Source organism: Nostoc sp., from assembly GCF_036919595.1.
GTDB lineage: Bacteria > Cyanobacteriota > Cyanobacteriia > Cyanobacteriales > Nostocaceae > Nostoc.
Genome location: NZ_JBALCO010000169.1, coordinates 1 through 56607, shown reverse-complemented (window position 1 = coordinate 56607; position 56607 = coordinate 1). Strand labels below are relative to the sequence as shown.

51 protein-coding genes are annotated in these 56607 nt (G+C 41.7%); 24 read left to right on the top strand and 27 right to left on the bottom strand.

Going from position 1 to position 56607, the window contains the following annotated elements; translation table 11 throughout:
* Nucleotides 1-730: 730 nt before the first annotated feature.
* Entirely contained in the window at nt 731-2629 is a 1899-nt protein-coding gene (locus V7K21_RS26150) for a cytochrome c peroxidase (RefSeq protein ID WP_335178384.1), read from the top strand.
* 338 nt (nt 2630-2967) lie between these two features.
* On the opposite strand, the gene V7K21_RS26145 is transcribed toward V7K21_RS26150, so the two are convergent.
* Nucleotides 2968-4500 carry a hypothetical protein gene (locus V7K21_RS26145; RefSeq protein ID WP_335178382.1) on the bottom strand — a complete coding sequence of 511 codons (1533 nt, stop codon included), beginning with the start codon at nt 4498-4500 and terminating at the stop codon, nt 2968-2970.
* A gap of 201 nt (nt 4501-4701) precedes the next feature.
* Here V7K21_RS26145 and V7K21_RS26140 point away from each other — a divergent pair, with 201 nt between their 5' ends.
* Complete coding sequence (locus V7K21_RS26140; protein ID WP_335178380.1) at nt 4702-5496, top strand: LmeA family phospholipid-binding protein; 795 nt, start codon at nt 4702-4704, stop codon at nt 5494-5496.
* Between the two features lie 389 nt (nt 5497-5885).
* On the opposite strand, the gene V7K21_RS26135 is transcribed toward V7K21_RS26140, so the two are convergent.
* The 8 genes from V7K21_RS26135 to V7K21_RS26100 all read right to left on the bottom strand — a co-directional run bounded on the left by V7K21_RS26135 (nt 5886) and on the right by V7K21_RS26100 (nt 16561).
* A complete protein-coding gene (locus V7K21_RS26135; RefSeq protein WP_335178378.1) occupies nt 5886-7277 on the bottom strand; it encodes a UDP-glucose dehydrogenase family protein in 1392 nt (463 codons plus the stop codon).
* A gap of 140 nt (nt 7278-7417) precedes the next feature.
* Nucleotides 7418-8368, bottom strand: a complete 951-nt coding sequence (locus V7K21_RS26130) for a UDP-glucuronic acid decarboxylase family protein (RefSeq protein WP_335178376.1) — start codon at nt 8366-8368, stop codon at nt 7418-7420.
* Nucleotides 8369-9159: 791 nt separating this feature from the next.
* Nucleotides 9160-11298 (bottom strand): cation:proton antiporter domain-containing protein, encoded by a 2139-nt coding sequence (locus V7K21_RS26125; protein ID WP_335178374.1) that lies wholly within the window; start codon nt 11296-11298, stop codon nt 9160-9162.
* A 141-nt stretch (nt 11299-11439) separates the two neighbouring features.
* A complete protein-coding gene (locus V7K21_RS26120; protein WP_334873129.1) occupies nt 11440-12096 on the bottom strand; it encodes an HAS-barrel domain-containing protein in 657 nt (218 codons plus the stop codon).
* A 105-nt stretch (nt 12097-12201) separates the two neighbouring features.
* The gene (locus V7K21_RS26115) at nt 12202-12399 is read right to left on the bottom strand and encodes an NAD(P)H dehydrogenase subunit NdhS (protein ID WP_292792583.1); all 198 of its coding nucleotides are present in this window, start codon (nt 12397-12399) and stop codon (nt 12202-12204) included.
* 539 nt (nt 12400-12938) lie between these two features.
* Complete coding sequence (gene rodA / locus V7K21_RS26110; RefSeq protein ID WP_335178371.1) at nt 12939-14255, bottom strand: rod shape-determining protein RodA; 1317 nt, start codon at nt 14253-14255, stop codon at nt 12939-12941.
* Nucleotides 14256-14692: 437 nt separating this feature from the next.
* Complete coding sequence (locus V7K21_RS26105) at nt 14693-15763, bottom strand: Mrp/NBP35 family ATP-binding protein (protein ID WP_335022900.1); 1071 nt, start codon at nt 15761-15763, stop codon at nt 14693-14695.
* Nucleotides 15764-16036: 273 nt separating this feature from the next.
* Nucleotides 16037-16561: an SRPBCC family protein gene (locus tag V7K21_RS26100; protein WP_273766779.1), complete on the bottom strand. Its 525-nt coding sequence runs from the start codon at nt 16559-16561 to the stop codon at nt 16037-16039.
* A 393-nt stretch (nt 16562-16954) separates the two neighbouring features.
* Between V7K21_RS26100 and hemF the strand changes: the two genes are divergently transcribed.
* Complete coding sequence (gene hemF, locus V7K21_RS26095) at nt 16955-17998, top strand: oxygen-dependent coproporphyrinogen oxidase (protein ID WP_335178369.1); 1044 nt, start codon at nt 16955-16957, stop codon at nt 17996-17998.
* A 243-nt stretch (nt 17999-18241) separates the two neighbouring features.
* Nucleotides 18242-18610, top strand: a complete 369-nt coding sequence (locus V7K21_RS26090) for an STAS domain-containing protein (protein WP_334722308.1) — start codon at nt 18242-18244, stop codon at nt 18608-18610.
* An 82-nt stretch (nt 18611-18692) separates the two neighbouring features.
* On the opposite strand, the gene V7K21_RS26085 is transcribed toward V7K21_RS26090, so the two are convergent.
* Nucleotides 18693-19298, bottom strand: coding sequence for a chromophore lyase CpcT/CpeT (locus V7K21_RS26085; protein WP_335178367.1), 606 nt, complete (start codon nt 19296-19298; stop codon nt 18693-18695).
* A 203-nt stretch (nt 19299-19501) separates the two neighbouring features.
* Between V7K21_RS26085 and psb29 the strand changes: the two genes are divergently transcribed.
* Nucleotides 19502-20209, top strand: a complete 708-nt coding sequence (psb29, locus tag V7K21_RS26080) for a photosystem II biogenesis protein Psp29 (RefSeq protein WP_335178365.1) — start codon at nt 19502-19504, stop codon at nt 20207-20209.
* Between the two features lie 40 nt (nt 20210-20249).
* Here the strand turns inward: psb29 and V7K21_RS26075 are convergent, their stop codons facing one another.
* A complete protein-coding gene (locus tag V7K21_RS26075; RefSeq protein WP_335178363.1) occupies nt 20250-20612 on the bottom strand; it encodes a phage holin family protein in 363 nt (120 codons plus the stop codon).
* A gap of 21 nt (nt 20613-20633) precedes the next feature.
* Between V7K21_RS26075 and V7K21_RS26070 the strand changes: the two genes are divergently transcribed.
* Nucleotides 20634-20771, top strand: a complete 138-nt coding sequence (locus V7K21_RS26070) for a hypothetical protein (RefSeq protein WP_335178361.1) — start codon at nt 20634-20636, stop codon at nt 20769-20771.
* A 135-nt stretch (nt 20772-20906) separates the two neighbouring features.
* Here V7K21_RS26070 and V7K21_RS26065 read toward each other — a convergent pair whose 3' ends face one another.
* Nucleotides 20907-21587 carry an ExbD/TolR family protein gene (locus tag V7K21_RS26065; protein WP_335178359.1) on the bottom strand — a complete coding sequence of 227 codons (681 nt, stop codon included), beginning with the start codon at nt 21585-21587 and terminating at the stop codon, nt 20907-20909.
* Between the two features lie 41 nt (nt 21588-21628).
* On the bottom strand, nt 21629-22357 hold the full coding sequence (locus V7K21_RS26060) for a MotA/TolQ/ExbB proton channel family protein (protein ID WP_335178357.1): 729 nt from the start codon (nt 22355-22357) through the stop codon (nt 21629-21631).
* Between the two features lie 242 nt (nt 22358-22599).
* Here V7K21_RS26060 and V7K21_RS26055 point away from each other — a divergent pair, with 242 nt between their 5' ends.
* Both V7K21_RS26055 and V7K21_RS26050 read left to right on the top strand, forming a co-directional pair.
* A complete protein-coding gene (locus tag V7K21_RS26055; protein ID WP_335178355.1) occupies nt 22600-22941 on the top strand; it encodes a hypothetical protein in 342 nt (113 codons plus the stop codon).
* Between the two features lie 112 nt (nt 22942-23053).
* Nucleotides 23054-23368, top strand: coding sequence for a YkvA family protein (locus V7K21_RS26050; protein WP_335178353.1), 315 nt, complete (start codon nt 23054-23056; stop codon nt 23366-23368).
* 97 nt (nt 23369-23465) lie between these two features.
* Here V7K21_RS26050 and V7K21_RS26045 read toward each other — a convergent pair whose 3' ends face one another.
* Together V7K21_RS26045 and V7K21_RS26040 are read right to left on the bottom strand one after the other, a co-directional pair.
* On the bottom strand, nt 23466-23843 hold the full coding sequence (locus tag V7K21_RS26045) for a GxxExxY protein (RefSeq protein WP_335178351.1): 378 nt from the start codon (nt 23841-23843) through the stop codon (nt 23466-23468).
* A 41-nt stretch (nt 23844-23884) separates the two neighbouring features.
* Nucleotides 23885-27091 (bottom strand): glycoside hydrolase family 15 protein, encoded by a 3207-nt coding sequence (locus V7K21_RS26040; RefSeq protein WP_335178349.1) that lies wholly within the window; start codon nt 27089-27091, stop codon nt 23885-23887.
* Between V7K21_RS26040 and V7K21_RS26035 the strand changes: the two genes are divergently transcribed.
* From V7K21_RS26035 to mgtE, 4 genes are all read left to right on the top strand, one after another.
* Complete coding sequence (locus tag V7K21_RS26035; RefSeq protein WP_335178347.1) at nt 27090-27254, top strand: hypothetical protein; 165 nt, start codon at nt 27090-27092, stop codon at nt 27252-27254. The two genes, V7K21_RS26040 and V7K21_RS26035, sit on opposite strands and share 2 nt — an antisense overlap.
* A gap of 117 nt (nt 27255-27371) precedes the next feature.
* A complete protein-coding gene (locus tag V7K21_RS26030) occupies nt 27372-27722 on the top strand; it encodes a hypothetical protein (protein ID WP_335178345.1) in 351 nt (116 codons plus the stop codon).
* A 187-nt stretch (nt 27723-27909) separates the two neighbouring features.
* Nucleotides 27910-31296, top strand: a complete 3387-nt coding sequence (treS, locus tag V7K21_RS26025; RefSeq protein ID WP_335178343.1) for a maltose alpha-D-glucosyltransferase — start codon at nt 27910-27912, stop codon at nt 31294-31296.
* A 953-nt stretch (nt 31297-32249) separates the two neighbouring features.
* Nucleotides 32250-33602 carry a magnesium transporter gene (gene mgtE / locus V7K21_RS26020; protein ID WP_335178341.1) on the top strand — a complete coding sequence of 451 codons (1353 nt, stop codon included), beginning with the start codon at nt 32250-32252 and terminating at the stop codon, nt 33600-33602.
* A 230-nt stretch (nt 33603-33832) separates the two neighbouring features.
* Here mgtE and V7K21_RS26015 read toward each other — a convergent pair whose 3' ends face one another.
* Entirely contained in the window at nt 33833-34075 is a 243-nt protein-coding gene (locus V7K21_RS26015) for a hypothetical protein (protein WP_335178339.1), read from the bottom strand.
* 211 nt (nt 34076-34286) lie between these two features.
* Between V7K21_RS26015 and V7K21_RS26010 the strand changes: the two genes are divergently transcribed.
* Together V7K21_RS26010 and V7K21_RS26005 are read left to right on the top strand one after the other, a co-directional pair.
* Nucleotides 34287-35333, top strand: a complete 1047-nt coding sequence (locus V7K21_RS26010) for an aspartate carbamoyltransferase catalytic subunit (protein WP_335178337.1) — start codon at nt 34287-34289, stop codon at nt 35331-35333.
* A gap of 259 nt (nt 35334-35592) precedes the next feature.
* On the top strand, nt 35593-36033 hold the full coding sequence (locus V7K21_RS26005) for a pentapeptide repeat-containing protein (protein WP_335178335.1): 441 nt from the start codon (nt 35593-35595) through the stop codon (nt 36031-36033).
* A gap of 69 nt (nt 36034-36102) precedes the next feature.
* Here the strand turns inward: V7K21_RS26005 and V7K21_RS26000 are convergent, their stop codons facing one another.
* The 8 genes from V7K21_RS26000 to V7K21_RS25965 form a co-directional block, all read right to left on the bottom strand.
* Nucleotides 36103-37443: a TldD/PmbA family protein gene (locus V7K21_RS26000; RefSeq protein ID WP_335178333.1), complete on the bottom strand. Its 1341-nt coding sequence runs from the start codon at nt 37441-37443 to the stop codon at nt 36103-36105.
* A 141-nt stretch (nt 37444-37584) separates the two neighbouring features.
* Nucleotides 37585-39057, bottom strand: coding sequence for a TldD/PmbA family protein (locus V7K21_RS25995; RefSeq protein WP_335178331.1), 1473 nt, complete (start codon nt 39055-39057; stop codon nt 37585-37587).
* Between the two features lie 339 nt (nt 39058-39396).
* Nucleotides 39397-40263 carry a glycosyltransferase family 2 protein gene (locus tag V7K21_RS25990; RefSeq protein WP_335178330.1) on the bottom strand — a complete coding sequence of 289 codons (867 nt, stop codon included), beginning with the start codon at nt 40261-40263 and terminating at the stop codon, nt 39397-39399.
* 3 nt (nt 40264-40266) lie between these two features.
* Entirely contained in the window at nt 40267-41571 is a 1305-nt protein-coding gene (locus V7K21_RS25985; RefSeq protein ID WP_335178328.1) for an NAD(P)/FAD-dependent oxidoreductase, read from the bottom strand.
* A gap of 81 nt (nt 41572-41652) precedes the next feature.
* Nucleotides 41653-42009, bottom strand: a complete 357-nt coding sequence (locus V7K21_RS25980; protein WP_335178326.1) for an EamA family transporter — start codon at nt 42007-42009, stop codon at nt 41653-41655.
* Nucleotides 42010-42042: 33 nt separating this feature from the next.
* Nucleotides 42043-42426, bottom strand: a complete 384-nt coding sequence (locus V7K21_RS25975) for a small multidrug resistance protein (RefSeq protein ID WP_335178324.1) — start codon at nt 42424-42426, stop codon at nt 42043-42045.
* A 281-nt stretch (nt 42427-42707) separates the two neighbouring features.
* A complete protein-coding gene (locus V7K21_RS25970; protein WP_335178322.1) occupies nt 42708-42950 on the bottom strand; it encodes a hypothetical protein in 243 nt (80 codons plus the stop codon).
* A 1012-nt stretch (nt 42951-43962) separates the two neighbouring features.
* The gene (locus V7K21_RS25965; RefSeq protein ID WP_335178320.1) at nt 43963-44301 is read right to left on the bottom strand and encodes a hypothetical protein; all 339 of its coding nucleotides are present in this window, start codon (nt 44299-44301) and stop codon (nt 43963-43965) included.
* Nucleotides 44302-44767: 466 nt separating this feature from the next.
* Here V7K21_RS25965 and V7K21_RS25960 point away from each other — a divergent pair, with 466 nt between their 5' ends.
* The 4 genes from V7K21_RS25960 (at nt 44768) to V7K21_RS25945 (ending at nt 48285) form a co-directional block, all read left to right on the top strand.
* Entirely contained in the window at nt 44768-46924 is a 2157-nt protein-coding gene (locus tag V7K21_RS25960) for a Tex family protein (RefSeq protein WP_335178318.1), read from the top strand.
* 13 nt (nt 46925-46937) lie between these two features.
* Nucleotides 46938-47318 (top strand): 2Fe-2S iron-sulfur cluster-binding protein, encoded by a 381-nt coding sequence (locus tag V7K21_RS25955; protein WP_335178316.1) that lies wholly within the window; start codon nt 46938-46940, stop codon nt 47316-47318.
* Nucleotides 47319-47567: 249 nt separating this feature from the next.
* Nucleotides 47568-47966, top strand: a complete 399-nt coding sequence (locus V7K21_RS25950) for a phage holin family protein (RefSeq protein ID WP_335074204.1) — start codon at nt 47568-47570, stop codon at nt 47964-47966.
* A gap of 127 nt (nt 47967-48093) precedes the next feature.
* On the top strand, nt 48094-48285 hold the full coding sequence (locus V7K21_RS25945; protein WP_335178314.1) for a YqaE/Pmp3 family membrane protein: 192 nt from the start codon (nt 48094-48096) through the stop codon (nt 48283-48285).
* Nucleotides 48286-48623: 338 nt separating this feature from the next.
* Here the strand turns inward: V7K21_RS25945 and V7K21_RS25940 are convergent, their stop codons facing one another.
* Nucleotides 48624-49424 carry a histidine kinase gene (locus tag V7K21_RS25940; RefSeq protein WP_335178312.1) on the bottom strand — a complete coding sequence of 267 codons (801 nt, stop codon included), beginning with the start codon at nt 49422-49424 and terminating at the stop codon, nt 48624-48626.
* A gap of 191 nt (nt 49425-49615) precedes the next feature.
* On the opposite strand from V7K21_RS25940, the gene V7K21_RS25935 reads away from it, so the two are divergent.
* The 5 genes from V7K21_RS25935 (at nt 49616) to V7K21_RS25915 (ending at nt 55233) form a co-directional block, all read left to right on the top strand.
* Complete coding sequence (locus tag V7K21_RS25935; protein ID WP_273766817.1) at nt 49616-49840, top strand: hypothetical protein; 225 nt, start codon at nt 49616-49618, stop codon at nt 49838-49840.
* Nucleotides 49841-49895: 55 nt separating this feature from the next.
* Nucleotides 49896-50231, top strand: a complete 336-nt coding sequence (petJ, locus tag V7K21_RS25930) for a cytochrome c6 PetJ (RefSeq protein WP_335178310.1) — start codon at nt 49896-49898, stop codon at nt 50229-50231.
* A gap of 168 nt (nt 50232-50399) precedes the next feature.
* Nucleotides 50400-51419: an aldo/keto reductase gene (locus V7K21_RS25925; protein ID WP_335178308.1), complete on the top strand. Its 1020-nt coding sequence runs from the start codon at nt 50400-50402 to the stop codon at nt 51417-51419.
* Between the two features lie 101 nt (nt 51420-51520).
* Nucleotides 51521-54949 (top strand): CHAT domain-containing protein, encoded by a 3429-nt coding sequence (locus V7K21_RS25920; RefSeq protein ID WP_335178306.1) that lies wholly within the window; start codon nt 51521-51523, stop codon nt 54947-54949.
* An 89-nt stretch (nt 54950-55038) separates the two neighbouring features.
* Nucleotides 55039-55233 (top strand): DUF433 domain-containing protein, encoded by a 195-nt coding sequence (locus V7K21_RS25915; RefSeq protein ID WP_335178304.1) that lies wholly within the window; start codon nt 55039-55041, stop codon nt 55231-55233.
* 36 nt (nt 55234-55269) lie between these two features.
* On the opposite strand, the gene V7K21_RS25910 is transcribed toward V7K21_RS25915, so the two are convergent.
* Together V7K21_RS25910 and V7K21_RS25905 are read right to left on the bottom strand one after the other, a co-directional pair.
* Nucleotides 55270-55470: a hypothetical protein gene (locus tag V7K21_RS25910; protein WP_335178302.1), complete on the bottom strand. Its 201-nt coding sequence runs from the start codon at nt 55468-55470 to the stop codon at nt 55270-55272.
* A gap of 72 nt (nt 55471-55542) precedes the next feature.
* Nucleotides 55543-56046, bottom strand: coding sequence for a DUF4385 domain-containing protein (locus tag V7K21_RS25905; protein WP_335178300.1), 504 nt, complete (start codon nt 56044-56046; stop codon nt 55543-55545).
* Nucleotides 56047-56123: 77 nt separating this feature from the next.
* On the opposite strand from V7K21_RS25905, the gene V7K21_RS25900 reads away from it, so the two are divergent.
* Nucleotides 56124-56531, top strand: a complete 408-nt coding sequence (locus V7K21_RS25900; protein ID WP_335178298.1) for a VOC family protein — start codon at nt 56124-56126, stop codon at nt 56529-56531.
* The last annotated feature ends 76 nt before the right edge of the window (nt 56532-56607 follow it).

The following is a 56607-nucleotide window of genomic DNA, read 5'->3' as shown; positions in this document are numbered from 1 at the left end:
GTCATACTCTGCGTATTTTTCTGCGCCAGCGTTTTGGTATTGATGTTCTTACTTTTGAACAGCATCCTGTGGCTTAATTCACATAAGGCGTATATTATATTTTTTATCATCTTTTCCTGATTAGTTTATTGTTCGTACAGTTTAATTCACAGGTATTGCGTTTAAACAACGAAATCTCGTTTGGTAGGAAAAACTTCTTTATTCTCAAAATTCCTAGAGAATCAGATCGGTACTGCTTGGTATTTTGTAGATAGTTACAATCCCCCATTAGTAGTTTCGTACTATCTAAAGGAAGGCTGAGTTTTTGTGAGTCAGTCTCAACCCCTTCTTGAAAGATTAAGATCTTAATCAATTTGTCAATAAGTAATAGTGCTTAAAAGTTTTGCAAAAATGAGGGTAGAAAACACAAGTTTTGGGCTAGCAGTGCCTACGGCTGGCTCTGCCTATGCGTCATCAGAAAAACTATTACTCATTTTTGTCTTCAAATTCTGTGTCAAATTGAATTTAATAGCCCCATTTGGAGTTAATTTACAGCATAAATACTATTGAAAAAATTAATTTTATCTTAATCTGTCAAGAATGGCCGCAACATCATAATTACCACACGTATAGCGAGGTCTTAATGATACCCTCAAATGGTGCATTAGCAATGTTACTAGTGCTAATTTTGGTGCTTTTTTGGATTTATTTAAAATATCAAACCAGAATAGGATCAAGATATTCACGCCCTGTGGCAATTTTCATCATAGTTTCTCTGGCGATCGCTGGTGGAGGTATTGTATCGGCAGTAACACCAAACCCGGCTCCCCTAGATAACATAACCAGTTTACCAGCGGCTACAACTGGAGACCCTACCCCGGCGAACCCACCACTCCTGACAGCAGTGGCTCAACCAAGCAATCTCGGAGACTTTGTTCAAGACCAAACAGCCCTACTCAAGCTAGGAAAATCCCTATTCTGGGATATGCAGCTTGGTAGTGACGGTATTCAGTCTTGTGCTACTTGTCACTTTCATGCCGGAGCTGATAATAGATCAAAGAATCAAATCAATCCTGGTTTTTTAGCATCACTGAAAGATACAACTTTCCAGGTAGGTGGTGGTGCAAACTATCAACTCACGGCGGCAGATTTTCCATTTCACAAACTGGCAGATCCTAATGATCGAACCAGTACAGTTATTTCTGATACTAACGATGTCGCCTCATCCCAAGGTGTGTTTAACAGTGTTATCAATAACACTGCTCCGGGTCAAGCAGAGGATTCGACTACATCTGTGCCAGATCCAGATGGCTTTCAGGTCAATGGAATTAATGTGCGTCGAGTTGAGCCGCGTAATACCCCAACGGTAATTAATGCAATCTTCAACAAACTCCAGTTTTGGGATGGTCGCGCCAAGGAAACCTTCAATGGGGTAAGTATAAAAGGAGCAGCAGACTTTAATGCTAAAGTTTACATAGCTACAACATCAAGGCAACTAACTCCTGTTTCCGTTTCGCTCAACAATTCCTCTCTAGCTTCCCAAGTAACTGGGCCACTATTGAGTCCATTTGAGACATCTGCTGGTGGTCGTACTTTACCTGAAGTCGGTGCTAAATTTCTTCGGAAAAAAGGTCAGAAGCTCAAAAGCCTCAGACCCTTAGGTAAACAACTTGTAGATCGGCAAGACAGTGTTTTAGGATCTAACAGTCGATCCCGTAAGCCCGGTCTGGATATCTCATCCTATGATCAGCTGATTCGGCAAGCCTTTAAGAAGCAATGGTGGAAGTCAAAGTCAATCATTCAAGTTGACAGTAATGGAGTACCAACAGTCCTCGGCAAAAATGATGATGGTAATGAGAGTGAGGAAGGACTGACTTTACCTACAAATCAGTTTTCGCTCAGGGATTGGAACTTCTCCTTATTCTCTGGGTTAGCGATACAAAAGTATCTGTCTACTCTTGTGTCTGACCAGACACCTTTTGATAAATTCCAAGCGGGAAATACCGATGCTCTCACCGATCAGGAAAAAAGCGGTCTGACTGTGTTTGTCAATACTCCGGCTAATGGTGGCGGTAATTGTAACGTCTGCCATACGATTCCAGAATTCACCAGAGCTTCGGTGAGAAGAACCGCAGGAGTAGCTTCAACTGATTCAACTGATCCGCTGATTAATAATCCAACTAACGGCTTCTTCCCTAACTACGGTGTCAGACCTGCCTCAGATGACCCAGGAGCCGGAAACACTACCACATCACTGTTCAAAGCACCTGCCCTCCGTAACGTCGGCTTGACCGCTCCATATATGCATAATGGTGGGAAGGCAACTCTGGAGCAAGTAGTAGACTTTTACAATCGTGGTCGAGGTGACGACGGTGGATCTGGTGCAGCACCGTTGAACCTAACCGATGCTAAAAAAGCTGATTTAGTCGCTTTCTTAAGAACCGGACTTACCGATCAGCGAGTCCTCCTTGAACAAGCACCCTTTGACCATCCGCAATTGTTCATCCCCAATGGACATCCCGGCAATCAAAGTTCAGTGACTGCCAGTGGCAATACTAATGGAACTCCTACTGCTACAGATCAGCTAATGGAAATACCCGCAGTTGGTCGTAAAGGTGTCACTACTCCCCAGCCAAATTTCTTAGAGTAAGACTTTAGACTTGAAACGTAACCATCTGCCCTTGTTGCATTGCTTTATCCAAAGTAGCAGCATTGGGCAGATTTTCTAACTTAGGGATGAATATCACTTAATTTTAAGCTAGATTTATAACAAAGATGGGGAACCACGCGCAAGTAAGTTTTATCAATAACTTATTTTTAGACGTATTTACGACAATTCATGAAACGAGATATTGATCAGCGATTTACCAGATAGCTTCATGATTATGAAAAAGGCGATGTCTGACGACAAGCCGCTCCGCGTCTACGCAAAAATGCGTAGAGGTTGCGATCGCCTTTCATTAAGAAATGTTAACACCAATATTCAGGTTATTTGATTGCAGCTAAATCACGGTTTAACTTTTTGTTAATCGTTTCTAACACCTTAGCTTCTTGTGGCGTAATCACTCCGTCTAGATCAGCAATTTTTTGACATTGTGCTAGTAGAGCTACGGCGAAATCACTATTAATTTGCTCAAGTAAGGTTTTTAAAGATGGTAGCGATTTTATATTAGCTGCGATCGCATCGATTGAGGCAGGACTAAGGTTGGCAGCTTGTAATTCTGGTAAAATATCTTCCCAAGATTTATCTGGATTACCCGCTAAGACAATATGAACCAAAATCTGATCCATAATCTTTTCTTGGGAAATAGCAGCTTCAATAAATTTTTCACTCTCTACCTGAGCATCTACTAAAGTTGCCTTTAAAGTTAATGGATTCTGCTTTGCTTCATAAAACTGACAAGCCGCATAACCTAATGCGTATATCATTACTGCATTTGAACTAGCACCAATGACGGCTCCCGCTACTGGCAGATTTCGTAGTAAACCCAAACCTGCTTTGATTGCTGTTTTTCCACCCAGCCCTAAACCAAAAATTGCTACGGCTTCTCCTTTGCGCTCTGAATCGTTTAAATCCAGTCCATAAGCAGCAGCAATTTGATAAACTAACTCCACAGATAATGCAGCCGTAGCAGTCCAATCAAGAGCAAATGTTACGACAGCTTCTCCTGGTACAGCACTGGTAGTAAACCCTGTTATTCCCGCCAAAACAGCTTTCTCTAACATCAGATGATGGGCAATTCCAGATGGTTGTTCATTGGGATAATTTTGCTGTAACTTTCTAACAGTAGCCTCAGCATTAACTACATCAACTTGTTGAATTAAGAGATTCAACCAGTCTTTATTTAAAGATTTTATTGCTGATTGTAGAGAAGGATTATTACCAACTATTGCTAGTGCCTGTCCTGCTACTTGTGTTGCCTGTAAAGCTGCACCACCAATCACACCACCAATATCTACAGCTGCTCCTGCAACACCTTGCCCTGCTTGAACGGCAGTGCCTCCGATAGTCCGACTAATGCCTATAGCTGCTCCTGTAGCAGCTTGTCCAGCTTGAACAGCAGCACCTCCAACTACTCCAACTGTTCCTGCTACTGCTCCAAACAATGATCCCAAAAAAGATGGTTTTTCTACAGTTAATTGATTATCTGTTGTTGTTTTAGTAATGGCAATTAAAGATTCTACTTCAACATTTGTGTGAGGTGTTAATCCAACTGAATTTACTAATGCTTCTAACTTAATTTCTTGTTGCCAATCGGGAAAATCTTCACCTGTTACTCTACCGGATATTTTAACATTCTTAAAAGATTGGATGCCTAAATTAATTAATCCATTACAAATAAGTGGGACTACTAACTGTTGTACTGGAACTTCAATTGATTCCAGCATTATCTGTAGACAATTTTGTTTGAAACTAGTTTTTGGCGTAATTCTGGTTAAATTTAACCACTGACTTACCAAAGTATTAATCGCATTTGTATCACCTTGCTTGGCAAGTTCTAGAATGTTTAGCTGTATCATACTTAGTACTGGTGAGAATCTTAGCAATAACTTAGTTCAATTATTCCCACCCACTATAAAAAAGTAATATTTGACACATTGAACTTAGAACTATCAGCGATCTCATACCTATCCATCAGTACAATTAATCACGGGATCGCTTGCTGTATTCTTCACAGTTTGTTACAAAAGTACAAATAACTTCTAGAGACCCAAAACCACATGTTCGGCGGACTTACTGGTTTACAAAATCCTAAGGGCACAGATTGGGGAGAGCGGATGCTCAACACAGTCGCCAGCCAAACGATTCGCCATCTGTTTACCCAAAGCGAGTCAGTAGAAGTTTTTGTGCGCTGCTATCCCTCCAGCAAACTGTTGCAAGGCAGCATTGATAGCTTCAAAATGAGCGGTAGTGGCTTAGTGATTCGGAGAGATTTTGCCGTAGAGGAGATGTCTTTTGAAACCGATGCGGTTGCCATTGACTTCGGCTCGGTTTTAAGTGGCAAACTCAGTCTCAAGCAACCCACTCAAGCGATCGCTCAGGTAATTCTATCAGAAGCAGGCATCAACCAGGCCTTTAATGCGGAACTGGTGAAAAAGCGCCTGCTTAATCTCTCAGTACCATCACTGACGGCATTATCTGGCGGTGAACCAGTCTCCTTTATGGAAGTTCAGGTACAGCTATTACCTGAAAATCGCTTACAGCTCATAGCAAAAGCAGATTTAAACAATGGTGAACTTGTACCCCTGAGCATGATTCTAACTATAGGCATTGAAAGACGGCGGCGAGTTTCTTTCAAAGATCCGAAAATTGAACTCGACCAGGTGCCAGAAGCCCAGCGGGAAATCTCGCAAACCTTGAGCGTAGCACTGGTAGAAATTTTGGATAATATGGTTGATTTGGATCGCTTTGACCTCGATGGAGTGAAAATGCGGCTCAACCGATTAGAAACTGAAGGTCAAAAACTTATTTTCAGTGGATATGCTGAAATTGAGCGTATTCCAAATGGCGCTTGATAGGAAATTTTCACGTAAACAAGGTAAGTAAAGTTTTTTTAATATGAGTTCGGCGAACCTCTCCCTGCCTTGAACTAAACTTCAAGTCTGTCCCTCTGTCCTATCGAAGAGGGATGGTTTTATGTAGTAAAATATCTTAAAGGTATTTTGATTAAGCTAATTAGACGGACACTATATGAGCCGTCAAATTCACGTTTTTTCAGTATATTTGCATCTTTGGGCGAAGCTCTAAAATAAAATCAGATACCGCCTAAATCGTTTTAGGCGGTAGCGGTATTGTAAATAAATTTTTGGGTTTTTAAAAGAGTTAGAGTCAGCAATTATGGATTATAGCTTGTAAGTAATTCTTATCCATCATTGATCACTCATAGCTCCTAACTTTTAACCATCTATCTTCCCACGCCTACATATTGAAATCCAGCCCGGATCATTGTTTCGGGGTTGAGGAAATTACGACCATCGATGATAACGGGGTGAGCCATCAATTTTGCCATCTTCACATAATCCAGAGTGCTGAACTGCTGCCATTCGGTGACGAGTACTAAAGCATCGCAGCCGTCAGCAAGTCTTTCGGCATCGGTTTCTACTAGTACACCAGAAAGCCCATGACGTAGACCTGTTTGGGAAACAATGGGGTCATAGGCCTTGACTTTGGCTCCTAGTCGGTTTAGCTGCTCAATTAGGTTGAGTGCTGGGGCGTCGCGTAAGTCGTCGGTATCTGGCTTGAAGGTCAGTCCGAGTAGTCCGACTGTTTTGCCTTTGAGAATTTTCAGAACATGTTGGAGTTTCTCCAGAGCAATCAACCGCTGACGTTCGTTGACACTGACAGCAGATTTCAGTAGCTGGGCTTCATAACCATAGTCATCAGCAGTGTGAATCAGGGCGGAAACATCTTTGGGAAAGCAGGAACCGCCCCAACCAATACCAGCTTGTAAAAACTTGTTACCAATGCGGGAGTCTAAACCGATGCCTTTAGCTACTTGGGTGACATCAGCACCGACGCGATCGCAAATATTAGCAACTTCGTTAATAAAACTAATCTTAGTGGCTAAAAAGGCATTAGCGGCGTATTTGATCATCTCCGCCGAACTCAGGTCTGTTGCCAAAATTGGCACAGGGGGTAAAGATTGATCCTCAGCATACTTGCGTTCCACAATTGGGGCATACAGTTGTTGCATCAAGGCTACTGCCCTTTGACTATTGCCTCCTAGTACAATGCGATCGGGGTTGAAGGTGTCGTGAACTGCCGAACCTTCGCGCAAAAACTCTGGATTGCTGATTACATCAAACTGGGCTGCAACCTCAGGTAATTTCTCATCACTCGACACCCCACCTGCGGTTACTAGTGTTTTCTGCCGTTCAGCGGTACCATCTAGAACAAGCATCCGCACCCAGTCACCTGAGCCAATGGGGACTGTAGATTTATTTACTATGACTTTATAACCACCGTTGAGATTTTCCCCAATCCCACGGGCTACAGCTTCAACATAACGAGTATCACTTTCACCAGTGGGTAAAGGTGGTGTTCCCACAGCAATAAACAGAATTTCTCCGTGGGTAACTCCAGCAGCGAGATCACTAGTAAAATGAATCTTCTCTGTTTGAATGGCAGACTGCATAATTTCTGAGAGTCCCGGCTCAAAAATTGGGGACTGTCCAGACTTCATTAACTTAACTTTTTCTTCGTTGTTGTCTACGCAAATTACATCATGTCCAATATGAGCCAAGCAAGCACCTGTAACTAAACCAACGTAACCAGTACCAATCACGCAAACACGCATTTTTTAACTCCTCACTTTTTTGGGATTAGTCTTCAAAAAGAAGTTTTCAGACACTTATACACTGCCAGGAAACTCAGCCACTAAGGATATTAGTTATCGAGAGCGAACCTGTATGAAAATTCAGAGCGACGCTAGGCGCTTTAAATAATTGAATTACTGACATCGCTTTGAATGCGATCGCGAAAATCTTCTATCGTTAGTTTTAACCCCTCTTGCAGAGGAATTGTCGGTTCCCAATTTAACCAAGTTTTTGCCTTTGTGATATCAGGCTGGCGACGCCGGGGATCGTCCGAAGGTAGTGTCTCGAACTTAATCTGTGCGTCCGGGTTGATCATATTTTGCACTGCTTGTGCTAATTGTAAAATCGTGTATTCACCAGGATTGCCCAAATTTACTGGGCCAATGTACTCGCCATTCATCAGGCGGATGAATCCTTCCACTAAATCGGAAACGTAGCAGAAACTACGAGTTTGCGAACCATCACCGTACACGGTTAAAGGATTACCTCGCAAGGCTTGAACTATAAAGTTGCTCACCACCCGACCATCGTTTTCTAACATTCTCGGTCCGTAAGTATTGAAAATCCGAGCAACTCGAATATCAACTTTATTTTGCCTGTAGTAATCAAATGCTAGAGTCTCAGCAATTCTTTTGCCTTCGTCGTAGCATGAACGTATCCCAATGGGATTGACGCTACCCCTGTACTCTTCGGGTTGGGGATGAACTTCTGGATCTCCGTATACTTCACTAGTTGAAGCCAAGAAAAACCTAGCTTTCACACGTTTAGCCAGCCCCAACATATTCAGTGTTCCCATCACGTTAGTTTTTACGGTTTTAACTGGGTTGTACTGGTAATGTACCGGAGAAGCAGGACAAGCTAAATGATAAATTTGATCCACTTCTAACCGAATTGGTTCAGTAATATCGTGGCGGATCAGTTCAAAGTACGGATGACCTAACCATTTAATGATGTTGCGTTTGTGACCAGTGTAAAAATTATCCAAGCATATTAATTCATGCCCATCAGTCATTAGTCGGTCGATGAGATGGGAACCAATAAACCCAGCACCGCCCGTCACCAAAATTCTCATAGTTTCCCAATTGCTTACAAATATTTTCAGTAGCTATTGCACTTACTTTTAGATTACCCAGCTTGAGGACAAAAATACAAAACGAAAGAAAGAATAAGGTTCAATCAAAAAGTGTTGCTGAACTTACTTAGGTTATAGTTTTGTGATATTTTTACCTGCTTCCTTAGGAATTTAACTAGCAAAATAACAAACTTAGTCTTAAGATTGTCAGTCTTCCACCTAAAGTTCATCAAATCTTCAATAATATAAAGTGTTTTTACGGTTATTACTGTTCTCACTTGGATACAAAGCAGCAGAGAGTAAGTTGATCAGAAATGTACAGTTGTACATCCCTACAGTCGATTCATTTTTTGCAAAGATTTTTGTGAATACGATGCCTCCGGTGGTCACTGAGCGGCTGGTGAGCGCAGTCGAACCATGCCGTATCCCTACGGGGATCTTGCTAGCAAAAGCGTCTGGTGAGAAGTGCGGGCTGTGACGAGCGTTCGCGCCAGCGTGCCGTAGGCAAGACTCGCTAACGCTTCGCTATCGGTATCGCAGCCCAAGTCATCCCCCTGTCTCCTTGTTTCCCCATCCTCTCGTTAACTGTGCCAATTTTAGATTTTAGATTTTAGATTCAAGAATTAAAAATTATTTCGGTTCATGCCCCGACATTGTGTGGGTGGAACAATTCTATTATTCCATTATCCCATTATCCAAAATTCGGCTTGCCCCACACCCAATCTTGCTGGGGTGAATCCAAATTCCATTATTCCATTATCCAAAATTGATAGAGTGAACTCTGGCTCGTATCATACAGCAGATGTAATGCTGGTAACCGGGTTAGACATAACTATATTTGTAGTTTGAGTGCTTTGTGGTTCTCCAAGCATGATAATGGAGCAGGTGAGTTGTCTGGCTAACTGGGTTGTGACATCGCTAATGGCTAACCCTCCAGGGCTGGTACGATTACGTATAAAAGGTAAAACTACTAAATCATATAATCGTGCTGCCTGCAAAATTGCTTGGGCAACATTTTCATGAGCGATAATTTGAATTTCTGGGGTATTGGTCAAAGCTAATTTAGATACCAATAGGGAGAGATGCGATCGCCTCCAAGCAATTTTACTGGAACTAGTGCGGCGATCGCATACATTCAGCACAGTAATATGGCTCTGATTTGCCTCTGCCAGCATCTGGGCAAATTGCACAGGCTGTAATGTAGGTGCTGTTAAGTTTTCTACTGGTACTAAGATGCGCTGAATTTTTTTCGGTGATTCTACTAGACGTGTCACCGCTACTGGACAATGGGATGCCCAAAGCACACCATCAATCACATTTCCAAATAAACGTGCTCGCAACCCAGTCCGTTTACCCCAACCCATAACAATTAAATTAGCTTTTTGTTCACGAGCAGCTCTGCTAATTCCCTGAGCAAAGGCATCATCAATTCGCAGCAGTGGTTCTGCGGCCACACCCAATACTCGACTTTGAGCCGTGGCTTTGGTCAATAACCGCTCACTTCGTTGTAGAGAGGCTTCTAACTGCGGTGCATCCATCTGAGCAGCAGCAGTAGCGATCGCTAGTGGTACAATTTTGCCTTGAGACTGACGCGCTAATAATGCCGCCATTTCAATCAAATACTGCTCAGTGTGAGGATTATAAACAGGTACGACTATAGTAAAGGCACTGTCTGTTTCTAGTGCGTTTTGGTCAGGTAGGGGTGGTGCTGGATCTTCGGCTGGCGAGGAATTCAAACCAACAGCTATTCTACTAGTTATCAACGGCCCCAAGGTTGATGTGACAAGCATTAAGATAATGACACTGTGTAACACTTCTAGTGGCAGCAACTCAGCTCGGTATCCCATTAACGTTGCTGCTAGGGTTGTAGCAACCTGGGGAAGTGATAGCGACCAGATGGTTAGCATTTCTTGCCACTTATAGCGGTAAACCAGTTTTGCGAACAAAGCTGCAATTAATTTACTGACAATCAAACCGACTATCATCAACAGCGTTAACTTGAGCGTGTCCAGGTTGTTCACAGAGGCAGGTAGATTGATCAGTAAGCCAAGGTCAACAAAGAAAATGGGAATAAATAGCACACTGCCAATAAATACCACCTTTTCTTTGACTGGGCCTTCACCCACAGCTTCATTCACCGCCAAACCCGCTAAAAAAGCACCAACAATTTTTTCTACCCCAATCAATTGAGCGCCCACAGCCGCCAGAAACACAGAAAGCAACACAAACAAAAACTTGTTTCCTTCGTCGTCTCCAGACCGTTTGAAAAATTCTTTGCCTGCCCAATCAAAGCCTGTGACAACGGCAACAGAGTAAATAGTTAACCAACCCGATAAGGTGAGTAGTTTAGCAAAGCTGAATGCTCCAGCATGAGTGATGCCTACACAAACAGCCAATATCAGCACTGCACCAATATCTGTAAAAATCTTAGCTCCAATGGTAACAGTAACAGCTTCATTGTTTACCACTCCCAAACGGCTGATTATGGGATATGCCAAAAGAGTATAGGAAGCGAATAAAGAGCCAATTAAGATTGAAGTATTCCAGCCAGAGCCTAAAATTAGCCCTACTAAGGTTCCCATCACCAGGGGTACACTGAAAGTCAAGCTAGCAAACCCAAAGGCACGACTTTTCTGGCGGCGGAACTGTTCTAGATCAATTTCTAACCCTGCGACAAACAGCAAGTAAATTAACCCAATGTCTGATAGCAGGTTAATCAGCGGCGAGTCAGACTGAAATAGATTCCAGCCTGAGGGCCCAAGTACTAGCCCTGAGAAAACCAAACCCACTAATCCTGGTAATCTTAGCCGCTCAAACATGATGGGTATAACTAAGATGACCACCAGCAAGATAGCAAAGGGAACAATTGGTTCCTTGCCAAGAACTTGGGAAGTTGGTTCCAGAACAAGAACTTGTGATATGAGTTCCATAGGTAGGAATTGAAGGGGCTATGGTAAAATTGCGATTACCTTGGGGCCGATCGCCTGAGCGATATAAATGTAGAAGCCACCTGACGAAAAATCAAAAATATTAACTTACACTAACTAGGCAATTGTTTAAGAACTAACTACCTACGGATGGATTTGACTCAAAATGAACCGCAAGCGATCGTAGTCGTCTTTTAGTAGCACGCTCAGGCTACGTCCAGCTTTAATTAACCATTCTCGGTCAGCTTTGCGTAACTGGTATACATCTCGAATAGCAGCTGCGCTCAAAGACTCTACTGGCGCACCGTTAATACAAAGCAGTGTCCGCAAAAAATCTAGTTCTTCAGTAAATTTAATGATCGCTTCTGGTTCGCACCGATAAACAGCTTGATGAATTTGCGGGGGACGGGGTGGTAGATACTGATATATTCTTTGGTTATAACCTCGATTTTGGGAAGACTGCTCAAATCCCACGATCGCAGCCCGGAATTCAGTTCTGAGCATGGCAAATATTTGGGGTTGTTCCTCGCGTAAGTCTTGCAATGACAACCCCAAAGCTCTGGCCCGGTGTACGGAATCTATAGGCATGGTTGTGGCATAATACACCACAGCATAAACTTGATTGCCAGATTCTTCATCTATAGAACAGACCCAACTACCAAAAGGTGGCATGGAGGGAAAGCTCAAATCTTCCGGTTCCAAACACTGGGCCAAAAATTCGGTACTATTAGTCTCAATCACCTCCGCAATGTGGTTGGGATGGCGATCGCCAGTTGCAAACTGTGGTAAGGGGAGGCGCATGGGAGTGCTGTTAGCAATAGTGGGGCGTTTAGCCCGTGCTGAGTGCTGAGTTAGGAGTTATGAGTGATGAGTTGAGGAATCATAACTCCTAACTCCTAACTAATCTTATTTGGCTTTTTTACGTCCGGCTGTGGTCTCTACGAGTGACAATTCGCTCAGGCGGAAGGTAACTAATTTATCCCAGTTCCCACCTTCAAATAATACGGCTACTTTGCCATCACTTACCCGTTGCACGAGTCCTTCGTAGCGGTAATAGGTATCTGCAGGATTGTTGACGCGAACAGTTGCTCCAGGCAGAATCATGTTTTTAGCCTCGCTTGTTTCCTGTTATATAGCTTAATACTTTTGACAGTCCCCAGCCTAAATGCTTGTTGTTACCCATATCTTTTTAATCTCTGGCTTCGTTGCCAACCTGCCTTGGAATAAATAAATTCTGAGGCTAAGTAGATGGATCTAAATAAATATAAGATAGTTCGTCATTGCGTACTCCAAAGGATAACCCGTTCGCCTTGGTCTTTACCACAAGAAGGGTACGAAGTGTTCTGTTACAAAAATGTGGGTAATGGCTAACGCACCATCTCAAATTTTCGGTTTACCCAAGAGTAGGAAAGCGATCACTAATTAGTGTTATTCCTGAAGGTACGGCACATCCCAGATTTTTGGTAGCGTTAGGACTAATATCCATAACACACCCTACGAGATTCAAGCCAATGTGGATCAGGTTTTCCGACTTGTGTGTACACGGTAGCTTTAAAAAGGAGGGGGAACCTAGAAGCCCTCTTTTTAAGATATCTTGTGCGGTAAGTCCTAAAGTCCACAGTCTAGGAGTTTTTGACCCTGACTCATGAATAATACTTCTGTCTTTGGCGAAAATTTGCTACCGATTCTACTATTCCCAAGGAAATGAAGTTGGTCAGCATAGCAGAACGCCCATAACTCATCCAAGGTAGGGGAATTCCTGCCACAGGCGCTAAACCTACAGTCATGCCAACATTCACAATCACCTGAAACACAATCATGGACAAAACGCCAATAGCCAACAAGGAACCAAAGTTATCTTTGGCGGTTTGGGCAACATGCAGTAGACGCAAGCAAATTAAGCAGAAGACAAACAGCACTACCAAACAACCAACAAAACCGAATTCTTCTCCCACTGCGGAGAAAATAAAGTCTGTATGCTGTTCAGGTACAAAATTCAGTTGTGTCATTGGCCCCTTAAACAGACCCCATCCCCAAATTTCACCAGCACCAATAGCAATGCGAGATTGGATTAAGTGATACCCAGCACCTAGTGGATCATGATCGGGGTCCATGAATACAGTTAGCCGCTCTTTTTGATACAGTTTCAAAATATGGTTCCAGGCGAAGACTCCTAATTCGCCACCCAGTATATTGAGACTCCATGCACTGATAGCACCGAAACCAAATCGACGCCAGGGAAGAGTTTGCCAGCCCACAATAGCCATCGCAACTGACCAAACTAGCCCTAATGGGCCGAAAGATAGTTCTTTGAATAAAACGATCGGCTCTACTAATGGCCAAGATATACTCAGCAAAATGGCAGCAACCACCGGAGAAATCATCAGAACTAACCAGCCTGGGTTAGCATTTGCCCAGTAAAGCATTCCTAAAACGATCGCACCAAATACCATTGATGTTGCTAAATCTGGCTGTAAAAATACTAATCCCCAAGGTATAGCAGTGATTGCCAGAACCCGGAAAATACTTTCCAGGCTAGAAGCAGTGCGCCTATGTAACAAAGCTGCTAAGGTGATGATCATACCGACTTTGGCAAATTCTGAGGGTTGCACGTTAAAACCAGCGATACTAATCCACCGCTGCGCCCCTTTGGCGCTAGTACCAGCAATCATCACAGCAATTAAGCTAAAGTTCGTTAGTGCGTATGTTACCCAGTGCCACTGCATCAAGAGTTCGTAACGCGTGCGAGATAAAAATAGAGCTATAAGCACACCGATACCCGCTACCAGCCAGTGCCACCACCAGTCAGTTACTGGCTGCTTCAGTTCCGTGCTGAGGATCATGATGCCACCAAAGATACTTATAGCAATTGGCAAACAAAATAGTAGCCAATCTACATCCTGCCAGGGCTTAACCCAAGACTTCCAGCGAATTTTGGGGAGCGATCGTTTTAACAACATTGTGCCAGTTTAGACTTTTTTAAATGTTGGGCATTGGGGAGCCACTGGGTTGCCGGGGTTCCCCCGGTTGTTCGCGCAGCGTCTCCCTTAGAAGAAGCAAGTGGCGTCATTGGGTATTTGTACTGAGCTTGTCCTGAGCGGCTTGCCTTGAGCGTACCCCTACGGGGATCTTGCTACGCGCAGCGTCTCTAAGAGTTGCCGAAAGGAGCCGTAAAGCCTACGGCATAGCTACGCTTAGGGCGCAGCCTCTCCAAGAGTTGGGCGGCATCGAAGTACTGGGCATTGCTTATTCTCGTTGTTCCTCTAAAGTTCTGAACTAAGGAAGTCTTACCTCAAACTTCTCTACTTATCTTCCTTGTCCCCATGCCCCAGTCTCGATACCCAATCCCTAGTATTCCCAAACTATAAGTCAAGAAGTAGATAGAAATTAAAATTAATTATGTCAAAGCAGCAACTGATACTTTACCAGCAATAGTAAGAGCGATCGCTGTTAATGCTTTTGCTGAAGCTGAATCTGGCTCACCAACGACTATCGGCACACCGCTATCACCGCCAACTCGTGTGGAAATTTCTAGCGGCACGCACCCCAACAGTGGCACTCCCAATTCGGCGGCTGTTTTGGAGCCACCACCGGAACCGAAGATGTCATACTGCTTATCGGGTTGATCGGGGGGGATAAAATAGCTCATATTTTCCACGATCCCTAATACTGGGACATTCATCTGCTGGAACATCCGCAATCCCTTGCGAGAATCTAGCAGGGCTACAGTTTGCGGCGTGGTGACAATTACCGCCCCTGCCATCGGCACTGCTTGAGTTAAAGTTAACTGAGCATCTCCGGTTCCCGGTGGCATATCTACAATCAAATAGTCCAGTTCTCCCCATTGCACTTGATAGAGAAACTGGCGAATTACACCATTGAGCATAGGCCCACGCCAAATTACTGGTTGATCTCGGTCAATCAAAAAGCCCATTGAAACTAATTTGACGCCGTGATTAAAAGCAGGTTCCAGGATGTCACCTGTTTCAGTGGAACGCACTACAATTTGGGCATCAGCCAGACCCAGCATGGTGGGGTCATTGGGACCATAAATATCAGCATCTAACAAGCCGACTTTTGCCCCGGTTTGGGCTAGAGCTACTGCTATATTCACCGCCACGGTACTTTTACCAACGCCACCTTTACCGCTGGAAACAGCAATGATATTTTTGACCCCAGAAATACCAGTGCGATCGGGCAAACTTTTTTGTTGGGGTGTTTCAGCCGTCACTTCTATGCTTACATCTGTAACGCCTGGGAGCTTTTTGACAGCTTTCTGACAGTCTTCAACGATAAATTCACGTAAAGGACAGGCAGGAGTGGTCAACACCAAAGTGAAGCTAACCTTACCATCGTCAATTTTCACGTTGCGAATCATATTCAGTTCTACCAGACTTTTGCGGAGTTCTGGGTCTTCTACTGGTCGCAACACTTCTAACACAGAGCGGGAGTCGAGGACATCGTACATAAAAATTCAAAATTGAAAATGAAAAAATACACTCGTGACGTGTACTTAGTTATTAACTGGATGCTTTTTTAAGTAAGGTCAGCTTAGTGTTTTCACTGGTACTGCCGTAACAAAACTTAGCAAATTGCATTATCACCTAATAGAATCTTAACTTTCTTTAGGGATTAGTTATTGGGCATGGGAAAAGAAGCAGGGCAGCAGAGGGGAGTATTTTCCCCCTTTCACCTACAAGAACTGCCCCTCTGCCTCTTAAAAGTCGCCAGTTCACATCACCTAAAAATCAAAACAACTGTCATTAAGGGATTTTTTCTTCCCAGATACCGTTGATAATGCCGTCTTTTCTACCGCCTCTACTAAAGACCGTGCTACGCGGTCTGCATAAGGACGGGATAAAGACCAAATCAGGGGCGATAACCAACCCCGTAGCGTTACAGAATAAGACAGACAAGTACCACAAACCGTTGACTCTACTTGATAAGTCACCCGTTCCTCTATCCCAGGAATCGCCAGCACTCGGATACTCAGCATCTCTCTATGATTGACGCGCTCCACAAAAATTCGGATGGGAATCGGCCAAAAGCGTGTTACAGCATGAAAAATTAATCCTGGTTTGGGTACTAATCCGTAGGGCACGTTAGTACTCTTAAGTAGTGGATGCCAGGAAACATCTGTTAAGTCAGCCACTTTTTGCCACAGTTCATCTACAGAAGCAGAACTAATCTCTCGATACGTCCGCACCAGAGAAGCGCAAAACCGACGACGTTTGCGGTGGATGAATTTGGATAACCAACCTTGCATTTTTTTAATCCTCCTCCTTCCTAGACACTTTCTGGTAACTCTGGTATGGTGGGCAACTATGCTCAGTTTGTGACAAGGGCGTTACCCTGCGGGATCTCTTGCTACGTTTATAACCACTTTATATCCCGCCACTGATTTGGAGTACCAAATGAGCGTGGGGGACGAGGGCGCGAAATAGTTAAAATTAACAAATAAAAACTCAGTCAATATATAAGCCTATACGCATTTGAGGGAAAATAACTCTAGTGATGCCCATCAATCGGATAAATGCTTAACCAGTAATAAAAAACCGGGTTGGGCAAATACAGCTTGATTGTTGGCACATGTTTCTCCCAAATTTGAAGATAAGAAATTTGTGGCTTTCTGGAAATTGTAATTTAGGTTCGGGAATCTATGTTGACCAACTCGCAAATACCAACTGTAGCAGCAGAATCATCGAAGTCTTTGCCAGCAACTGACGCTCAGACTAGGGTCAGTCAGTTTATGAAACAACTGCAAGACGAAATCACGCAAGCGTTAACAAAACTAGATGGTGTAGGCAAGTTTCTTGAAGATAGTTGGGAACGCCCAGAAGGAGGTGGAGGGCGATCACGTGTATTGCGAGAAGGTGCAATATTTGAACAAGCAGGTGTAAATTTTTCTGAAGTTTGGGGTTCCCATTTGCCAACCTCAATTTTAACCCAACGCCCGGAAGCAGCAGGGCATGGCTTTTATGCCACTGGCACTTCAATGGTATTACATCCTCTCAATCCTTACGTGCCTACAGTTCATCTAAATTACCGCTACTTTGAAGCGGGGCCAGTGTGGTGGTTCGGCGGTGGTATTGACTTGACACCTTATTACCCCTTTGCCGAAGATGCGGCACATTTACACAAAACATTAAAACAGGCTTGTGACCAACACCACCCAGACTATTACTCGGTGTTTAAACCGTGGTGTGATGAATATTTCTACCTCAAGCATCGTGATGAGACACGGGGCGTAGGTGGTCTGTTTTTTGATTACCAAGATGGCCAGGGTGCTTTATACCGTGGGCCAAATCCCAATGGGGGAGCGGCTATTTATAGCAACCAAGTAGGAACACCAGCAACCCGCAATTGGGAAGATTTGTTTGCCTTTGTGCAAGACTGTGGCAGAGCATTTTTACCAGCCTACGTACCAATTGTAGAACGGCGACATGGGATAGAGTATGGCGATCGCCAACGGAATTTTCAACTCTACCGCCGGGGACGGTATGTAGAATTTAACTTAGTTTATGACCGAGGGACTATTTTTGGTCTGCAAACCAATGGACGCACCGAATCAATTCTCATGTCCCTACCACCCTTAGTGCGCTGGGAATACGGCTATCAGCCAGAACCCAATTCCCCCGAAGCCGAGTTGTATGAAACCTTCCTTAAGCCTCAAGATTGGAGCAACTGGACACCTAGACAATAGTTGAGTTAGGAGTTAGGAGTTAGGAGTTCTTCCCTATCTCCCATATCCTCCTCATCTCCTCCACTCCCCACTCCCTCATTTGAAATTGCTATTCAGCACTGTTTTGGTGAGTTAAACTACCAAAGGTAAGCACTTAGCAGAAAAAGGTGACAATTTTAGCTATAGCTTGTTAATCTCTAGTGACAGCATTAGAAAATTCTGTAAGTAGTTAATCTTAAGAGGAACGCCACGGGGAGGGCTTTAGTGATTCAGATAGACCAAAAAAGTTATACAACCCAAGACGGAAACACCGTTATTGTCCTGACACCAGCAGGTCGCCTAGATATCACCACTGCTTGGCAATTTCGCCTGAAGTTACAGGAGTGTATTTCCAAACTCAGTCGCCATGTAGTTGTAAATCTGGCTCAGGTAAATTTTATTGATAGTTCTGGTCTTACGTCTTTGGTAGCTGGAATGCGTGATGCTGATAAAGTTAAGGGCAGTTTCCGCATCTGCAATGTACATCCAGAAGCTAAACTTGTGTTTGAAGTGACGATGATGGATACTGTCTTTGAAATCTTTGAAACAGAAGAGGAAGCTTTAGAAGGTGTACCTCGTAGCATCGCTAGCTAAAAAAGAGTTAGGAGACGCGATTAATCGCGTCTGTACAGGAGTTAGGAGCTAATTCAAACTTCATAACTTATGAATCATAACTTTAACTTATTAAATACTGATTTCGCTTGGTGTAGCGATAAGGGCCCATAATCGCTCCCCAAGTTGCTTTTCCAGTTGCTGGATCAATTCCTTTGTCGTAGCTGTGAAATTCTGCCGCTGTGGCTTCAAATCCCAAGGAAACATACACGCTATTGCCAAGATAACTAAAGCTGCAACGAGTTTCTGGTAGTGGCGTAGTGGTAAACTTATAGCGATCGCGGGCTAGTGTTTCTTGAGTAACTGTTAGGATACAACCTGGTAGTAAATCTAATTGTTCGGGTGTCAGTGTGTTTAATAAAGCAGGGTTATGACCTGCGCCGATTAATGCACCTGGATCTTGAGGCATATAGTATTGCACTTCCAGAGAAGTTTCAGAGTCGCTCCTCTGACGTAACCGGATAATTCGCTGGCGGTAAGGTTTATCTAGGTTAATAACGTTAGCCTGTTCGGCAAATAGGGTGATACTATCTTCTGTGAACAAATTAACTGGTCTTTGCCATAGGCGCAAGTGGACATACCAAACTGGTTCTCCTATGGCTTGTTCACGATTATCAAATTCACCAGCTAGGTACTCACCTAAAGCAATTAACTGTGGCGAGAAATTCATAAATGTGAAAAACGAATCATTAAAGATGATAATTTTTGACTAGTTTTTTAGAGGAAAGGGTCTTATCCCCTGTAGCTACTAGCTGAGAAAATACTTCTGATTTATCTATATTGTAAATGAAACCGTCACCAGCCAAAAGCTAAACTTGGCAAAGTAGCCTTTAAGCGAGAAAATAAGAATACGTCGCCCTTAACATCTTCTTTGTGAATAACGTCCGTACTGTCTCTGATACAAAACGAACTTTTTACAATCTTCATACCCGTCCGATCAACACTATTTATCGTCGGGTAGTTGAAGAATTGATGGTGGAAATGCATCTGCTATCAGTAAATATCGATTTTAGCTACAATCCAATTTATGCCTTGGGCGTCGTCACTACCTTTGACCGCTTCATGCAAGGCTATCTACCAGAACGGGATCAAGAATCAATTTTTAACGCCCTATGTCAGGCTATAGAGCAAGATCCGCAACACTATCGACAGGATGCCGCAAGATTGCAAGCTGTAGCTAAAGGTTTGCCAGTTAAAGATTTAATCGCGTGGTTGGGCCAAACTACTTTCTTAGATCGAGATAGTGACTTGCAAGCGCAACTGCAAACGATCGCCAATAACCCTAACTTTAAATACAACCGTTTGTTCGCAATTGGTGTATTTTCGTTATTGGAACAGTCAGATCCAGAATTGGTCAAAGATGAAAAGCAACTTACGGAGGCGCTGAAAACGATCGCTGCTGGCTTGCACCTGTCTGATGACAAACTCAACAAAGATTTGGAGCTATACCGTTCTAATCTAGACAAGATGGCGCAAGCACTGGTAGTGATGGCAGATATGCTCTCAGCCGATCGCAAAAAACGCGAACAACGTAAACAACAATCAACTACTCCAGTTGCTCCCCCAAGTTCTAACGAATAGTTAAGAGTTAGGAGTTACCAAGAACTCCCAACTCTTAACTTTATACGCCCAATAATTTGTATATTAAGCTGTTAATTATAGTCAGCATAAATGCCCCAATAACAGCACTCCAAATTCCGTAGCGCAAGCGAAAGCCTTCTACTAACAAAGCAGCAATACTAAAACAAACTACGGCAATCATAAATGTGAAAATGCTGGATAATAAGTCCAATGTGAGTAAATTTGGGACTGCAAAAACGATACTTAAAATCGGTCGGACTATTGCTGTTACGATACCAAGCACCGCGGCAGAAAGGAAGGCTTTACCTGGAGTGTTAATTTCGACTCCTAGAGGCAATTTGCTAATTATCAACAAGCTGATAGCTGTTACTACCCAAACAATTAAAAGTGTCATAATATTCATGCCACAATCTCTGAAACGTGAATGGCAATTGGTGATAAATTACTTCAGTTTATCGGTGGAAAAATCTTTAAAGCTCAACCAATTATCTATAAATTAGCAGGAAATTTTTCTCTAACAGAATTTTATTTTAGATATCTTTATGTTTGGGAAAGAGCTTGAAGGGGAGTGGAAAGATGAGATAAATTCTAACTCTCCCCTGCTCCCCTGATTACTGAGCGCAGTCGTAAAGCCTGCGGCATAGCTACGCAAAGGGCGCAGCCTCTCCAAGAGTTCTATGCTCCCCCTTGCCCTATGTCATCTTTTAAAAGGAGGTTGGGTTTTTCTAGGTGCTACAGGCGCTTGAGATGCTGGTGGGTTGGAAATACCAGGATTGATAGGACTGATGTTTTGTCCAGTTGGAGGTTGACTTACGCCAGGAAAGGGTACGGAATTGGGTGCTAAGGGAAATTTAGGGTTAAGATTCCCTTGGGGATTGATGCCTGGAATTGGTGCAGCACCAGGATTGATTGGGAAAGAAGGGATATTAGGCTGGTTGAGTAAGTTTGTGGGTGGTTGAGATGGGCCAGGAATAATTCCCAAAGAAACGCGATCGCCTCCTACTTGCCGCAGCAAATCCAATGTCTCAATTACATCATTGTAAGTTGCTGTCCGCGAAGCATTCAGCACCACAACAGCATTAGGGTTTGCTTGGAGATACTGTTTTAACCTCGCTCCCAAATCCTCCCGTTTAACAAGCTGTTTTTCTATGTAAGTATTGCCAACAGCATCGATAGTTACAATCAGACTTCCACTCTGTGATGTTATTCCAGATACTGAACTGGCGCTGGCTTTGGGCAAATCAACATTTATTGCCTGTTGCCGTGTAAATTGTAAAGCCGCTAATAGAAAAAACGTCAGAATACAAAAAACAACATCAATTAAAGGGATGATTTGAATTTGGACTTCTTCAATTGGAGTATGTAGATTAACTTTCATTTTCTCAATTTAAACGCCTGGTTTTGGGGTTGAATTTTTGACTAATTAGATGCATTCGGCGGTTCAGGAGATTCAGAAACCTTAGTCTTTCCTGGCTTGCGGGGTGGAGTGAAATTTTCCGGCACAATTGCTGATGTACTATTACTAAAATCAGGTGGAGACTGGCGATAGAGCAATTCCATCTCATTCCCTGCCTTCCGAAAAACTTTGACTTGGTTAACTACAAAACTTTGAAATAGGCGGTAAAATATCAAACTAATGATGGCAACTATTAACCCCGTTGCAGTAGCAATCAGGGATTCACCAATACCAGTAGTCACCCCAGCTGTAGATTCAGTTCCCAAATCGCCAATCCGAATTGCTCGCAAAGCGCGGATTAAACCCAAAACCGTGCCCAACAATCCCAGCAATGGCGCTAGGGCAATTACGGCTTCTAAAAGTTTTTCACCTCGCCGCATTCCAGCCAATTCGTCTTCTGCTGTAGCCTCCAGTGCTAGTCGAAAGGTTTCGGCATCAGTTTTTGGAAAACGTAAGGGGGCGTAGAGAAAACGCCCAACAGGCTGATGGCTTGCAAGTCTTGCAATGTTCGCAGCTACTTGCCAATTATCCTGGGCAGCATCCAGGATGCGATCGACTATTTGCTTTTCCTGAGTCAAAATTCGCAACCAGAACCACAAACGCTCGAAAATCACACTCAAAGACAGAATCGACAGAACTAACAAAGGCCACATCGCTGGCCCGCCCTTATAAAACAAATCTAAAATATCCACTGTTTAAATTTCCTCCCTTTATGACTAGAGCAAATGTGTTAAAGCATTTTAATTCTAGAGATTAATGCAAAATGAGGGACTTCCAAAATATAAATTTATCGAAAACCTAAAAAGACAGTGTAAGCATGGCGTATTTGACTTAGACTGCTGCACAAACTTGCTGCGGGTAAGGCAATTGAATGATCAACTCCCTTCCTTCACCAAAAGTATAAAAACATTCCAGTTTACCACCATGTTTTTCGGTGATTAATGGATATCAGCTGCAACCATCCCCAGGAATCGATTCTGCACATCATAAATGGGACGATCTGCTGAAGCAACAATGTATGGATGATTGGGATAATCCAGGTGAAAATCCGCAACCAGATAGGTTTACCCGCTTTTACGGCTTCGGTATACCAAGTTTCCTTAAAATTGTCCCAATCATAAATAGTAGTGATATGGGTGCGATCGCCCTGATTATTTGTTGCATAAGTAGAGACATTTTTTGGAGGCTTGACACCCCAATCATCAATCGTGACGGTTTTGCGATCGTAACGAGCAAATCCTGTGGTACTGAACTCTTATGCAGAATCACAGAGTAGGTATTTGGTGACAGATTACGAGTAGCGTCTTCCAGACTAACTAGGGCGGTTATTCCCACCAGGAATTTTTAGGATAATTTGCCAAAATTAAAGATAACTGGAGGTTCAAAATATGAAATTTTCAATCCAATCACTTTACACCTGGTATGGCGATTTGCTTCGTAACCCTAAATACCGTTGGTGGGCAATTTTAGGAACACTAGTCTATTTGGCCAGCCCGATTGATATTCTTCCAGATTTTATACCCGTTGTCGGGCAGATTGATGATGTTTTCCTTTTGACTTTGCTGGTTTCTGAGGTGTCTGGGCTAGTAATTGAGGGCTGGAAAGCTCGTAAGGGTGATGTGGGTACTGAAGCACCTAATACCACTGAGGCTTCTACCTCTACTGGAAGTACCATTGATGTTGATGCTGTTTCTGTTAAGTAAATTTAATAAAACCCCTGCTTTTAAAATCTGAGGTGGGGGATATTTTTATTAACGCAAAGGGACGCGGAGGGAAACGCAGAGGAACGCAGAATAAGAGTTAGAGGTTGTTGGCTACGCGTTTGATACCTTCTTTGAGGTGGAGGACGTTAAAGTTGATCAGAAGACCTAGTTTGCAGTTTGCTAGTTTAAGATAGGTTAAGAGTTGAACGGAGTGAATCGGGTTGAAGGATTCTACAGATTTAATCTCTACAATTACTTTGTTTTCGACTATCAAATCTAGTCGATAAACGCATTCCAATTGCACATTTTGGTAAACCAAAGGCAATGGAATTTGCTTACCAACATACAATCTGGCTTCCTTCAACTCGTAATCCAAGCACACCTCATAAGCTGACTCCAATAAACCAGGCCCCAAAGCAGTATGCACCCTCATCGCACAACCAATAATCACCCCACTCAACTCATTCTCTTTCATCCTCTGCGTTCCTCTGCCCTTTCCTTTGCGTCCCTCTGCGTTTAAAAATCTTTCACAAATTCCGTCAAGAACCTAAATGCCTTCAAAATATAACTAGCACAATCTCTAGGAGAGGTGTTGTAAAACGATTGCCACGCACTAGCTTTATCCTCATCATAGCGATCGCTGCGATGAGTATGGTTTTCTAGCCATGCTAATCGCACTGCATGACCAATTAACACATCCAACACGATATATTCTTCGATTTGCAACTTGGGATTATTAGCTGCGATCGCTCCTAATTCTATTAATGCTTCAATATTAACTTGGCGATATTCTGAAGCTTCGATTTTATTTAGTAAATGCTCAATTAACAGAGCAAAATTTCTTTCCCCCGCTGTCATTTCCGACAACATCACTTCACTATCTAAACGATTGCGCCGCTCTAGTTTATCCCCAATTACTAGCCCTTTGCAATGTTGCATTAATAGCCAAACCTGCTTGAAAAACTCTTTTGGTACGCGCCCCGTCGCACCTTCGGCTTGACGGAACCGCCGCCAACCGCCTGGCGGGACTTGTATTTCTTCAGCGATTGCTGGTAACACCACCCAAGCAATATCACTTTCTTTTTGTTTGACGTGGAGTGATTCTTGCTGGCGCAACAGGTTACTCATGCCAGTATATCCAGTTAATACCTGACGTAACCGCATTTTTACTTCAAAGGGTGAAAGTTGCATTAAGTAATCGTATGCTTCATCTTGGGTAACATGCAATTCTCGCGCTAGTTCGCTGGTAATCAATAAGATGAGATAGCCGACTCTCAGCGTCAGTAGTCCCTGAAATAGTTCAGGTTCTGAGCGAATTAAGACACCAAGATAGATTAAAATCTCTTGGGTAAGGACGCGATCGCGTATATCTTCACGACAAAAATGATTAATTTTATCGGCAATTTCATCGTGGGACATGGGTACGGTAATTAGAGACGCCTCACTGTAAGCTTTACCCACAGCAATTTGCTTACCCCGTACCAAAATACTCGTAACTGCATCTGATAGGCTGATATCAACCATTTGCCGTAACCCCGCAGCCCGGCGTACCACTGCCCAAATACTTAAATCTCCAGCTTTGGTGTAAACTTCATCTAGTAAATCGGCTACGGTAACAGGATATCCTGGGCCACCATAGCCCGTATCAAATTTCATTCCCTGTAAGCGAATTAAAGTTTGCAATAACTCAATTTGCTCGTAGATATTCTCTGATGAGCGCAAATAAGAAAGTAATAATCCCAAGTTGGTTTCACACTCCATTTGAAATTCTTGGGTATGTCCTAAGCGCCAGTTTTTCTCAGGATGATAAGCTAGATAATAGCAACGTAGTCCAGCATTTTTCAGTGGCGATCGCAAGAATTCTGCATTTGGTAGAAAATCAATTCTTTGGATTCCAGCTGTCAGCATTAGCTGATTTAGTCGCCCTAATTTCACCCGCACACCGTTACAAACACCATCTTTTAGTTCTTGCATCAGTTCTAATAATGCCTCAGAACCGATTTCTAACATGGTGTGCGTCAACATTAAAGTCAGAGTCGGACGTCCTAAATCGCTCCAATATTTTTGAATGTAAGCTAGTTCGCTTCTAATTTGATCCAGCAAAAAATGGTAATCAAGGGTTAAGTAAAACTGTTGAGAGTCTGAAAATGAAGGTAAAAATACAATTGTTTCACCGCGAATCCGAAAGATTCTAGATGTTGTCAAACTCCTCAGTCGCCGTACTGGCCGCCCAGTTAAACCAAGTTTTTCATTACGTCCAATTTGGGTATAAATAGCGGAAAATTCTCCAGCTTTTCTCACCTGAATTGGTTCTACTTGGGTAGGTGTTTGTGCTTCGATTCCGTGAACTTCTAGTTTCATCTGTAAATCTTCATCTTCTGCTAATAAAGCAATTTGCACCAATGCCTCACGCTGTTTTCCTACACACAAATGTCTTCCCAAAGGGTCGATATCACCAACAGCAAGTATCCCATCACTCAACATTTGACTGAGAAGATATAAACTCTGTGCCCACACTAAGGGAATATTTTCATTAGGCAAACGTGGTTGCGTTTGCGGTGCTACCTTTTCTGCTTCTATACTTTCGGATGGGACATAATAAAGTTCTGGCAATAAACGTAAACCATTTTGTTCTATAAGTAATGATTCTAAAAGCTCTTGGTATTTTTGAACTTGTTCTGGCTCGCCGCAAAATAATCCATCTAGAACTAAATAAGTGAAAAATAATGGCCATTCGCATTCAATATGCTCAAATTGCTTCAGTTCCCACGGTTCGTAATGTAAGCGGTGATTGTCTTCTAGAACGGTTTGGTGTCCATCACGCAGGAAGCGTTTGCAGCCATATTTCCCTGCGAGTTTGTTGATAATATCGTTTAAAGTGCGATCGCGTAACTGCGAGTCTTCCACTGCAAAGGCAGGATAACTAATAATACTTAACAGCGCCGCATCAATTTCTTTGGAACCAGATTCCCTCGGTAATAGGGATTCTAAAGTAATCCGGGCGCGGGCGATTTCATCTGGTAGCACATGAATTACCGATGCTTGACTACCACGCACACCAAACAAATCTAGTCCATTGATAGCTTCTAAAGCAGCTTTTGCCATGCCTACGGAACTGGCATTTAACTCAGCATTACCACGATTAATTTTATTACCACGTTCCCAAATGCCGTAATCTGGTGTGCGGTAAGCTCGTCCAATGTAGTAAACCAAATTTTGGACGAAATTCACTTCATCAATCGTATAAATTATTTGTAATCCGGCAGCGGTCATTTGTGCCAATATCAGTAAAAATATAGATGTGGCATCAAGTTGCAAATGTCCCCATTGGTCATCACCAACAACAATGTCGCCAGTTGCGGTATTGTATTTGGCGTGCAGTCCATCCAGTAAGGACTGAGTATGTTTAAATGTCTCTACTTTATGAGCCTGTCGCATCATCGCAAAGAGTAACCCGCGCATCAGTTTGATCACACTATGTTCTAGTTCATAGGTGCGTCCTTGATCGTCGTCAATCTTGCGGTATGCAAGTCCTAAACCCCAAACTGCCAAAATGCTGTAAACGTTGTCTCGCACCCAGGCATCAGTATAATCACCGTGGGCTGTAATCGCTGTACTCGCAGGTAGTAAACCAGTAATCGGATTCTGCCGAGTTAGAATGATCGTTTTGATTTGCTGGTAGTAATACTCCAGGCGAGCTAGCAATTTGGTAGATGTTTTCATGATTTGGTTTAGAACTACTTGCAGAATTCGACCTTATGGCTGTGAAGTGAATTACTTAAACCGAGCCAGAACAAGTTCTGTAATGGTTGATGGGACAACAGCTAAAGGTGGTGTGAGTTTATTATTATCTCGTGTTAAAAAGTTTCTGGGTACTGAATTTTAGTGATCCCAAACTAAAATACGATATTTGTTCAAATCCTCCTTCATATATGTGACACTTTATACTTATGTTATTTTATAATTCTAAAGAAGGATCAAAAATCCAAATAAACTTTATTTAATGGTATCGTCGGCGAAAAATCAAGGATATCGGTGCGTAGACGCCTTTATTGTCGCAGATATTGCTGCAATGCTTTCTATTTACATCCTGCTGCTGGTTTATGTCCTGAATGTAATAGCCGTAGTAACACCAACAAAAATCCTCTTATATCCGCTTTCCTACACGCGCCAACCAATAGCTGCTAACAGAGGGAGTGGTTGTTCGGAATCTGATATTGGCCTGGGCCAATTTGCCCCTCGTTCCCAAACGGTCAAAGATAAAGCTGTGCATACAGCCTGTAGTGTAGTCGAGTTATATTCCCAAAATAAGAATATAGATTCTAAACCAGGACTTGTGCCAGCACTTACGTAAGAGAATAAATATTTAGGACTTTGTGGTAACTGTAAAGTGGTGACTAAATATAGCTCGTTTGATAGTTTCATTACTTAAGTAAGAAAGTGTATACATTAATCATGTAAGATAAATAAGCTATAATCTCAGCGATTGTATCAAGTAAAAATATACTTCTATTAGATATGCGATCGCATATTTTTTTAAAATGCCAAACTCCAGCTTGAAAGATGACCCATTATGGTTTAAAAATGCAATTATCTACGAACTAGGTGTTCGGACATTTGCTGACAGTAATGGTGATGGTATTGGTGATTTTCAAGGGCTGACAGAAAAACTAGACTATTTACAAGATTTAGGTATTACTGCTATTTGGTTGTTACCTTTTTTTCCTTCACCACTCAGGGATGATGGTTACGATATTGCCGATTACACTAGTGTCAATCCTATTTATGGCACATTGGAAGACTTTAAAGCGTTTTTGAGCGCTGCTCATCAGCGCGGTATTCGTGTAATTATTGAGTTAATTATTAACCATACCTCTGACCAACATCCTTGGTTTCAAAAAGCACGTCGTGCCCCGAAAGGAAGTCAGGAGCGAGATTTTTATGTTTGGAGTGATACTCCTGAAAAATACCAAGAAGCGCGAATTATCTTCCAAGATTTTGAGACATCTAACTGGGCTTGGGATTCAGTTGCCCAAGCTTATTGCTGGCATCGTTTCTATTCCCATCAGCCGGATTTGAATTATGACAATCCCTTGGTGCGCCAGGCAGTATTTGATGTTCTAGATTTTTGGTTGGAGATGGGTGTAGATGGACTACGCATGGATGCTGTGCCTTATCTATACGAACGGCAAGGAACGAACTGCGAAAACTTACCTGAAACCCATGCGTATTTGAAGGAGTTGCGATCGCACATCGACGCGAAATTTCCTAACCGGATGTTACTAGCTGAGGCTAACCAATGGCCTGAAGATGCAGCGCAATATTACGGTGCGGGAGATGAGTGTCAGATGAACTTTCATTTTCCCCTAATGCCGCGTTTGTTTATGGCAGTGCGGATGGAAGATAATTTCCCGATTGTAGATATTCTCCAGCAAACTCCATCGATTCCTGATAACTGTCAGTGGGCATTGTTCCTCCGCAACCATGACGAACTGACTCTAGAAATGGTGACAGATGAAGACCGAGATTTTATGTATGGGGCCTATGCACAGGACCCGATGATGCGGGTAAATTTAGGCATCCGCCGCAGATTAGCGCCGCTTTTGGGCAACGATCGCCGCCAAATTGAGTTACTCAATAGTTTACTATTATCTTTGCCAGGAACCCCCGTACTTTACTACGGTGATGAAATTGGCATGGGAGATAACGTTTATCTAGGCGATCGCAATGGTGTTCGCACACCTATGCAGTGGAGTTCTGACCGCAACGCTGGTTTTAGTCGCGCCAACCCGCAACGCTTGTATCTACCCGTCATTGTTGATTCAGAATATCACTACGAAGCACTCAACGTCGAGGCACAACGGACTAATACCAATTCTCTCTGGTATTGGATGAAACGTTTACTCGCTACTCGCAAACGGTTTGCGGCATTAGGTGAAGGACGTTTTGAATTGGTACAGTCTAATAATCGCAAAGTTTTTGCCTTCAGCCGGATTACCTCTGAAGAAGATGTCTTGGTAGTAGCAAATTTATCTCATTACGTGCAAACGGTAGCGTTAGATTTATCAACCTTCAATGGGCTAATACCAGTAGAAATTTTTGGTTCCACTGAGTTCCCACCGATTACAGAATCGCCCTATTTCCTTAGCTTAAGTCCTTACGGGTTTTACTGGTTCACCTTACAACGTAAATCTAGCTCAACTCAACCTCCTAAACCCCAAGCAGACTTAGTAACATTGCTGGTAAATGGTTCATGGCAGAATGTGATTGGGCAACGAGAGTCAAAAAGCATTCTAGAATCAACACTGCGGGACTATCTTTATACCTGTAGCTGGTTTGGTGGCAAAACTCAGACTGTACAATCAGTACAAATCATTGAAGCGATTTCTTTACCCTACAATCAGCAAATAGCTCAAATTGTTTGGTTGCAGGTAGATTATACCCAGGGAAACCAGGAAACTTATCTGTTATTTCTCGCTTATGCAGAAGGTGAGCAAGCAACACATCTTTTGGCAGAAATGCCGCAAGCTATAATTGCCCGGCTTGGGGTGCAAGGTAAAATAGACACTGCTCCACCCAATACTCAAGAAGTTGGAATTTTATTTGATGCTTTAGCAGACAAGAACTTTCTCACCTCACTGCTAGATGATGCGATCGCTAATCATCACTCTTATAAAGGGACAACCGGAGAATTATTTGGCACTACTACTGATTCATTCTCCGAATTGCGCCAAGAGTTAAATAATAGTGAGCCGAGTGTTCTGAATAAAGAAGAACAAACCAATACTTATATAGTTTATGGCGATCGCTTGTTGTTGAAACTCTTCCGTAAAGTCGAGGAGGGTTTGCACCCAGATTTAGAAATCCGGCGTTTCCTATACCAGGAAAAACGCTTGCAACACTCAGTTTTCCTAACTGGTGCTTTAGAGTACCGCCGTGCAAATAAAACAGGCAATAAAACTGCCCAAGCCACGACTATAGGCATATTACAAGAGTTTATTTCAGATATCCGCAGTGGCTGGGACTACACCCTTGATAGTTTGCAAAAGTACTTTGATTTAGTGACCACAGAACACGCCACTATTACTGAAGTGCCTCTGCCATCAGATTCCTTGTTGGATTTACAGCGAATTGAGATCCCAGAATTGGCAATTGCAACTATCACTTCTTACCTGCAAAGTGTTGATCTGTTGGGTAAATCCACAGCTGAATTCCATATAGCGCTGGCTAAAAATATAGATAGCTCAGACTTTACTCCAGAATCTTTTTCATCACTTTATCAACGTTCAATATATCAAAATGCACGTAACTTAACTGGACAAGTATTTCGGTTATTAAAAGAACGAGTAAAAGACTTGCCAGCCGATACTCAACCATTAGCATTAGAAGTTCTTAATAGCCAACAGAAAATATTAGAACGCTTTCAATTAATTGTTGGGCAAAAAATTACGGCATTGCGTACTCGTCATCATGGAAACTACCATTTATCGCAAGTATTTTACACGGGAAAAGACTTTATTCTTCCTGATTTTGAAGGCAAAACAGATCGTAGTTTAAGCGAACGACGCATCAAGCGATCGCCTCTACGAGATGTAGCAGGAATGTTGCTATCTTTCAACTATGCCGTTAACGAAGCTCTGGGCTATCAAAAAGAATCTGGGATGATCCTGCCGGAAAATTTACCCCTTCTAGAACAATGGGGACAGTTTTGGTATACCTGGGTCAGTACTAGCTTTCTCAATTCTTATTTAGAAACTGCTAGTGAAGAATCTTTCCTGCCAAAGACAACACAAGAATTAGATGTGCTGCTTTTTGCCTATCTTCTAGAGCAAGCGATTGATGCAGTAGGCAATGAACTAAATAATCGCTCCGATCGGATAGAAATTCCACTCCAATTTATTCTGCGATTACTGAGTGAAACTGCTTAAACAGGTTTTCACCGTACAAACTGCAAGAAATAAATAATATAAGGAGGAAAAAAAATTAGTAACAAAACTGGTGAACTGACAAGAACGATTTTTTGGAAAGGCAATGCAGAAGAATTTCTAGGTAAGTACTACAACTTACAATTTATTCCGAGAGTAGGTGAAGAAGTACAATTAAAAAACAAAACATGGCTAGTAAAGAGAATTATTTATACTCCCGAAATAGATGACATAACTATCATTTTGGGAGATAAATAGTTTCACCAGTGTTATTAAATCAACTAATTTTAGTGTCTTTGTATTTTGGTGGTTAATAAAATTTATTTTGAAACCACTAAGGCACAAAGACACGAAGATAATTCAAGATTAATAAACTGTCTTTTGTAATGTTTCAGGATTAATGTTAGTAATCAAGCACAAATAAATAAGGTTTTAAATATTTTCTAGTAATAGTAATAAAAGAGCTTTAACTGCAAGTTTTTACTGTTATGTATTGCGAAATGACTGTTTTCTTAAAGGATGTTTAAAAAGTGGGAGGCTATTGTAAAATCTACTTTAAGTTACACGAACTGGACTTACGAAAAAACGAACCGCGATCGCGCAGCGTCTCGTAGAGAAGGGCGCAAAGTACACATAGACGCAGCAGCGGCTTCCCGCAGGGTAGGAATAAGAGTTTTAGAGAGTTATTACATAAGCCCTAACGAAAATTAACTGAAACTTAGGGCAATTAAATTACTCTTTAGTGATCAATGTCACAAACACTGAATAATAATATTCAGTATCTACCGGAGAGGGCTATTCCAGGTTAGGATGATGACTAGCGATGCCTTGAATTAGATATCGATATTGAATTGTTGAGATTTTATGGACCATAGTCCACAAGATGGCAGTATAAACCTCCTCTGATCTGGCGAGGAAGTCTCCCAGCGCGGGGGAGACTTAGGAGATATATCTACATGCTTACACAAGATATTCGTGATTTGCTGACTGATACTACCGATCTAAACCAGTTGAAATGGGACTTAAACCGCTTGCAACCTGTGGATGTGGGAGACTACATTACACAATTGCCTGAACAACAACGCGCGATCGCATTTCGTTTACTCAACAAAGGTCAGGCAATTGATGTATTTGAATATTTGCCCACAGAGGTGCAGCAGGAACTAATTAATTCTCTGCATGATGTCCAGGTAGTGCACCTTGTAGAAGCAATGAGTCCTGATGAACGGGCAGAATTATTTGACGAACTACCTGCTGGGGTAATCAAACGACTATTGCAAGAACTCAGTCCAGAACAAAGACAAGCAACAGCAACGATTCTCGGCTATCCAGAAGGCACTGCTGGGCGGGTGATGACAACCGAATATGTCCGGTTGCGGCAAGGATTGACTGTAGGTGAAGCCCTAAGTAAAATCCGCCGTCAGGACGAAGACAAGGAGTCGATTTACTACGCCTACGTCACAGATGACAACCGGACACTGGTGAGAGTAGTTTCACTGCGCCAGTTGCTGTTTACCTTTCCCGATGTTTTCATCAAGGATATTTCTAGCGATCGCGTCATCAAAGTTAGAACTGAAACCCCTCAAGAAGAAGTGGCGCGAATCATGCAGCGCTACGACTTAATCGCTATCCCCGTAGTTGACCGAGAAGACCGATTGGTGGGCATTGTCACTATTGATGATGTCATGGATATTTTGGAAGAGGAAGCCACAGAAGATATCCAAAAACTGGCGGGTGTCAGTGGTGATGAAGCAGCTTTATCCTCTCCCCTCCTCACCATCCGCAACCGATTACCTTGGCTGTTGGGCATCATGGCACTATATATTGGTGCCGCCAGTGCGATCGCGCCTTTTCAATCTGTAATTGCCGCAGTGCCAGTTCTAGCAGTAATCATGCCGATTTTTTCTAACACTGGTGGTACTGTTGGTATTCAATCATTAACGGTGACAATCCGCGGTTTGGGAGTAGGTGAGGTAACACCCAAAGATACCTTAAAAATTCTCCGCAAGGAACTTCTAGCTGGTTTAGGTACAGCCCTAGCTTTAGCCACAACGATGATCCTGCTTTCCTTAATTTGGGCGCGACCCCAAGAACGATGGGTGGCTTTAATTGCCGGAATGGTAATGGCAACTAATACAATTGTGGCTGTTACACTCGGCACTTTACTGCCAATGGGTTTGACACGATTGAAGCTTGACCCTGCTTTGGTTAGTGGGCCGTTAGTGACTACAATGCTAGATACAATTGGGTTTTTAACATTCCTAAGCCTAATTTCTCTAGCTTTAAAAGTTTTCCATTTACCAACTTAACAAGTTGATTATCAGGCAATACACTTGGGTTAAGCTTAAAAAATAAATTGGGTAGGTTGGGTTGAGGAACGGAACCTAACATTTTACAGAGTTTGTTGGCTTTTACGACCTTCAACCCAACCTACAATTATCCTTTACTGAACTGTATTAGGTTATGAAGTATTGGTAGAAATTAAGCAATTTATATTGCTGAATCTAATTGACTTTATTCATACTTAATTATCTTTTAGTTACTGTACAGATGGGGTAGCGACGCAGCACTCAAGTAGTCGAACTTGCTGCTGTTTTTGTTGTTGCTGCTGATAAGCTTGTAAAGCTTCTTTAACTATTTCTGGATGCTTGCGGATAACCTGTAAAACTTCTGTTTCAAATTTGGGATTAATGAGATTATTCTCGACTTCAGGAATATTAGTGTAAGCTTGCACAGGCATTGACCAACTAAGGCCCTCTAGCAAGGCTTTCAGGCAACGCATAATTAATTTCTAGAGATGTCTAATGAGATTTAGGGTGATTAAATCATTTGTGTGTACACCGTAGCTCCATAACTTACCATTCTTATCCGAGAAGTATTGGATGGTATCATTACCTCTGCATATAAAAATTACCAAAATTTAGAAAAAAGTTACGTGATTTTAACTTGCGAAGCTCGCTCGTGTCTCTACCTAAAATAACTATTAACGATTTATGCCTACTACTACCTGGAATCGTCATCACATTCTTTCCTTAGCTGACTTCACTACCGCTGAATACGATACAGTTTTGCAAACTGCTGCCTCTTTTCAAGAGGTGCTATCACGGCGGACGAAGAAAGTACCAACCTTGCAGGGACAAGTGGTGGCGAATTTATTTTTTGAATCGTCTACCCGCACTCGCAGCAGTTTTGAACTCGCAGCCAAACGTTTAAGTGCGGATACGCTGAACTTTGCCGCCGCCACATCTTCTATGACTAAGGGAGAAACAATTCTCGACACGGCGAAAACCTATTTGGCTATGGGAACTGATATCATGGTAGTTCGCCATCGAGAGGCAGGAGTACCAAATGCGATCGCGGCTGAAATGGATCGTTTAGGTGTACGAGTTAGCGTCCTCAATGCTGGTGATGGTCAACATGAGCATCCTTCCCAAGCTCTGCTAGATTTATTTACCATTTGTACTTTAATCGACCCAGATCACCCCCGACTTAAACTTTTAAAGGGTAAAAAGATTGCCATTGTTGGGGATATTCTCCATTCTCGCGTGGCGCGATCAAATATCTGGAGTTTAATTGCCAGTGGTGCCGAAGTGCATCTGGCAGCACCACCCACCCTCTTACCCAAGTTATTTGCCGAGTTTATCTTGGAATCAGGAATTAGGAGTCAGGAGTTTATTATATCTTCATCCCCCTCATTTTCAACTTCCCTGAATCAACAACTTTTTCTACATTGGCAGCTAGAACCAGCTTTGCAGAATGCTGATTTTGTCATGACTTTGCGCTTGCAAAAGGAACGCATGACGGCTCATTTGCTGCCAAGTTTGCGAGAATATCATCAGCTATTTGGCATTACACGTACAAAGCTGCAACTTTGTAAACCTAACGTCAAAGTTTTGCATCCGGGTCCAGTTAACCGTGGTGTCGAAATTAGCTCTGAGTTGATGGATGACCCGGAATTTAGTCTTATTCAATCGCAAGTTACTAGCGGTGTCGCCGTTCGCATGGGCTTGCTGTATTTATTAGGTAGCGGCAAGGCTTAATTGGTATCCTTAGGTTAAGTGCAAAAGTCAAGTTGTTTCTACGTATATAGAAACGCGATATTTTACGTCTCTATATACGTAAAATTAATACTAATAATCTTTTAATTTTAGTCCGATCGGACTACCTTACAGAAAAATACATAGTCTCATAGAAATTATGTATTCCTCCGATCGCATGAGGACAGAATTCTGTAATTTTGGCAGACTGGTAGCGTAGAAGTTAAGAGTTTAAAGACTTCTAGAAGTGTCGGAGGTAAATATGAAACGAATTTTTTTGACGGCAGCAGCCATACTCAGCACGCTATCTTTAGCTGCTCCCATTCCCGTCAAAGCAGAAAACTCCGTCCCTGTCAGGCGCTTGCTGGAAACCAGAGCATGTTCGGGATGTAATTTAGCAGGTGCAAACCTCAAAGGCGCTCATCTAATAGGTGTTGACCTGAGAAATGCAAATTTAAAAGGAGCTAATCTCGAAGGCGCTAACTTAGAAGGTGCCGATTTAACTGGAGCTAATTTGAAGTCTGCTAATCTCAAAAAAGCATTCGTTAGCGACACTATTTTAAATAATGCCAATCTCACCAACGTTAATTTGAGTAAGTCACGTTTATATAATAGTGATGTAAATGGTGCAGTTTTGGCTAATATTGATTTAAGCGGTGCTGATGTATTTAATACTGCCATTAGCATTGGTGGAGAATACTAATGGTGAGTATGATTTCAAAATGATGAGTTAAGAGTTATATTCAACTCCTAACTCTACACTTAGTAAGTTTTATTCACCCGTAATTGACAGTTCATTAACCCAGATTTTCGGGCAAACCCCCCCTGGCGTTAACTCTGGCTCTTTTTCTACATAAATAATTGACTTTAAGAGTTCCAAGAAATCGCCAGCAACTGTTGCTGACTCAATACTCGTCTTGACACCCTTATTAACTAGCCAACCATCAAACGGCAAAGAAAAAGAACCTTGCAAGGATTTAACTCCTGCATGAAGAGCTTGTAAATCATCGATAAAAATCACATTTTCAGCCGTTTCTAAGCTCAACTCTTCTTCAGGAGTTGCTGTTGTAAAAACGTGATAAAAATTGGGACTAACGCTGACTTTTGCACCAATACTGGCATTACCTGTTGGCTGGGTATTTAGCCTTTTAGCAGTGCCTGCACTGTGGAGAAAGTTTGTTAAAACACCATTTTCAATCAACGAAATCTGACGAGTAGGAGTTCCTTCACCATCAAAAGTTTCTGCCCCTACGTTAGCTGGGTGAAGTGCATCATCAAAAACCGAAAGCAGAGGAGAAGCTATCTGCTTACCTAAATCATCAGGAGTAGATAGACTTTGATTATCCAAAATACTTTGGGCATTGAACAAGTTGGAAAAACCACCCAACAGACTTAAGAAAGCTTCCGGTGAGAAAACAACTCGATATTTACCTGTCTTGATTTTTTCATAGTTCAAGTGGCTGATAGTTTTATCGGCGGTTTCTTTGATGCAACCATTGATATCTAGATTATTTAAACTCTGGTTGATTCTAAAAGCACCTCCACTGCGAGGTTTTTTTCCTTCTTCCTCAGTTTTGCTGTAAAGATAAACTGATGCTAAGGAGTGAGATTCAGTTCTCACTGCACCGTCGCTATTGAGATAAAACCTGTCAATATCTCTTTGCGATAACCCATTATAAGGCACACCTTTAATTGCTGGATGAGCTGCCAATAATTCTTTTTCAGCTACCAACAGTCTTTCTATAAGTTCAGCTACAGGTGCTTGAGGTGTCTTATCCTGAGGTTTATTTGGGATAGGAACAGTTGCTTCTGGACTAAAATCAGGGACATTTTCCTTAACACCAAAGAAACTGGCTTCGTAGGCAGTTTTTAAAGCTAATTCCAATCCCTTGGGATCTACATCTGTGGTGCTGGTGACACCCATTGTATTATTTTCATTCCAAACACGAACAGTAACACCAGAGCGATTTGAGGCTTTGACTTGTTTTGGCTCACCTTGGTCTACTTGCACGCTAGTGTCATCTACTGTTGAGCCATAAATGTCAAATTTATTAATACCAAGCTTCTCAGCATTGTCCTTGGCAGAATTTGCAATCTCATTGATATTCGGCATAGTCAATTTTAGATTTTGGATTTTCTCGCTCCCTGGTTAACATCGGGAGTGTAATACTAGAAGGCTTCTGCCTCTTATATAAAATAAGTGGCACCACAAGGAAGGCGTTTCCAGGTGGAACCTGGGAACGAGTTGACGAGGTTATCGTCCACCTACGGTAATAGAATCAACCTTAATGTGAGGCTGTCCTACTGTGGTGTAAATACTGCCACTAACAGAGCCACAAAAACCTGGTGCAATTTCCAAATCTTGGGAACACATAGAAATTTTATTCATAATTTCCTTAGCTTCACCAATCAGAATTGCTCCCTTTAGCGGTTTGGTAATTTTGCCATTTTCAATCAAATAAGCTTCATCAACACCAAAATTAAATTGACCTGTAGCACCAACGCTACCACCACCCATCTTTTTACAATAAATACCTTTATCAACAGAGGTAAATAAATCATCAATGTTATATTCACCAGAATCAATATAAGTATTACGCATCCGGCTAGCAGCAGCAAAGGTATAATTTTGGCGGCGTCCACTTCCAGTTCTGGGGTGTCCGGTGCGTGCAGAACCTGTTCTATCTGCTAAGAAGTTTTTGAGAACGCCTTTTTCAATTAATAAAGTTCTTTGAGCAGGCATACCTTCGTCATCCATGTCAATTGTCCCGAAGGCATTTTCAGAGCGCCCTTCATCCCAGGCTGTCAAACTTTCGTGGGCAATTTTTTCGCCTTTTTTGTCAGCAAAGGGAGTAGTATTGCGTTCAATTTGAGTGGTTTCTAACAGGTGTCCGCAGGCTTCGTGGAAGATTACGCCGCCAAAGTGATTGGCCATAATAATCGGGTAAGTACCTGATTCCACATAATCTGCATAGAGCATTTTTCCAGCAGATTCTGCTATTTTCTCAGCAGCTTGTTGAGAATCCCAAGTTCTCAAGAAGTTGGCATCGCTAGTGTTACCAGCGCGATCACTAATTGAGGTACGATTAGCACCATCAGCACACAACAGGTTAAATCCTACTGACTGGGTGAGGCGAATGTCACGGGCAAAAGTACCATCACTGGCGGCGATTAAAACTTCTTGCCAATCCCGGAAATAGCTAGCACGGCGCGATTGAACGTGGCTAGCTTTTTGCTTTAGGTGGGCAGTACCATCAAGGAGGATTTCTCCCATTTCTCGGATGGAGCTACACACTGGTAGCCAGGCATCTTTGCCTCTTTTGGTGGCGTAATCTCTCAATAATTCCAGGTTGATTTCTGGGATGAAAGATTTAGGAGTAGGTAATTGCAATCCCAAGATGGAAAGACCTTTTTCTAAGGCTGCTTTCAAACCGGAAAAAGAAAGGTCATTTGTGCTGACATAACAGTCAGCTTTGCCGCGAAATACTCTGACTCCCGCACCTGTAGACAGACTGGGTGAAATACTAGTGATGGAGTCATCTTCTGCAAGAGAACTAATATAGTTGCGACGCTCTAAAAATAATTCGATGAAGTCAGCACCTGCGGCGCGTCCTAGTCCCAGGAGGGTAGCCAGGGGGGCTTCCCAGGTTTCATCGAAACGCTCTGGTGTGGAGGAATATTGGAGGGTGGGAAGTTGATTCGAGAGAAGTAGCGTACTTGTAAGCATGGGTAGCCTCGTCTGCTGGCGTAATTCAGAGATTTGACTGAAAAATCCCGGTGTGTTCAGTCTAACAAATCAGTGAAAGCCACAGTCGGTAGAAAGGCAGTAGAGGTTTCCTCACCTGGGAATCCCACCCCGCTACCTCTGAGTGTCTGTATACAAAGCAATAATGAGGCTCAGAACTTATATTAAAAATTAATCGTAATATATAGAGGTTGATTCAATACTTCTCGGAGAATTACTCACAAATTCCCTTATTGCTGGAAAAGGTTAAGGGGAAAAGATATCCCCTCAAGACTTGAAGGTTACAAAAAAAATAATAAAGAAAGCGAGGTACATGCAGGTTTATTTCCGATTTGCAATTTTCAATGGAATTCTTGTTGTTTCTTGCTCATTGAAAGTCTGACCTAAATTGGAAATTTCTCCTGTGGATAATAGATTCTTAAACAGGAGTTTTAGAGTTCGAGTAATAGTTTTAATAATTTTCATTTTGCTAGCAGTCGGTTTTTGATCGTATCTCAAAACCATTGGAATTTCTACGATTTTTGGTTTGAGCACTTTGGCTTTCAGCAGTAAATCTATCATACAAGCAAATCCACTTTCAGTGAATAAACTGTCCCCATAATACATATCCAGTTTACTGACGAAAGTACGGTTATACAGCCTGTAACCACAAGTATAGTCTCTTACACCTGGTATACGGACTGCAATTCTAAAAAGCCAGCTGGCTCCGTAACTCATTATCTGTCTAAATGTTGATAAGCCTATGACTTTAGAGCCTTTTCGATATCTAGATGCGATCGCAATATCATAGCCACCAGCTATCATCGTGTCATACATCTTTATTAATAGTTCTGGTGGTTGAGTGTTGTCGCAATCCATCGCGGCTAAAAAATCACCTTCTTTGGAAACTTCTAAGAAAGTCGTGAAACCTGTTTTGATTGCTTGACCTAAACCAGCATTTTTGGGATGTTGGACTAATTTCAGTAATATCCCCAATGATTGAGATTCTTCTAAAGCAGTTTGAGCAGTTGCATCACTACTGCCATCATCAACAAGAATCAGTCTGATTTCCATATTAGAGATTTGCTGCAATATCTGAAACTTTTTGAACAAGGGGCGAATTGATTCTTGCTCGTTGTATGCGGGTAAAAGAACAAAAAGACTCATAAATACCTCGTGTGATTTTGAAAAGAAAATATCATTACTCAAATTTCAATAATTCAGTAATGTTGATTTTTTGAGAAAATCATCAACCTGTCGTACAACTGCGTTATTGTTGACACTATCATTGACCAACTGTGAGGTATTGACGACGAAAAAATCATCGTTTTCAGTACTCACCTTTGGGACAAGGCTTGAATAATTTAAAACTTGTAATGGCTGTACTTTAATAGCTCGATTAATGTGTGCCGCTACAATATCATCTGCTTTGAGTTCCGGGAACATTAAACGTATACCCTGAAAAAATACTTGACGCAATTCATCATCTGGCTGTTTTAATAACGCGTCAGTGGAAAGTATATATTTTGGTAGGAATGTCATGTGATATCCTGCTGTCTCTTGCAAAGAAACTAAGTTGCTCATACCGATGACTCCAGTAAAGGGAACATTTCTATCGGCAATATTTACCACGTAATAAGGAACTAGAGCCTTGCGAGTAATTAGTACCATGCAGATTACACCCAGGTATTCTACTGTTTCACCAGTGTCTGAAACTTTCACCAATTCTTTGGCAGCAACCTGTTGCAGAATATTAACTGGGCCAGTAAAAATGACTTTATCAAAATGTTCCTTTTTACCCTGAGATTCTACCCACATTCCACCCCCTGGATGAGGTGCGATATATTCTACCGCAACACCTGTGTGGATATGACCTCCAGCCGCGTAAATTAATTTTTCTATATGATCAAAAACAGTTTTATAACCACCTGAGACATAACCAAGTTGTTCCTTATTTAATGATGAATCTCGCGCTGAAAATAGTCGTTTGATATAAGCCCAGATAAAAACTGCTGATATTCGCTTATAGTTATCTCCTAATTTGGATAGAAGCAAGGGTTTCCAGAGCTTTTCGTATGTGCTTTTACCACCAAGTTTCAATAGCCAATCTTTGACTAAAATCTTCTCTAAGCGCCGCCAATTATTAAGGCGTGAACCATACAGGAGAGTGAAAGCTAATCTGATTTTACCTATAAGTCCAAACAGAGGAAAGCGCAGAAATTCTATACTGTTACTAATAGAATAAAAATTTTGATTGTCGTAAAAACCTGTTAAACTTCGATGCCAACGCAGCTTATCTCCGAGACCAATATCTCTGAGAAAATTTATTAAGTGAGTATCAGAAGGTAGGATAACGTGATAAAAGCGATCCCAGGTAAACAATCCATAATCATGATAAGTAGTAAGTCCGCCAAGCTGCTTGCTGCTATCGAAGACAGTGACAGTATGTCCTTGATGTGAAAGACGTTGGGCTAATACTAACCCAGTTATACCCCCGCCAACAATACCTATATTCATAAATTTAGATTTTTGTATGTTTTGAGATTTATTTTCAAATATTTTTAATATTAATAACCTGACTATTTGTCTTTTTAGCTATTAATTTACAACAAGAATGACACCAGTTATGATAATAGAAATTCCTAACCATTGGCTAAATACAACCTGCTCTTTTAGGAGATAGTGGGAGGCAATCGGTATAAGTGCATACATTAATCCTAGAACTGGAAATGCTTGACTCAAAGGAATTGTCCGCAATACATAAAGCCACAATATAGTCATAAATGTATAGCAGATAAACCAAATCAAAAAATAACGAGAGAATAACAGATTTCGGATAGATGTGCTTGCTCCTTTAGTAGGGCTATAAATGTAAAGTCCATACTTTAGTGATAGGTTAGCTGTTGTTCCTAATAAAACTACAAATATTAAAAGTAGCCAAGTAATTATGTTCATTTTTCAAGAGTTTTTGTAAAATTAACTATAAATTTATATAGACTTTTTAAGTGGAATAGCCACTAAAAGAACACCCATAAAAATAGTGATTACTCCTGCTATTCGAGTTAGTGTAATTACCTCATCAAAAAAGTAGTATGACCCTAAAAATATACCAACATAATTTAAACTAGTCAGTGGATAAGCAATACTCAATTTTACAGAGCGCAGAGCCAATATCCAATTTACTATTCCTAAGCAATAAACACTAATAGCTAATGCTAATTGTTCAATAAATACCCAAGTAAATAGTCCCTCATTTATCTGGCTCATGGTATGCTTCATCAGCAATTGCCCAGAAATACTAAATAAAATACTGATAAACAAGATGAGATAAGGAATTATTTTAAAGTTTGAAATTTGTAAGATAGATTTCATCGTACATTTGCCTCAATCAAGATAAGAGGTATGAAGCGGACAGTAAACAGCCCGTTGTTTTGAACGTTTCGGATTTCGGTTACACTTTCCATGCAATTCAACCTCCACTTCAGTAAATAGACAACAAAATTAAGAAGGCTATGTTAAAGGGACTGATATCAAAATGACCGTTGAAGCTCATGTTCTATAGTTAGCAACTAAATACTATGTAGCTTGCAGGATGGTTGCTGTATTATGACAGCATCATATATAATCAAATTAGAACACGCTAAATTAGTTTACTAGGTTATACTCCCATACAAAGCAGTTTTTTGCTTGGTAATTGGCATAATCAATTTAGGCTTTGCCCAACTGTGAATTGCAGAAATCTTCCATATCAGCCAGTTACGCTTTAAGACTACTTTTGATGCGATCGCAATATCTAGGTCATAGTGGATGCAGACATAGGGAAAATTCAAAGATTTGCCACAAATTTGTGGACAAAATTTAGCAGTCCACGACGCTGAATAGCCCGTCGTAGACATCACTCATGCTGAATTTTGATTCGATCCGCATGTTCAATAGATGGAGCTAAGAGAATAAAAATGGATTGCCAGAATTTTTGATTAATCCATTCATTAACTTCCATCAGTTCTATGCTGCTGTATAAATCTTTTTAAGCGGATTTGAGATGTTTTTACATTACTTAGTATTAGGCTTAATTGTTCTTAATCTCAATTATATGTAATTTTTAATAGAGGTTTATTTCAAATATATTATTACATATAATTACTTACTAGAATACCACGATAAAAGGGTGTTACAAATTTATCGGCATACTTCATCAAAAATTCATTTTCACAAAATATACTTAAACAAAAACTTCATCAAATCGAAATTAAATCGAAACTTTCTTGTAGATGAATTTTTATTTTTAAGGATTTGTACATTTATGCAGCAGTTTCTGGGTAATAAACTTGTAGTAGCGATTTAGTATCAGACCCTAGAAGTGCAAAGCTAAGAGTTTGAGAAAGCAGAATTGAAACCTGGACAACAATGCAAGTAATAGTTTTTGTATTATATAAATACACTTAGTACATCAAAAATTGCAATTGCTAACTGAGAGTCTGAATCGTTTTCTATTTATCCACGAAAATCATCAAATTCAGATATCTCAGACAAAACTTAGTTGAGAGTTAATTCAGAGTTTCAGTAAGTTGGAAGACCCTATTTCTGAATCTTAGTATCAAAGTTTTTTCGATCATAAAATGATTTTTAAGTATACTTACAAAAATTAGTGTTAGTTTATACATAAAACTTTAGTAATATTTAACCTAACCATAACGTTCATAGGCTAGATTAGAAGATTAAGCTTGCCATTATTAGAAAATATTCCATTTAAAAAGATAAATCTAAAGTGGTCAAGGCTATACTCACGCAGGAGAATTTCTAATCAAAAAATTACCAACCTCCGTTTTTAAGCACATTAGTAGGTTAACTGTCTGATAAATTCCAGCAGTTTAAAGCTGAGAAAAAATTAGTTCGTGGTAGCTGATATTAGTTAATTTCTCTAGATTGTTTTCTTGTAGCTTCAGTTTGTTTGGACTCATTTTCTTGCAAAAGTCTGTTGGTAATGATTAAGACAATGATTAACAATCCAAACTGAATCTGCCAGGGTGCTAATACTAAACTTAAAATAAAGCTAATGGCTGCAAATACACCTGCGAGATATGCAATTTCATCAGTACTCTTTTTAAAGAAGTAACCAGTGGCTAAAGCAGTACACAGTGGTATCAAGAAAGACAAAGGCATCTTACTAACCTCTGAACTAAAAGTTGTTGTGCTTATAAAACAAATTGAAATTGTTTTTGGAATTGGGGTTAATATTACATCCAATCAGGTTTTAACCACAACAGTCACTCGAAATAAACATTATAGAAAGTTAAGATTAGGCAACGTCGTATATTACACCAATTTGAATAATCATTCCGACAGATGAACCACCCAAAACCTTAGTGAATAACTCTTTCATTTGTGGTAAATGCTGGGTGTAGCAAGCTTTAAGAGTAGGGGTGGCTACGCCCAGCAAGCTTTAAGTGCAAAAGTGCAGAATAGACGGTGACGTTTTTTGTGCCACTTTCGCGACTCAGCAGAGCTGCGCTATGCTATACAAACTCTCGTTTAACTACGCGGATTCATCAGGTTTAAAACTTGCGTAGGTAGGTTTTGTCTATTTCACTAATTATCCTCTTGTGAGCAATCATCTGGTAAATTAGCTTAAAACTTTGGCCTTGCGCCAGGATAAGGATCTAGCATATTACCTTTAGAAGTAGCATTTTCATTTTTTCATTTTAGACACTTAATGCTGAACATTCCTCAACTACTGGCAACTGAAATAAACCTTAAACCCCATCAGGTGCAAAACGCGCTGGAACTTTTGGCGGAGGGTGCAACAATTCCCTTTATTGCACGTTACCGTAAAGAGCGCACTGATGAGATGAATGAAGTGCAGCTACGTGAATTGGCTGATCGATATACTTATTTAACAGAACTGGAAGAACGAAAATCGGTGATTTTAAGTGCGATCGTCCAACAAGGTAAACTTACAGATGAACTCAAAGCCAAAATCTCATCCTGCTTACAAAAAACTGAACTTGAGGATTTATACTTACCCTATCGACCAAAGCGACGCACTCGCGCTACCATCGCCAGAGAAAAAGGACTCGAACTACTGGCGGAATTCATCAAGTCGCTAAATGTGAAAAATGCTGCAACGGCTTCACTGGAAGAAGCGGCTAAGTATATTTCTGAAAGTAAGGGAGTAAAAACAGCAGAAGAGGCGCTCAAAGGTGCTGCTGATATTTTAGCGGAAGAAGTGGCTGAAAAAGCGGAATTACGGGCATATATCCGCAATTATCTTTTAGAAGAAGGGGTATTCGTCTCCCGCATCAAAAATGATTATCCCGAAGGTACAACTAAATTTGAGATGTACCGTAACTATCAAATTAGGGTAAAAAATGTTGCACCCCACAATATGCTGGCGTTGTGTCGGGGTGAAACTGAGAAAATATTAAGCTTTGAAATTGCTTTTGATGAAGATACGGTACTTTATTATCTTGAGTCGAAAGAAATTAAAACCAAAGTTCGGACAATTCGAGATTTTTATCAAGCGATGTTGAAGGATGCATTTAACCGTTTGATGAAAGTCTCTCTAATGGGAGAGGTAATTTTTGAGAAAAAAGTTTATGCAGATATAGAATCAATCAAGACATTTGAAACTAATCTGCGGGAGTTGCTGCTGTCTGCACCAGCAGGGATGAAACCTACATTGGCGATAGATCCTGGATTTAGAACTGGGTGTAAAGTTGCAGTCCTCGACCAAACAGGGAAATTTTTGGAATACCAAGCGGTTTTTCCCCACCAAGCTGCTGAACAACGACTCAAAGCTGCACAAACTGTCAAAAATCTGATTGAAAAATACAAGATTGCGTTAATCGCCATCGGTAACGGTACAGCGTCCCGCGAGACAGAGGAGTTTGTGACGCAAGTATTACAAACCATAGAACGCAAACCAGTTAAGGTGATGGTGAATGAGTCTGGCGCATCTATATATTCTGCAAGTACTGTAGCGCTGGAAGAGTTTCCCGATTTAGATATTACCGTGCGCGGTGCCATTAGTATCGGTCGCCGTTTACAAGATCCCTTAGCGGAACTTGTGAAAATCGATCCAAAATCCATTGGTGTGGGACAATATCAGCACGATGTCGATCAGAAGTTGTTGAAAAAGAAATTGGATGACACTATAGAAAGCTGCGTTAATTACGTCGGCGTAGACTTGAACACCGCCTCCAAAGAACTTCTGACTTCCGTCTCTGGGATTACGGCAACAGTTGCCAATAATATTGTCGCCCAGCGCAACCAGCATGGAGCCTTTAAAAATCGCCGACAACTTTTGAAAGTTCCGAAACTGGGGCCAAAAGCCTTTGAACAAGCTGCGGGTTTTCTGCGGGTTCGCGGCGGTGACAACCCATTAGATAATACAGCTGTGCATCCAGAAAGTTATTCTGTAGTAGAAGCGATCGCATCTGATCTAAATGTGCCATTAAATCAGGTCACACAAATTGCCGAAAAACTCAAAAAGACCAACCTGAAGAAATACGTTACTAATAGCGTTGGCGAACCCACACTACGCGACATTCTTAGCGAACTAGAAAAACCAGGTAGAGATCCCCGTGCTGAGTTTAAGTATGCCACCTTCAAAGAAGGAATTAAGGAAATCAGGGATTTAAAGCAAGGAATGGAACTAGAAGGAATCATCACGAACGTCGCCAACTTCGGCGCGTTTGTCGATATTGGCGTACATCAAGATGGCTTAGTGCATATATCCCAACTTGCTGATCGATTTGTAGACGATCCCAACAAAGTTGTCAAAGTTGGACAAGTAGTCAAAGTGCAGGTGTTAGAAATCAACGAGAAACTCAAGCGGATTAGTTTGTCGATAAAAGCAGTTAAACAATAATTAGAAATAGCAGATGGTAGTTTATCAAGTTCGATTCATCAATCCTACACTTGGGTTAGATCGTACCATTCAAGTACCAGATGATCAATATATTCTGGATATGGCAGAAGATGCTGGTATCCGCCTACCATCTGGGTGTAAGCAAGGTGAATGTTCTGCCTGTGTCGCCAAACTGATTGGCGGTGAAGTTGATCAAAGTGAGCAAAAATTTCTGCGCTCAACTGAAATACAGGCTGGTTATGTTGTTACTTGTGTAACTTACCCCTTGTCTGATTGCACTTTAGAAACCCATCAAGAAAAAGTCTTGTATAAATCAGCCCTTTACTATAAGCCTGAGTCCAGAAAATCTGAAACCTCGATCCTCCCTAACCCTCATGATAAAGGGGGGAACTAGAATCTTTTGCCCCCTTTTTAAGGGGGTTGGGGGATCTCTTTTGCGTAAGTCCTAACAGAGTAGGGGCGTATAGCTATGCGCCCCTACTCTGTATTGCATCTACTATATGAGAATCCCTATAGTTTTCAAAATGATCGGCCTAACGATAGAAGCAAATTCTACCTTGCAAGAGAGGTTGAAACGTAGTACATAGTTAAAAATGAGATCAGAAGTTACAAACCAAAAATCTTTAGTGATTAGGTCAGAAAAATGTTAACACCATTATTAACCGCGCTAGCTACAGCTTTGAGCCTGTTGATTGTTGATTTAGTTGTTCCAGGCGTTAATATTGCTAATTTCCCCGCAGCTTTGATTGCCGCTTTAATAATTGGTCTGATTAACGGTTCAGTTAAACCAGTTCTGTCTACTCTTTCCTTACCACTTAACTTCCTATCATTTGGAGCATTTTCGCTCATCGTCAACGGTTTTTGTTTTTGGTTAGCAGCAGTGCTAGTTCCTGGATTCGGAGTTCGCGGGATTATCGGTTTCCTTCTTGGTCCAGTGATTCTAACTTTTGCTAACACCTTCATTAACAACTACTTTGTTGAAAAAAATCTTTTAGCCAGCAGTGGTGATGTAAAAAATCAAGGTGAATTACCTTCTAGATAAATATTAAACTGAGTAGAAATACCAATTTCATCACGTCTCTACTCCAAAGAAAATATCCGAAGGTGGATTTCCTAATTCGGCATTTTCAAAAGAATGTAACTAAACAAAATCACAAAGTTGTAACATCATGAAATTAGTTCGTTTTCTTCTAGGTTTGTTAGTGCCTCCTTTAGGTGTTTTCCTGACAGTTGGAGTTGGGCCAACCTTAATTATTAGCATTGTACTCACAGTTCTAGGTTGGCTACCTGGTAGTATTCATGCAATTTGGGTGATTGCCAAGCATGAAGAACAAGTTAATGGAGAGGGACGTATTTACTAATATTTAAGATTAATTTGAATAAATCTTAAGTAGGGTGCGTTATTGCTAAAGCTGTGACGCACCATTTCACTTTTTAGCAAAACTAAAAGTTATAAGATATTCCAAATTTAAGTTGCATAATTAGGGTGTGTATCTTGCACACCCGATAATAGTTTAATTTAATTCAAGCAATTTAGATATTTTTTAGCTTATCAAATGGTGCATTATGCCAAAGGCTAACGCACCCTACGAAAAATGAGTCTTTAATAATTATAGAAGTACGTTGGTGGGGGCACGGCCATGCCGTGCCCCTACGAAAAATTATATGTATCAGGGTTTTTGTGAAAAAGCAGTCTAGTCTATTTATGAATAGTATCCCGCTCTTTATTAGCAGGTTGCTTCTCTTTGAACAAGTCAGCCGCCGTTAAGAGTAACTGCCTCAACGTTTGTTTGATTTGGCGCTCTTTTCTCGCTAGAGATGTACCAGCTTCACCTAATTGTTCTTCTAGCTGCGATCGCTTTTGTTCTACCTGTACAGCCATAGATTCTGCTTGCGGACGAGCTTTATCATACCAGTGTTTAGCCTCGTCCAGATAATCTTGAACTTCCATAGAACGTCCGCCATAGCGTGCAGCTAAATTCGCTCGGACAATCGCTAACTGCGCTTGCAGTTGCGCGTAACGCTTCTTTAACAATCCTACTTCTTCACTATCTTTAATAGCATTGACAGCAGAATCAATTGCAGTTTTGGTACTAGCAGGTTCTTGCTTACTCGTATCTTCAATCTCTGCCAAAATTACATCAATCTCTTGCTGTAGTTCTTCTTCTTCACCATCCAGTTGAGCCTGTAGCCGCTTGATATCTATCTGAGTTTGAGCAATGCTTTCGTGTCTTTTGCTATTAATCCCTTCCAGCGCTCCTTCAATCGAAGCTGTCACTTCATCTTTTAGTTCGCTACCTTTTTCTTGGAAGTTTTCTATTACAGCAGAAACTGCATCTCTAACAAGACTACGAAGCTCAGTAGAACCTTGTTTAAACTCAGAACCTACTTGATAAACTGCGGATTTGACAATTTCTCGAATCCGATCAGTTCTTAATTGTCCCGTTTCTTTAGCTTGTTGCAGGTCTGCTTGAATTTGTTGTTTGATATTGTTAGGCATTTTCAACTCTTGGGATTTTACTAATTTGGATAAAATTTTCTAGGCATGTTCCCACACCCATATTATGGCGTAGGCTGATATAGCTAGGCACTTCCTTTAGATAGAAAATAACTGCCCTAAGGAGGTGATGTGTAGCATGTTGACCATTTGTGAGATGATGAATATTTATTGGTAGTAATTGGGAGGAAAATATGTGGCGAGTAAATATTACTTGTTCAGGTGATGCCTGGAAGCTTTATGGTACTGAATTTAAAGCGATCGCTCAGAAATATCAAGGTGAATTGATTGGTTCTAAAAAAATGCCAGATGGTACGCGCATCATGTCCTATAAAATTGAGGATGTTAGTGATGCAGAAGCTTTTCAAGAAGATTGTGCAAATTTTGCTGGATTTACAACTGACTTTGAATCCCTATAGTATTGGTTATGACACTTATGCCTACAACCAGGATGTCAAAATCGGGAGAAGTTAATTGAAAAAATTACTCACATTAGTATTAATAACGTTTTTGTTATTAATCAGTACTTTTACTTTGCCTGCTAGTGCAGCAGATACAGTTAACAGTGAACAAATATTTAGTTTTCATTGTGCTGGTTGTCATATCAACGGCGGTAACATAGTTAGGCGAGGTAAAAATCTCAAAAAGCAAGCGCTGAAAAAGTATAGTATGGATTCAATAGAGGCAGTTACATCTATAGTAACCAATGGTAAAAATAATATGTCAGCCTATAAAGAGCGTCTCACTGAACAGCAAATTCAAGATGTTACTGCTTACGTTCTCGAACAAGCTGAAAAAGGCTGGCGTTAAAAAGTTAGGAGTTAGGAGTTAAGACTTTAGTAGTTATTAACTCTAGCAGTCCTAAATCATTCATAATAAAGTAGAAAAGTTAAAAAGGCTGTAAAAACCTGCTTGTCAACTCACTAATTATTAACTTTTCTCACTCCTAACTCCTAACTTGTCACTCCTAACTTGAAAATGAACTTACCCGCAGCTAGTCGTCTCCAATTCACTCCCGATTTGAACATCTGCCGCATATTAAATGGTATGTGGCAAGTCTCCGGCGGACACGGAAAGATAAATCCCCAAGCCGCTATTGAGACTATGTTCAAATATTTAGATGCAGGCTTTACCACTTGGGATTTAGCAGACCATTATGGGCCCGCAGAAGACTTTATTGGTGAGTTTCGCTGTCAACTAATTGATACTCGTGGGAAAGATGCTTTATCTCAGGTACAAGCTTTTACAAAATGGGTGCCTCGTCCAGGTAAAATGACGAAAAAACTGGTTGAGGAAAATATTGATATTTCTCTGAGAAGGATGAATGTGAAATCGTTAGATTTGATCCAATTCCACTGGTGGGAATATCAGGATAAAAATTATCTGGATGCCCTCAAATATATGGCAGAACTTCAGACTGAGGGTAAAATTAAGCATCTAGGTTTAACTAATTTTGACACGGAAAACTTAAAGATTATTACCGAAGCGGGTATCAAAATCGTTTCTAACCAAGTACAATTTTCGCTTGTTGACCGCCGTCCTGAAGTTAATATGGTGGAGTTTTGTCAACAGCATGACATAAAGCTTTTTACTTACGGTACACTGTGCGGCGGTTTGTTATCAGAAAACTATTTGGGTAAATCGGAACCGCGAGGATTTGATTTGTCCACTGCTAGTTTGAAAAAATATAAAAATATGATCGATGGTTGGGGTGGTTGGCAATTATTTCAAGAGTTGCTAGCTATCCTGAAGGAAATTGCTAATAAGCATGGGGTAAGTATCTCCAACGTGGCAGTGCGTTACATTTTAGATCAGCCAACTGTGGGCGGTGTGATAGTTGGTGCCAGACTTGGTGTATCTGAACATATAGAAGATAACGCCAAAGTATTTAGTTTTAGTCTAGATGCTGACGATCGCGATCGCATCAATGCAGTATCTCGCCAATCACGCGATTTGTACCAGTTAATCGGCGATTGCGGCGACGAATATCGGCGATAATTTCAGGAATTGGGTGATAATACGGTGAAGGTTACTGTGGAAACTACTGCTGTTAGCCATGCCCCTAAACTTCACCTTCGCCCTCAGTCAACAACAAACTTTTGAACTGCGCTGTAATTATGGCTCACGTCGCCTGGATAAAACGCAGTTGGCAGCGAGCGCTGATTGATTTGTGTGAGCAAAATTACTATCCTCAACAAAAAGATTATCTACCCTATCTCACCCAGTTGGGACGACAACTTTATCAATGGCTGGATGGTAAAGAAGGATGGCTGAGAAGGGCGGTGGATGAGGCGGATGAGCAAACGATTCTTCTAGATTTGATTCAAACCAGCGAAGCAAAGGGGTTGAACCCGGAAACAGAACGGGTAGCGTTGGGATTGGCACATCTACCTTATGAATTGCTAGATGATGGTGCAGGGTTTTTACTGCAACGTCAAAATATTTCCGTCTTACCAGTGCGTTCTGTGCAGCAGCGTCAAACCCCAGTGATTGGCGTGCAAAATCGTCCATTGCGGTTGCTGTTCATGGCGACTTCTCCTGAAGATCCCAGAGTTCCACCACTAGGGTTTGAGCAGGAAGAAGCGAACATTTTGCAAGCAACTAAGGATCAGCCTTTGGCGTTGATTGTCGAGGAAAGCGGCTCAGTTGCGGAGTTAGCCAACTTGGTGAAATCCTACCCAGAAGACTATTTTGATGTCTTTCACCTCACGGGACACGGGATAATTTACACCCAAAAAGATTACGGCTATTTGCTGCCAAAAGGTGCAACACTGCCAGACAATACCCCCTGCTTCATTACTGAAGATGAGGTGGGGAATTTGCAACTTACTACCGTCAATGATTTAGCTAAAGCCTTTCGCGGACGCTGGCCGCGTGTAACTTTTCTCTCTGGTTGTCATACGGGACAGGTTTCTAACCAGGGGACAGTACCCTCAATGGCGCAGGCATTGGTGAAGGCGGGGGCAGGTATAGTTTTAGGCTGGGCGCGTCCGGTATTTGACCGCACGGGTATTGTAGCGGCACAGGCACTTTATCAAGCTTTGGCGACGGGAGCAACAGTTGAAGAAGCAGTCAAAGCAGCGCAGCAGGAGATGATTGACAAAGAATGCACCGACTGGCATCTGTTGCGGATGTATCGGGATACGCGCCCTATTAACCAACTGGTGACAGCGCTGAGAACAAGAAATCGTGAAAAGCTGAAGTTGACAGCCCCAGAGCAAGAATTTCTCGATGAGAATAATCAAGTTAAGGTTGCCAGTCAATTTGAGTTTGTCGGACGCAGGCGGCATTTGCAACGGTGTCTCAAGGCATTGCGGGAAACTAGCAATCAAATTGGTGTGTTTATTGCGGGGATGGGGGGACTGGGTAAAAGTAGCTTGGCGGCGCGGTTATGTACACGGGTGGAAGTGCAGCGTTCTAACTTTGCGCGAGTCGTGTTGATTGGGCCTCTGGATGAAATAGGTTTGTTGAATAAGCTTTCTAATAAGTTTGAGCGGTTTGCAGATGTGCCTGCACTTTTGAACGAACCAAAGGTGTCTCTTAAAGGACGGTTGCAAAACTTTTTTACAGCAATAGAAAAAGAACACAACCAACCCTTACTGTTAGTGCTGGATGACTTTGAGCAGAATATCCCCACAGCTAACATTGAAGATGGCTCACTGCGGATGACGGCAGAGGCTTACGAAATTTTAGGGGCGCTTTGTGCAGCATTGGCAGAAACCGGGGCAGAAAGTCGGCTGATTGTCACCTGTCGCTATTTGAAAGCAGACACTTTGCCACCTCATCGTCTGCATTTGGAATCTTTAGCAGGGATGAGCAGCAGTGATATTGATAAAATCTGCTTTCCTTTAGATAAAGAAGTTAGGCAACAGTTAAGAACTCGGCGGATTATTAAGATTGCTGATGGTAATCCCCGCTTGTTGAAGTGGTTGTTAGAGGTAATTCAGCAACCAGAACTAGCGGTGGATGAATTACTGAATAGGCTGGAGGCGACTGAGAAAGAATTCCGTGAAAATATTTTGGCACAAACTCTGCTGGATGCATTGGAACCGGAAGAAAAAAAGTTTCTTGCACAGTTGAGTGTGTTTAATTTGCCCGTTACTGTTGAAATCATCAATGCCATTTCTCCCTCTGCCTCTTTTCTGCAAAAGCTAACCAGCCTCAGTCTAGTTGAGTCTGCCACCACTCATCCCAACCAGCCAGCTAATTATCGGGTGACAACAATTTTAGAATCGTTGCTGGAATCAGTGTTGAGTGAGGAAGAGTGGCAAGTAACGCGACAGCAAGGTGTGAGGAAAATCCATCAAGCTTGGTGGGAAGACACCAATCAGTCATGTACCGACGAACAAGCATTGGAGGTTTTGCGCTTAGGGCTACTAGCCGGAGAACAGGAGATTGCTGTCAAAGTTAGCGATATTGTTGCTACTGATTGGCATAACAAATGTCGCTTTTTGGAAGCTTTACAGCTATGCCAGCAAGTTTTGGCAGTTTTTCATGACTACCGTATCTTCGGAACAATCGCCCGTGCTGAATACTTTTTAGGCTTTGTTGAATATGCTGTTGTTCATTATCAGCAAGCCTTAGACCTTTGCCCTGATGATGATGCCAGGGAAAAAGCTGGAACTCTGGGCGATTTGGCATGGGTAATAGCCCAACAAGGAGACATTGAACGAGCGCTTTTCTTGTACCAGCAGTCTTTGGAAATAAGTGAGCGCATTACTGATATCCGAGGAAAAGCTATAACTCTCCAGAACATGGCAGGAGTAATAGCCCAACAAGGAGATATTAAACGAGCGCTTTTCTTATACGAGCAAAATTTAGAGCTATTGGAATCTGTTGGCGATTTCAGTAGTAAATCCACCATACTGAACAACATAGCAAAGGCAATCGCTGACCTTGGGGACATTGAACGAGCGGTGTCTGTGTGGCAGAAATCTTTAAAAATAAGTCAGAGTATTGGTGATGTTATATCTCAAGCCGAAATTCTGACAAATCTTGCTTATATTGCAGGCAAGACAGGAGATAAAGACAGACAGTTAGATTTAAATCTACAAGCACTCCAGTTATTTGTAAAGATTCGAGCTTATAGGCATTTGGTTACAGTAATAACTAATTTAGGTGAAGCAGATGAAAGCAAAGGTTTAATTTACTTTGCTCAAGCGACTTGGCTCTGTCTCAACATTCAAGTACCCTTACCAGATAAAATGAGGATATTCGCTCATCTCTATCAGTCTTTACCTCAAGGAAATGAACTTCAAGCCTTGCTAACAGCAACTACTTTGTTTTTGTACGGTCAGCTAAACAAAGATCATCCCCTGTTTAAGGAACTCCAGATTCTTGGTAGCAGGATGATGATAGCATTGGCAGAAGCCCAAGGGATTGACAGACAAGAAGCTAATATTACTTGGTTTACCCAGCAACGGCTAAATGATCCAGAATATTTCCTCCCCCGACTCAATCAACGCTTAGAGGAAATTGTCGGCGATGGGTGGTTGTTTGACCGCAGTCAATTTGAAGTGCAGGGATAAGGGGAAATACGATCGCGTTACTCTTAAATTAATTGCTAACAATGTAACCAGCTTATGCAATCCCTGAATATCACACTGCCAGATGCGATATGGAACTTCAACTAATACAAACTTCTCCCGACATCCTTTCTGGTACACCCGTTTTCTATGGAACTCGCGTACCAGTACAAACATTGGTTGATTATCTCGAAGCAGGCGATCGCCTTGACGACTTTCTAGAAGATTTTCCCACAGTGAGCCGCGCACAGGCAACAGCGTTTCTGAAGCTAGCCCTGAAAACGTGAACGGAGTTCAAAGACTCGTTCATCCACCTCAAAGACTCATTCATCCACCTCAGAACTCCGTTCATCCACCTCAGAACTCCGTTCATCCACCTCAGAACTCCGTTCATCCACCTCAGAACTCCGTTCATCCACCTCAGAACTCCGTTCATCCACCTCAAATACTCGTTCATCCACCTCAGATACTCGTTCATCCACCTCAAAGACTCGCTTTGGCGAATGGAATTCGCCGCTATACAAACAAAACCCACCTCCGTGGGTTTCAAATTCCTGAGTCCGCGCAGGCGGACTTCGTTTGTCTAGCCGCGATTTCTAATCACCAGGTGTATTTATTTGCAAAGGTGAGATGCTCTCATACATCTGTTTATGCTTGGCTAAAAGCTGGAGATATTTGTCATTTGTCTTTGCTTCTACCCACTTGGCTTTAAATATTGCTGCTGATTCCGCTTTAACTGAGTCTACTTCATAAGGAAGAATCTCTTTTTTGTAACTAGAATCTTCCGAATTTTTTTTATACTTCCTGCCGCTTTTATGATTAGCATAACGACGAGAGCGAGTATAACCCATTTGGATAAACTTCCTTGCCATATCTGCGCCGACAAAATCATCTTGCTCTAAATAATCAAGAAAAAGCTCGTATATTTTTTCACTCGATTCTCTAGCAATATCAGGAGTTTTGAACCGCCAATAGGGAAGAATTTCTGATTTGTATGGTTCAACCAAAAGTACACCCTGCTCACCCTTGCCAACACGATAGAGTTCAGGATGTTGGCGAAAATCGAGATTTTTAAAGTCTAAAGAATAATCAAAAGCCATGCGAAGTGTTTATTATAAATAATAAACTTTAAGAAAGAAGTCGAGCTTCTATCTCTGTAGGGAAATTTTGTTTTACTATGCTATCTAGCACCCAATCCGTGAACAGTGTCCTTGCTCCGGGCAATCTGCGTAAAGTGCATCACATTGCCCTCAACGTCCAGGATATGCAAGCTTCCCGCTACTTTTATGGCACAATCCTGGGTTTGCACGAACTGACAGGCGACGAAGTACCCGCAACTCTGGTGGAACTTGTCGCATCTGGGAAAGTAGCCAACTTCATTACCCCAGATGGAACGATACTGGATTTATTTGGGGAACCAGAGTTATCACCACCAAATCCAGACCCCGAAAAGACTTTCACCAGAGCGTACCATCTAGCCTTTGACATCGAGCAGCAGTTATTTGATCGCGCGGTGACAGTGATCAGAGAAAATAAAATAGCGATCGCTCATGGCCCAGTCACTCGTCCTGACTTTTCCCGTTAAGTCTCTTTTGCAAGCTGCCAACCCTCACAGAGATCGTGTAATTTTAACCAACCTCGCCACAGTACCTGGATACCAA

What these genes read in the sequence shown, in the direction of transcription:
- V7K21_RS26145 (WP_335178382.1), bottom strand. Translation starts at nt 4,500, where the DNA reads ATGATACAGCTAAACATTCTAGAACTTGCCAAGCAAGGTGATACAAAT.
- V7K21_RS26140 (WP_335178380.1), top strand. Translation starts at nt 4,702, where the DNA reads ATGTTCGGCGGACTTACTGGTTTACAAAATCCTAAGGGCACAGATTGG.
- V7K21_RS26135 (WP_335178378.1), bottom strand. Translation starts at nt 7,277, where the DNA reads ATGCGTGTTTGCGTGATTGGTACTGGTTACGTTGGTTTAGTTACAGGT.
- V7K21_RS26130 (WP_335178376.1), bottom strand. Translation starts at nt 8,368, where the DNA reads ATGAGAATTTTGGTGACGGGCGGTGCTGGGTTTATTGGTTCCCATCTC.
- V7K21_RS26125 (WP_335178374.1), bottom strand. Translation starts at nt 11,298, where the DNA reads ATGGAACTCATATCACAAGTTCTTGTTCTGGAACCAACTTCCCAAGTT.
- V7K21_RS26120 (WP_334873129.1), bottom strand. Translation starts at nt 12,096, where the DNA reads ATGCGCCTCCCCTTACCACAGTTTGCAACTGGCGATCGCCATCCCAAC.
- V7K21_RS26115 (WP_292792583.1), bottom strand. Translation starts at nt 12,399, where the DNA reads ATGATTCTGCCTGGAGCAACTGTTCGCGTCAACAATCCTGCAGATACC.
- rodA (WP_335178371.1), bottom strand. Translation starts at nt 14,255, where the DNA reads ATGTTGTTAAAACGATCGCTCCCCAAAATTCGCTGGAAGTCTTGGGTT.
- V7K21_RS26105 (WP_335022900.1), bottom strand. Translation starts at nt 15,763, where the DNA reads ATGTACGATGTCCTCGACTCCCGCTCTGTGTTAGAAGTGTTGCGACCA.
- V7K21_RS26100 (WP_273766779.1), bottom strand. Translation starts at nt 16,561, where the DNA reads ATGCAAGGTTGGTTATCCAAATTCATCCACCGCAAACGTCGTCGGTTT.
- hemF (WP_335178369.1), top strand. Translation starts at nt 16,955, where the DNA reads ATGTTGACCAACTCGCAAATACCAACTGTAGCAGCAGAATCATCGAAG.
- V7K21_RS26085 (WP_335178367.1), bottom strand. Translation starts at nt 19,298, where the DNA reads ATGAATTTCTCGCCACAGTTAATTGCTTTAGGTGAGTACCTAGCTGGT.
- V7K21_RS26075 (WP_335178363.1), bottom strand. Translation starts at nt 20,612, where the DNA reads ATGAATATTATGACACTTTTAATTGTTTGGGTAGTAACAGCTATCAGC.
- V7K21_RS26070 (WP_335178361.1), top strand. Translation starts at nt 20,634, where the DNA reads ATGGCAATTGGTGATAAATTACTTCAGTTTATCGGTGGAAAAATCTTT.
- V7K21_RS26065 (WP_335178359.1), bottom strand. Translation starts at nt 21,587, where the DNA reads ATGAAAGTTAATCTACATACTCCAATTGAAGAAGTCCAAATTCAAATC.
- V7K21_RS26050 (WP_335178353.1), top strand. Translation starts at nt 23,054, where the DNA reads ATGAAATTTTCAATCCAATCACTTTACACCTGGTATGGCGATTTGCTT.
- V7K21_RS26045 (WP_335178351.1), bottom strand. Translation starts at nt 23,843, where the DNA reads ATGAAAGAGAATGAGTTGAGTGGGGTGATTATTGGTTGTGCGATGAGG.
- V7K21_RS26035 (WP_335178347.1), top strand. Translation starts at nt 27,090, where the DNA reads ATGATTTGGTTTAGAACTACTTGCAGAATTCGACCTTATGGCTGTGAA.
- V7K21_RS26040 (WP_335178349.1), bottom strand. Translation starts at nt 27,091, where the DNA reads ATGAAAACATCTACCAAATTGCTAGCTCGCCTGGAGTATTACTACCAG.
- V7K21_RS26030 (WP_335178345.1), top strand. Translation starts at nt 27,372, where the DNA reads ATGGTATCGTCGGCGAAAAATCAAGGATATCGGTGCGTAGACGCCTTT.
- treS (WP_335178343.1), top strand. Translation starts at nt 27,910, where the DNA reads ATGCCAAACTCCAGCTTGAAAGATGACCCATTATGGTTTAAAAATGCA.
- mgtE (WP_335178341.1), top strand. Translation starts at nt 32,250, where the DNA reads ATGCTTACACAAGATATTCGTGATTTGCTGACTGATACTACCGATCTA.
- V7K21_RS26015 (WP_335178339.1), bottom strand. Translation starts at nt 34,075, where the DNA reads ATGCGTTGCCTGAAAGCCTTGCTAGAGGGCCTTAGTTGGTCAATGCCT.
- V7K21_RS26010 (WP_335178337.1), top strand. Translation starts at nt 34,287, where the DNA reads ATGCCTACTACTACCTGGAATCGTCATCACATTCTTTCCTTAGCTGAC.
- V7K21_RS26005 (WP_335178335.1), top strand. Translation starts at nt 35,593, where the DNA reads ATGAAACGAATTTTTTTGACGGCAGCAGCCATACTCAGCACGCTATCT.
- V7K21_RS26000 (WP_335178333.1), bottom strand. Translation starts at nt 37,443, where the DNA reads ATGCCGAATATCAATGAGATTGCAAATTCTGCCAAGGACAATGCTGAG.
- V7K21_RS25995 (WP_335178331.1), bottom strand. Translation starts at nt 39,057, where the DNA reads ATGCTTACAAGTACGCTACTTCTCTCGAATCAACTTCCCACCCTCCAA.
- V7K21_RS25985 (WP_335178328.1), bottom strand. Translation starts at nt 41,571, where the DNA reads ATGAATATAGGTATTGTTGGCGGGGGTATAACTGGGTTAGTATTAGCC.
- V7K21_RS25980 (WP_335178326.1), bottom strand. Translation starts at nt 42,009, where the DNA reads ATGAACATAATTACTTGGCTACTTTTAATATTTGTAGTTTTATTAGGA.
- V7K21_RS25975 (WP_335178324.1), bottom strand. Translation starts at nt 42,426, where the DNA reads ATGAAATCTATCTTACAAATTTCAAACTTTAAAATAATTCCTTATCTC.
- V7K21_RS25970 (WP_335178322.1), bottom strand. Translation starts at nt 42,950, where the DNA reads ATGTCTACGACGGGCTATTCAGCGTCGTGGACTGCTAAATTTTGTCCA.
- V7K21_RS25960 (WP_335178318.1), top strand. Translation starts at nt 44,768, where the DNA reads ATGCTGAACATTCCTCAACTACTGGCAACTGAAATAAACCTTAAACCC.
- V7K21_RS25955 (WP_335178316.1), top strand. Translation starts at nt 46,938, where the DNA reads ATGGTAGTTTATCAAGTTCGATTCATCAATCCTACACTTGGGTTAGAT.
- V7K21_RS25950 (WP_335074204.1), top strand. Translation starts at nt 47,568, where the DNA reads ATGTTAACACCATTATTAACCGCGCTAGCTACAGCTTTGAGCCTGTTG.
- V7K21_RS25945 (WP_335178314.1), top strand. Translation starts at nt 48,094, where the DNA reads ATGAAATTAGTTCGTTTTCTTCTAGGTTTGTTAGTGCCTCCTTTAGGT.
- V7K21_RS25940 (WP_335178312.1), bottom strand. Translation starts at nt 49,424, where the DNA reads ATGCCTAACAATATCAAACAACAAATTCAAGCAGACCTGCAACAAGCT.
- V7K21_RS25935 (WP_273766817.1), top strand. Translation starts at nt 49,616, where the DNA reads ATGTGGCGAGTAAATATTACTTGTTCAGGTGATGCCTGGAAGCTTTAT.
- V7K21_RS25925 (WP_335178308.1), top strand. Translation starts at nt 50,400, where the DNA reads ATGAACTTACCCGCAGCTAGTCGTCTCCAATTCACTCCCGATTTGAAC.
- V7K21_RS25915 (WP_335178304.1), top strand. Translation starts at nt 55,039, where the DNA reads ATGGAACTTCAACTAATACAAACTTCTCCCGACATCCTTTCTGGTACA.
- V7K21_RS25905 (WP_335178300.1), bottom strand. Translation starts at nt 56,046, where the DNA reads ATGGCTTTTGATTATTCTTTAGACTTTAAAAATCTCGATTTTCGCCAA.
- V7K21_RS25900 (WP_335178298.1), top strand. Translation starts at nt 56,124, where the DNA reads ATGCTATCTAGCACCCAATCCGTGAACAGTGTCCTTGCTCCGGGCAAT.